41 protein-coding genes (2 of these 41 running past the window's edge) are annotated in these 57,671 nt (G+C 42.8%); 25 read left to right on the top strand and 16 right to left on the bottom strand.

All coding sequences use genetic code 11. From position 1 onward, the window contains the following. The 13 genes from DDZ16_RS00980 to DDZ16_RS01040 all read left to right on the top strand — a co-directional run. On the top strand, positions 1 to 1,422 hold the final stretch of the coding sequence (locus DDZ16_RS00980) for a SusC/RagA family TonB-linked outer membrane protein (protein ID WP_109262547.1). The gene continues 1,776 nt to the left of window position 1, outside the view; 1,422 of the gene's 3,198 nt are visible here — the last part of the coding sequence; its start codon lies beyond the left edge, outside the window; its stop codon occupies positions 1,420 to 1,422. Between the two features lie 24 nt (positions 1,423 to 1,446). Then, positions 1,447 to 2,913, top strand: a complete 1,467-nt coding sequence (locus DDZ16_RS00985; RefSeq protein ID WP_109262548.1) for a SusD/RagB family nutrient-binding outer membrane lipoprotein — start codon at positions 1,447 to 1,449, stop codon at positions 2,911 to 2,913. Positions 2,914 to 2,964: 51 nt separating this feature from the next. Beyond that, positions 2,965 to 4,638, top strand: a complete 1,674-nt coding sequence (locus DDZ16_RS00990; protein WP_109262549.1) for a DUF4623 domain-containing protein — start codon at positions 2,965 to 2,967, stop codon at positions 4,636 to 4,638. 114 nt (positions 4,639 to 4,752) lie between these two features. After that, a complete protein-coding gene (locus DDZ16_RS00995) occupies positions 4,753 to 6,474 on the top strand; it encodes a glycoside hydrolase family 10 protein (protein WP_109262550.1) in 1,722 nt (573 codons plus the stop codon). A 76-nt stretch (positions 6,475 to 6,550) separates the two neighbouring features. After that, positions 6,551 to 7,696, top strand: a complete 1,146-nt coding sequence (locus DDZ16_RS01000) for a glycoside hydrolase family 10 protein (RefSeq protein ID WP_158275584.1) — start codon at positions 6,551 to 6,553, stop codon at positions 7,694 to 7,696. Between the two features lie 51 nt (positions 7,697 to 7,747). Then, positions 7,748 to 9,586, top strand: a complete 1,839-nt coding sequence (locus tag DDZ16_RS01005) for a sodium:solute symporter family protein (protein ID WP_109262552.1) — start codon at positions 7,748 to 7,750, stop codon at positions 9,584 to 9,586. Further along, on the top strand, positions 9,586 to 10,296 hold the full coding sequence (locus tag DDZ16_RS01010; protein WP_109262553.1) for a GDSL-type esterase/lipase family protein: 711 nt from the start codon (positions 9,586 to 9,588) through the stop codon (positions 10,294 to 10,296). Before DDZ16_RS01005 ends, DDZ16_RS01010 begins: the two co-directional genes overlap by 1 nt. A gap of 32 nt (positions 10,297 to 10,328) precedes the next feature. Continuing rightward, positions 10,329 to 11,303: a DUF4434 domain-containing protein gene (locus tag DDZ16_RS01015; RefSeq protein ID WP_109262554.1), complete on the top strand. Its 975-nt coding sequence runs from the start codon at positions 10,329 to 10,331 to the stop codon at positions 11,301 to 11,303. Then, complete coding sequence (locus DDZ16_RS01020; protein ID WP_109262555.1) at positions 11,272 to 12,438, top strand: AGE family epimerase/isomerase; 1,167 nt, start codon at positions 11,272 to 11,274, stop codon at positions 12,436 to 12,438. Before DDZ16_RS01015 ends, DDZ16_RS01020 begins: the two co-directional genes overlap by 32 nt. Positions 12,439 to 12,657: 219 nt before the next feature. After that, the gene (locus DDZ16_RS01025) at positions 12,658 to 14,601 is read left to right on the top strand and encodes an FAD-dependent oxidoreductase (RefSeq protein ID WP_109262556.1); all 1,944 of its coding nucleotides are present in this window, start codon (positions 12,658 to 12,660) and stop codon (positions 14,599 to 14,601) included. Next, positions 14,601 to 16,019: a DUF5009 domain-containing protein gene (locus DDZ16_RS01030; RefSeq protein WP_109262557.1), complete on the top strand. Its 1,419-nt coding sequence runs from the start codon at positions 14,601 to 14,603 to the stop codon at positions 16,017 to 16,019. Before DDZ16_RS01025 ends, DDZ16_RS01030 begins: the two co-directional genes overlap by 1 nt. A 45-nt stretch (positions 16,020 to 16,064) precedes the next feature. After that, complete coding sequence (locus tag DDZ16_RS01035) at positions 16,065 to 18,317, top strand: GH92 family glycosyl hydrolase (protein ID WP_158275585.1); 2,253 nt, start codon at positions 16,065 to 16,067, stop codon at positions 18,315 to 18,317. A gap of 565 nt (positions 18,318 to 18,882) precedes the next feature. Then, positions 18,883 to 19,974 (top strand): SGNH/GDSL hydrolase family protein, encoded by a 1,092-nt coding sequence (locus tag DDZ16_RS01040; RefSeq protein ID WP_109262559.1) that lies wholly within the window; start codon positions 18,883 to 18,885, stop codon positions 19,972 to 19,974. Positions 19,975 to 20,374: 400 nt separating this feature from the next. Here the strand turns inward: DDZ16_RS01040 and DDZ16_RS01050 are convergent, their stop codons facing one another. Both DDZ16_RS01050 and DDZ16_RS01060 read right to left on the bottom strand, forming a co-directional pair. Next, positions 20,375 to 21,592, bottom strand: coding sequence for an ROK family protein (locus DDZ16_RS01050; RefSeq protein WP_109262561.1), 1,218 nt, complete (start codon positions 21,590 to 21,592; stop codon positions 20,375 to 20,377). 369 nt (positions 21,593 to 21,961) lie between these two features. Beyond that, positions 21,962 to 22,687: an RDD family protein gene (locus DDZ16_RS01060; RefSeq protein ID WP_109262563.1), complete on the bottom strand. Its 726-nt coding sequence runs from the start codon at positions 22,685 to 22,687 to the stop codon at positions 21,962 to 21,964. A gap of 380 nt (positions 22,688 to 23,067) precedes the next feature. On the opposite strand from DDZ16_RS01060, the gene DDZ16_RS01065 reads away from it, so the two are divergent. From DDZ16_RS01065 to DDZ16_RS01105, 9 genes are all read left to right on the top strand, one after another. Then, positions 23,068 to 24,063, top strand: a complete 996-nt coding sequence (locus DDZ16_RS01065) for a stage II sporulation protein M (RefSeq protein ID WP_109262564.1) — start codon at positions 23,068 to 23,070, stop codon at positions 24,061 to 24,063. Beyond that, positions 24,041 to 24,907, top strand: coding sequence for a hypothetical protein (locus DDZ16_RS01070; RefSeq protein WP_109262565.1), 867 nt, complete (start codon positions 24,041 to 24,043; stop codon positions 24,905 to 24,907). The genes DDZ16_RS01065 and DDZ16_RS01070 overlap by 23 nt, the downstream gene beginning before the upstream one ends. After that, positions 24,907 to 25,638: a hypothetical protein gene (locus tag DDZ16_RS01075; RefSeq protein WP_109262566.1), complete on the top strand. Its 732-nt coding sequence runs from the start codon at positions 24,907 to 24,909 to the stop codon at positions 25,636 to 25,638. Before DDZ16_RS01070 ends, DDZ16_RS01075 begins: the two co-directional genes overlap by 1 nt. After that, on the top strand, positions 25,635 to 26,837 hold the full coding sequence (locus DDZ16_RS01080; protein ID WP_109262567.1) for a DUF4350 domain-containing protein: 1,203 nt from the start codon (positions 25,635 to 25,637) through the stop codon (positions 26,835 to 26,837). Before DDZ16_RS01075 ends, DDZ16_RS01080 begins: the two co-directional genes overlap by 4 nt. A gap of 2 nt (positions 26,838 to 26,839) precedes the next feature. After that, a complete protein-coding gene (locus DDZ16_RS01085; RefSeq protein ID WP_109262568.1) occupies positions 26,840 to 27,844 on the top strand; it encodes an AAA family ATPase in 1,005 nt (334 codons plus the stop codon). Positions 27,845 to 27,856: 12 nt separating this feature from the next. Beyond that, on the top strand, positions 27,857 to 29,188 hold the full coding sequence (locus DDZ16_RS01090) for a DUF58 domain-containing protein (RefSeq protein ID WP_109262569.1): 1,332 nt from the start codon (positions 27,857 to 27,859) through the stop codon (positions 29,186 to 29,188). Positions 29,189 to 29,753: 565 nt separating this feature from the next. Then, entirely contained in the window at positions 29,754 to 30,281 is a 528-nt protein-coding gene (locus DDZ16_RS01095; protein WP_109262570.1) for a hypothetical protein, read from the top strand. An 88-nt stretch (positions 30,282 to 30,369) separates the two neighbouring features. Then, positions 30,370 to 32,163 carry a tetratricopeptide repeat-containing sensor histidine kinase gene (locus DDZ16_RS01100; protein ID WP_109262571.1) on the top strand — a complete coding sequence of 598 codons (1,794 nt, stop codon included), beginning with the start codon at positions 30,370 to 30,372 and terminating at the stop codon, positions 32,161 to 32,163. Positions 32,164 to 32,310: 147 nt separating this feature from the next. After that, positions 32,311 to 33,072 carry a LytR/AlgR family response regulator transcription factor gene (locus DDZ16_RS01105; protein WP_109262572.1) on the top strand — a complete coding sequence of 254 codons (762 nt, stop codon included), beginning with the start codon at positions 32,311 to 32,313 and terminating at the stop codon, positions 33,070 to 33,072. A 1,099-nt stretch (positions 33,073 to 34,171) separates the two neighbouring features. Here DDZ16_RS01105 and DDZ16_RS01115 read toward each other — a convergent pair. The 14 genes from DDZ16_RS01115 to lysS all read right to left on the bottom strand — a co-directional run bounded on the left by DDZ16_RS01115 (position 34,172) and on the right by lysS (position 54,453). Beyond that, the gene (locus DDZ16_RS01115) at positions 34,172 to 34,771 is read right to left on the bottom strand and encodes an AidA/PixA family protein (RefSeq protein ID WP_109262574.1); all 600 of its coding nucleotides are present in this window, start codon (positions 34,769 to 34,771) and stop codon (positions 34,172 to 34,174) included. Between the two features lie 162 nt (positions 34,772 to 34,933). Further along, positions 34,934 to 37,189 carry a patatin-like phospholipase family protein gene (locus tag DDZ16_RS01120; protein WP_109262575.1) on the bottom strand — a complete coding sequence of 752 codons (2,256 nt, stop codon included), beginning with the start codon at positions 37,187 to 37,189 and terminating at the stop codon, positions 34,934 to 34,936. A 137-nt stretch (positions 37,190 to 37,326) separates the two neighbouring features. Then, positions 37,327 to 37,842, bottom strand: a complete 516-nt coding sequence (locus tag DDZ16_RS01125) for a shikimate kinase (protein ID WP_109262576.1) — start codon at positions 37,840 to 37,842, stop codon at positions 37,327 to 37,329. A gap of 33 nt (positions 37,843 to 37,875) precedes the next feature. Continuing rightward, positions 37,876 to 40,533 carry a DNA gyrase/topoisomerase IV subunit A gene (locus DDZ16_RS01130; protein WP_109262577.1) on the bottom strand — a complete coding sequence of 886 codons (2,658 nt, stop codon included), beginning with the start codon at positions 40,531 to 40,533 and terminating at the stop codon, positions 37,876 to 37,878. Positions 40,534 to 40,536: 3 nt separating this feature from the next. After that, entirely contained in the window at positions 40,537 to 42,369 is a 1,833-nt protein-coding gene (locus DDZ16_RS01135; protein ID WP_109262578.1) for a DNA topoisomerase IV subunit B, read from the bottom strand. A gap of 385 nt (positions 42,370 to 42,754) precedes the next feature. Beyond that, a complete protein-coding gene (gene rodA / locus DDZ16_RS01140) occupies positions 42,755 to 44,176 on the bottom strand; it encodes a rod shape-determining protein RodA (RefSeq protein ID WP_109262579.1) in 1,422 nt (473 codons plus the stop codon). Then, positions 44,160 to 46,007: a penicillin-binding protein 2 gene (gene mrdA, locus DDZ16_RS01145; protein WP_109262580.1), complete on the bottom strand. Its 1,848-nt coding sequence runs from the start codon at positions 46,005 to 46,007 to the stop codon at positions 44,160 to 44,162. The genes rodA and mrdA overlap by 17 nt, the downstream gene beginning before the upstream one ends. A gap of 14 nt (positions 46,008 to 46,021) precedes the next feature. Then, on the bottom strand, positions 46,022 to 46,540 hold the full coding sequence (gene mreD, locus DDZ16_RS01150) for a rod shape-determining protein MreD (protein WP_109262581.1): 519 nt from the start codon (positions 46,538 to 46,540) through the stop codon (positions 46,022 to 46,024). Beyond that, positions 46,533 to 47,363 (bottom strand): rod shape-determining protein MreC, encoded by an 831-nt coding sequence (mreC, locus tag DDZ16_RS01155; protein ID WP_109262582.1) that lies wholly within the window; start codon positions 47,361 to 47,363, stop codon positions 46,533 to 46,535. Before mreC ends, mreD begins: the two co-directional genes overlap by 8 nt. Before the next feature lie 20 nt (positions 47,364 to 47,383). Beyond that, entirely contained in the window at positions 47,384 to 48,406 is a 1,023-nt protein-coding gene (locus DDZ16_RS01160) for a rod shape-determining protein (RefSeq protein WP_109262583.1), read from the bottom strand. Between the two features lie 12 nt (positions 48,407 to 48,418). Continuing rightward, positions 48,419 to 49,945 (bottom strand): bifunctional phosphoribosylaminoimidazolecarboxamide formyltransferase/IMP cyclohydrolase, encoded by a 1,527-nt coding sequence (purH, locus tag DDZ16_RS01165; protein ID WP_109262584.1) that lies wholly within the window; start codon positions 49,943 to 49,945, stop codon positions 48,419 to 48,421. Positions 49,946 to 50,211: 266 nt separating this feature from the next. After that, a complete protein-coding gene (locus tag DDZ16_RS01170) occupies positions 50,212 to 51,555 on the bottom strand; it encodes a glucose-6-phosphate isomerase (RefSeq protein WP_109262585.1) in 1,344 nt (447 codons plus the stop codon). A 91-nt stretch (positions 51,556 to 51,646) separates the two neighbouring features. Further along, positions 51,647 to 52,642 (bottom strand): NAD(P)H-dependent glycerol-3-phosphate dehydrogenase, encoded by a 996-nt coding sequence (locus DDZ16_RS01175; protein WP_109262586.1) that lies wholly within the window; start codon positions 52,640 to 52,642, stop codon positions 51,647 to 51,649. Positions 52,643 to 52,728: 86 nt separating this feature from the next. After that, positions 52,729 to 54,453 carry a lysine--tRNA ligase gene (lysS, locus tag DDZ16_RS01180; protein ID WP_109262587.1) on the bottom strand — a complete coding sequence of 575 codons (1,725 nt, stop codon included), beginning with the start codon at positions 54,451 to 54,453 and terminating at the stop codon, positions 52,729 to 52,731. 997 nt (positions 54,454 to 55,450) lie between these two features. On the opposite strand from lysS, the gene lipA reads away from it, so the two are divergent. The 3 genes from lipA to recJ all read left to right on the top strand — a co-directional run. Then, on the top strand, positions 55,451 to 56,317 hold the full coding sequence (gene lipA, locus DDZ16_RS01185) for a lipoyl synthase (protein WP_109262588.1): 867 nt from the start codon (positions 55,451 to 55,453) through the stop codon (positions 56,315 to 56,317). Further along, a complete protein-coding gene (lipB, locus tag DDZ16_RS01190) occupies positions 56,314 to 57,033 on the top strand; it encodes a lipoyl(octanoyl) transferase LipB (RefSeq protein WP_109262589.1) in 720 nt (239 codons plus the stop codon). The genes lipA and lipB overlap by 4 nt, the downstream gene beginning before the upstream one ends. A 237-nt stretch (positions 57,034 to 57,270) precedes the next feature. Further along, positions 57,271 to 57,671, top strand: partial view of a single-stranded-DNA-specific exonuclease RecJ gene (gene recJ / locus DDZ16_RS01195; RefSeq protein ID WP_109262590.1) — the start only. 1,315 nt of this gene lie beyond the right edge of the window; only the first 401 of its 1,716 coding nucleotides appear in the window; it begins with the start codon at positions 57,271 to 57,273; the stop codon falls past the right edge of the window.

The following is a 57,671-nucleotide window of genomic DNA, read 5'->3' on the forward strand; positions in this document are numbered from 1 at the left end:
CAGAACTTTATGAACCCTGTTACTTCTGAAGGCATTTCAGAAAGAGAAATCCAGTCTTTATATGGCTTGTTTTCTTTTGATTATGCAAGTAAGGTGTTTTTGGATGTGACTCTGCGTAACGACTGGACTTCTGTTCTCTCTCCCGAAAACTGGTCTTACCTGTATCCTTCGGTTAGTGCCAGCTGGATTGCCAGTGAATCCCTGACGATGCCGGATTGGGTCAATTTCCTGAAAATCCGTGGATCGTGGGCCAGTGTTGGTAATGGCGGGCAATATGCTTCGTACAGATACATGAACTATGGAACCAATGCCAATCAGTTTCATGGGTTGCCCTATGGCTTTGTTCCCGGTGTTCGTCCTGAGGAAGACCTGAAGAGTGAGTTAACCATTTCTAAGGAGGTGGGTATCAATGCTTCTTTATTTGATAATCGCCTAAGCATTGATGCGGCTGTTTATCAGTCTGGCACCGAGGATCAGATATTTAAAGCCCCTATGGCGCCTTCATCAGGCTATAACTCGGGAATTGTGAATGCTGGCTATATCAATAACTCAGGTGTGGAATTGAGTATTTCTGGCGATGTTATTAAAAATGCCGACCTGACCTGGAATCTTGGTGCCAACATTACCCGCCAGTGGAGTGAGGTTGAAGAACTGGACGATGAAGTAGATGTACTGAATCTTGGTGGTGCAGGGGGTGTGATCATCGCTGCCCGTAAAGGAGATCCTGTTGGTATTATGCTGGGAAGTGCGTATGCCCGCGACGAATCGGGCCGGATTATGCTTGACGATGAGAATCTGCCTATGCTGAAAACCACTGAGGAGGGAGCTATTGATACCGAACAAACCATCGGCAATGCTTATCCCGACTGGTTACTCGGACTGAAATCGGGGCTTCGTTACAAGGGGGCTTTCCTGAACGTGCAGATTGATTCCAAACTGGGGCATGATATTTTCTCAATGACCAATATGCGTGGTGGTCTTTACGGAACCCTCGCGTTTACAGAAGAAGGTCGCGATGAGTGGGAAAAAGCCAAAGAAATTTCACAGGTTACCGGCGTGGCACCTAATGATGGCTATATGGTAGAAGGTGTAAAGAATGGTGTTGAAGGGAAATACCCTGTAGACCCTCAGAAATATTGGGATCGTTTGGCCCGCATTAATGAGGCTTTCGTCGATGATGCTTCTTTTATTCGTCTGAAGCAGGTCTCCGTTGGTTACCAGTTCAGCAATGATTTCTTAAAAACTTCTCCATTTAAAAAGCTATCGGTCAGTTTGGTTGCCAACAACCTGGCCTACCTGATGCGAAATACCAGGAATATTTCTCCTGAATCATCTTTCGGAACTGGCAATGCCGTGGGTTATGAGATGTTCTCTTTCCCTGAAACGAGGACGGTTGCTCTCAACTTAAAACTTGATTTTTAAAAGTAAACGGAAAAAAGTATCGCAATGAGAACGAATATAATTTATACACTATTGCTGGGACTGGTTCTGGGATTCACCGGATGTACCGATGATTTCGAGGAGATGGATCGTCCCAAAACCACTTCCGATAAAATTCAGCCCGATTATTTGTTTACCAGGGCTTTGGTTACTGGTTCGGGCTTGTCTGTCGGTGTATGGCAGTTGGTTCATCAAACCGCCGGATCGGTTTATGCCCAGCACTGGGCCAATATTAATCCCAGTTTTACTTCTGATAATTATGAACCTGGTCCGGGCAATGTGGTATGGGATTGGTATTATGCCCGGCCACATTTTGCACCGCTAAATGTAAATAACCAGACAATCGGGTTGGCTGTTGAGCTTAAGAATCCAATTAAAGAGGCTTGTGCCCGCATTTGGCAGGTATACATGTATCAGTTGCTGACCGATATGTACGGCGACATTCCATATACCGAAGCTTTGGAGTCGGTTAAGCCGGCTTACGATTCACAGGAATCTGTTTATAATAGTCTTTTTGAAGAATTAGAAGCTTCAGTGGCTCTTATCAAAGAAAACCGCGATAAAGGGTATCCCGGTTATGGAAATGCCGACGTGCTTTACAACGGCAATCTTGATCAATGGATAAAATTTGCCAACACTCTTGGCATGCGCATGGCGCTGAGAGTTTCAGATGCAGATGAGAATCTGACCCGGTCATTTTTCGAAGGCCTGGATCTTTCCGAAACCATGACTTCTCCTGAAGATATGGCCCTGGTTATTCCAGATGAAGATGGCCCCACCTATCATGTGAAAAATCCGCTTTCTTATGTCTATAACTGGCATGAGGTCCGGATCAGTGAGAATCTGATGGGGCATATGCAGTCTGCTAATGACCCGCGCATTTCAGTCTTTGCCGAGCCTAATACCAACGGAGAGTTTGTAGGGCTTCGCAATGGTCAGCCTCAGGATTCACTGAGTCTGAAGTACAACAACTATTACAAACCTGAATTCTGTAACATCGGGTCTTTCTTTACACAACCCGAAACGCCTCATTACCTCATTACTTATGCCGAAGCCTGCTTCTTGAAAGCTGAAGCTGCAGAGCGTGGTTTCATTGCCGGCGACCCCGCAGGGTTTTACCGTCAGGCTATCGAAGCATCTCTACATCAATTTGAAATAAATGACCAGCAGGTAATAGATGATTTCTATTCAGAGGTGGCTTATCTGTCTGCCACAGGACTGGAACAAATCTATACACAACGCTGGATTGCATTGTACCCCAATGGACAGGAAGCATGGAGTTTGGTTCGACGAACCGGATTTCCTCAGATGCAGGAGCCTGTTTACACCTGGCCCGGCAATGACGAAATGCCCCGCAGAGTGCCATACCCTGTGAATGAGAGAAGGTACAATGCTGAAAATTACGATGCTGCTGTCAGTCAAATGGGAGGCGACAGCCAGTACACCCGTATGTGGTGGGACGTTGAGAACTAACATGTAAAACGACCATTTAATAATTCCCTTTAAATTTTAAAAACTGTTCTTATGAAAAAAAGAAGTTTATTTGAAAAGGCAATGAAAGCTGTCTTTATGGTTGCTTTATTGTCAGGGGTAACATTTTTTACCTCATGTGAAGACGATGAAGATGATCCTCTGAAAGCCGAGATTACCGGATTTTCAATTGTGGATGCGGGGCCCGACCAGGCTACTGCAGTTGAAGGAGCTATTGAAGGAACCAATATAACAGTGGCTGTTCCTTTTGAATCAGACCTTATGGCTTTGACTCCAGAAATTACCTTGTCTAAAGGGGCTATGGTAACTCCTCAGTCTGGTACTACTCTGGACTTTTCCGAGCCAAGAAATTTTGTTGTAGAAAACGGAGAACTTCAAAATACTTATTCTGTAACGGTAACTAAGGCAGAACCTACCGGCCCTGTTCTGAAGGGATTGGAGCTTGCCAGTGCCAATACCGATGAGGTATACGAAACAGAAGTTGACCTGTTGCAAGATCAGATTAATGTAACTTACAATGAGTTGCAGTCTCACCTGGTTTATATCTCTGCTATTGAAGTAGGTCCCGAAGGTGCTACTTATGAAACATCAACCGGTAAAGACACTTTGGATCTTTCTGTAGATGCTTCTCTTACGGTTAATTATGCTGGTGAGTCTAAACAGTATACGCTTGTTCCTGAAGTAACTACTGCCGGATTTGATGTGGAAACAGCAACTGTTTTGATCGACAAATCGGCTTCTTCTCAGGCTGTTCCTACCGAAATTTCGGACGATAAATCACGTGGTGCCGATTTTAACGGTCAGTACGTATTTGTTGCTTCTCGTCTCAATGGTAATTTCATTCATTATTGGGACATCAATCCCACTGTTGATGAAGTGAAAAATCTTAGCATGGAAGGTGTTGAAGGAGGTTCATGGGTGATCTCTGATGTTAAGTGTGCAGGTGATGCCATCTATGCCTGTAATATGGTGATGGCTACTCAGGGGGCTGAATTTAAAGTTTACAAATGGGCCAATGTTGATGCTACACCTGAGGTAGTCTTGACTTATACTACAACTGCTGACAATCAGCGTTTGGGTGATGCTCTTTCAATTGTTGGTGATCCTTCAACCAACGGTAAAATCATCGCATCCAATTTCCCCGGATGGGGTGGTAATCCTGATGCCAATGAGTTCTATGTATTCCAGGCTGATGGTGGCGAATTTGGCGCTCCTGTAGTATGGGATCTTGCTCTTGAGGAAGCAGTAAAAGTTGGTCAGTATGGCCGTGTAAATGAAATTCCCGGTGCAGAGGGTCTTTACCTGGCTTCAGGTGCTGAGATGGGAATTACTCTTCTCGATGATCAGGGCAATGTGGTTTATGAAGTACCAGAAAGTGTAGTCCAGTTCCGCTCTTTTGATCCTCATGTATTTGAGTACAATGGTGGACGTTACCTTTCATTCACCATTAACCGCGAATGGGAGGCTTCAGGTGCTTTTTCTCAAATCGTTAACATCACTGAAGGAGCTGATATCGAAGCTGCCTTACGTGCACTTACTGATGAGAACATCGGGCAAAAGCTGATTTACACCAATGTTTTCAGTGGCGGAAGCAATGACCCATGGGTAAATGCAAACAATGCTGTTGTAAAAGATGAAGAAGGAAATCCAATGATTTTCAGTTTCTCTGTACTGAACGGCTTCATGGTTGAAGAATTTACTCGATAAACATCTTTTCCCCGGGCCGGAAACGGTCCGGGGATTTTCTCTTTAATTTTTCACTTTGCTGAATACCCTGGAGCTGTTATTCAACTCTGTTACTCCGGGAATAAATGATCTGTCATGAAGAAATTACATTATTACCTGCTTGTTTTTATAGCATTGATGACATTTGGTTGTGAGGAAGACATAAACACTGAGATTCCTGAAGAAGAAGAGTTGCAGATTACTTCATTTGTCTTTCAGAACCTTGATCCCGCTGCAGAAGGGGTAATAGACCAGGAAAACCTGACCATTGATGTAAAAGTACCCCGGGGAACGGATATTAAGGCTTTGGTTCCTGCCGTGACCTACAACCAGGATGCAGAATTAATACCTGCTCCCGGATATGCTTATGACTTTACCAGCCCATTAAGTTTTAAACTTAGCAAAGATGTCCGTGAGGTGGTTTACACGGTGTCTGTTACTTTTTCCAAAAGTGATGATAACTCTTTAGAGGGAGTTTCATTTCCCGCCCTTTTTCGGGATGGAACTATCGCCGAAGATAAAATTGAACTGGACGTTCCTTACGGAACCGATTTAAGCGAGGTTGAAGTTAGCTTTGATCTCCCGGCTTATGCTGAGGTTGAACCAGCCAGCGGAAGCCTTATTAACTTAGAAAATTCTGTAAGCGTTGCCGTTACAGCCGAAAACGGTGACGTTAAAACATATACACTAACAGCCAATGAACTACCACAGGATGTCGGGGTGCGGGCATTTTGGATTCCTGCGCCCTGGCATTCACCTTTTTTGAGGAGTTATGAAGAAATTCAGAAAGGGGTAGACCTGGCTGTTGAGCTCAACTTTAATACTTTATTTGTAGGAACCTGGGCACAAACCCGCATATTGTACCCAAGCCAGACGCTGGCGGATAATTCTTCTTACAACACTCCTGAAGATGGACTCTTCTACGATTATCAGGGTGGATCGGGAGATCCCCTTGCCGACCTGGTGGAGGTGGCGCATGCCAATGGTTTGAAAGTAATTCTTTGGTATGAGTATGGATTTATGTCCCGGACTGCTACGCCTCCCACTCCTGATAATGACAAAATACTGGCTGTCCACCCCGATTGGGTGGGCATTAACAGTTACGGGCAGCCTTGCAACTACAATGAATCGGACTACTATTACAATGCCTACAATCCAGAGGTGCAGCGTTTCATGCTGGATATGATGCTTGAAGCAGTTAATAAATATGATGTGGATGGGATTCAGGGAGACGACCGCTTGCCAGCTATGCCTCGTAACTCCGGGTACGACGATTACACTGTTGCCCGCTATAAGGAGGAACACAACGGAGAAGAGCCTCCGTCCAATTTTAATAACAGTGCCTGGGTAAGATGGCGGGCTGATATTCTGAATGACTTTGCGGTTCAGATGTATGATGAGATTAAAGCAGCCGATCCCGAATGTATTATCGCTTTTTCTCCCAATCCATATCCCTGGGCTTTTAATAACCTGATGCAGGAATGGCCGGTGTGGCTCGATGATGGTGTCATTGAAATGCTTTCAGTGCAGTGTTATCGCTCTTCAGTCACCAGCTACGAATATACCATAGATGAGGTTTTATCTTATTACACCACTCACGGACATGGTAATCTTGAATTGCTGAGTCCCGGTCTTATCCTTTACGGAAGCAGTGGTTTGAGTGATCCCGAAGTTTTGGCAGGTCAGATCCTGGCTAATAGGGAGCGTGGTATTTATGGTGAATCTTTCTTCTATGATGTGCCTCTTAACAATGAAAAAATCCAGGCAGTCATCAAAGCTTTTTATCCGGCTCCGGCTAAATACCCTGAATTGCCCTGATGTTTTCAAGTGTTTCAACCCATTACAGATAATGAAAAAAGATAAAAATATAAGGTTAGGTCTTAAGATGTCTCTCATGAAGCAATCGTTTTTTATTCTCATAGCACTATTGATGATGGCTGGGTGCAGTTCCCAATCATCCCAATCTGATGAAGGAACTGCACCCAACTTCGTTCCCGGTTACGATGAGCCGGTTCGGGGCGTTTGGCTGACCAATGTGGCCAGTGATGCACTTTATACCAAAAAAAAGGTGGTTCAGGCAGTGGAAAAGTGTGACAGCCTTGGGATTAATACCATATTTGTGGTAACCTGGAACAAAGCCATGACCATGTATCGCAGTCAGATCATGAAAGATTTTACCGGTGTGGAAATCGATCCGGTGCTGGATCCGGATAATTCAGGACGCGATCCGTTAAAGGAGTTAATTGAAGAGTCTCATAAGAGAGATATTAAAGTCTTTGCCTGGTTTGAATTCGGCTTTTCTTCTTCCTATAACAAAGATGGTGGTGTGCTGGTTAAGCTAAAGCCTGAATGGGCTTCTCTTACAAGTGACGGAGAACTCTGCACCAAGAATAATTTTGATTGGCTAAATGCTTTGGATCCCGAGGTTCAGGATTTTGTCATGTCGCTCATTCTTGAGGTGGTTAATAACTACGATGTGGATGGCATCCAGGGAGATGATCGTTTGCCTGCCATGCCTTCCAAAGGGGGGTATAATCCCGGTGTGATTGAAGAATATAAAGCTGAACATTTCGGCCAGGAACCGCCCGAATACTACAAAGATTTTGAATGGGTAAACTGGCGGGCTGAAAAACTTAATGAGTTTATGAAGCGACTTTACCACGCGGTGAAAAGTGCAGATCCTGAATGCATTGTTTCGATGGCTCCCAGTGTATTTCCCTGGAGCAAGGAAGAGTATCTTCAGGACTGGCCCACCTGGATCAATTTCGGATATGTTGATATGATCTGCCCTCAGGTTTACCGTAAGGATTCCACTTCTTATCTAAACACACTAAAAGCAACGGTTGATTATGTCCTGCCTGAAAAACGGCATTTGCTTTATCCCGGAATTCTAATTCGTGTCAATGGCGAGCAACCTTCCAATGAGCTTTTCAAATTTATGATTGAGAGCAACCGAAAGCTGGGAATGGATGGAGAAGTACACTTCTTTTATGAAGGCCTTAGCCAATACTCGGAAGAACTAAAAGAGATGTATAATTAACAGGCAATAGCCTGGTGTAATTGTGAATTTTAATAAAACGAAAAGAATACAATGAATTTGTCCCTTGTTGATGTTGGAATTGTTATGGCCTATCTGGTCCTGACATTGTTTATCGGATTTTGGTTGTCGAAGCGGGCATCAAAGGATCTGGAGGCTTATTTTCTGGGTGGAAACAAGATCAAATGGTACTTTCTGGGTTTATCTAATGCCTCCGGGATGTTTGATATTTCAGGTACTATGTGGACGGTGACCATCGTCTTTGTTTATGGACTCAAGAGTGCCTGGATCCCCTGGTTATGGCCGGTCTGGAATCAGATATTTGTAATGGTTTTCCTCGCCATCTGGATGCGACGATCCAATACTATGACGGGGGCCCAGTGGATTACTTTCCGCTTTGGGGATGGCCGTGGCGGAAGACTCTCACACATCATCGTGGTGGTTTTTGCGGTGGTCAGTGTGATTGGTTTTATCGCCTATTTTGTTGAGGGAATTGGAAAATTTGCTACCACATTCTTCACATGGGACCTTTCCACCACCATAATGGGACTGCATTTAACCTCCGAGCAGGTTTATGCTTTGATCATTATCGCCATTACTACTGTCTATACTATGAAAGGCGGCATGTACAGTGTGGTTAGTACCGAGGTGTTGCAGTTTCTCATTATGACGGTGGCATGTGTATCAATCGGCATCATTGCTTACAATCAGGTTACGCCTGAGCAGGTTGCTGCCGTTGTACCTGAAGGATGGACCGATTTGTGGCCCGGGTGGGAACTGGATCTCGACTGGTCCGGGCTATTCCCCGAGTTGAATGATAAAATAGGAACCGATGGCTACGAAATGTTTGGGATGTTGCTGATGATGATGCTGCTGAAAGGGATTTTTGCAAGTCTGGCAGGACCGGTACCAAGTTATGATATGCAACGAATTTTGAGTACCCGTACCCCTTCCGAAGCTGCTAAAATGAGTGGACTTACTTCTTTGGTGTTGTTTATTCCACGTTATCTGATGATTGGTGGTTTTGCAGTTCTGGGATTGGTGTATCTGAAGCCTGAACTCATGAAGATGGGCGCCGATATTGATTTTGAAATGGTATTGCCTTTGGCCATCCGTCAGTTTGTGCCAGTGGGTATTAAAGGATTGTTGCTGGCAGGTCTTTTGGCAGCTTTTATGGGTACCTTTGCAGCCTTCATTAATGCTGCTCCGGCCTACCTGGTCAACGATTTGTATAAAAAGTATGTAAACCCTCAGGCTTCTAATAAAAAACTGGTTCGTTACAGCTACATGTCAAGTCTTATTTTGGTTGTAGTAGGTATTGCCTTTGGTCTTTTTGCAAAATCCCTGAATAGCCTTACGCTATGGATTACCTCTTCACTTTACGGTGGATATGCAGCTGCCAATGTATTGAAGTGGATTTGGTGGCGATTCAACGGTATGGGCTATTTCTATGGGATGCTTGGAGGACTGATTGCTTCTGTGGTAGTTCCACCCTCGGTGCGAATCTTTGTTCCCGGAGCTATCGATATCTACATTTTTCCTTTGATATTACTGGTGTCAATGACTGCTTCAGTATTGGGTACTCTTTTTACTAAGCCTGAAGATATGAGGACGCTCAAAATATTTTATAAGCAAACCCGTCCCTGGGGTTTTTGGAAGCCTGTAAAAGAAGAGGTGATGAAAGAGGACCCTTCATTTGTGCCTAATAAGGATTTCAAAAGGGATGCATTTAATGTGGCGGTTGGTATTACCTGGCAAATGTCGATGGTGGTTTTACCCCTCTATTTCCTTTCGGGAGAGTATTCTTCGGCCTGGGTCTCTCTGGGAGTGTTTATTGGTACATCCGTGCTTCTGAAATTCTTCTGGTACGATCATATTAAGAATATGGACTAATGATGAAAAGAAGTGGTTTTGACATAAACGTAAAACGGACTCTGATTTTCCTTGCATGTTCCTTTGGTCTTCTGTCGGGGATTTATGCGCAGGAAGCACCAGTGGATACCTCCTATGCAAATAGTTACTACTTGTATAAAAAAGGAATGCATGAATCTGTTCCGGTTAATTCCTGGAATGTCGTTTTTGTAGGGAACAGCATAACTGAGCGTGGCCTTTGGGGAGAATGGTTTCCTGAAATACCGGTGTTGAACCGAGGAATTGGGGGCGATAACTGCTGGGGTGTGGATGCCCGCCTTGGCACCCTGTTGGAAGCCAAACCCACCGTCATTTTTTTACTCATCGGCATTAATGATTTGGGCAGGGGGCTACCTCCAGATTTGATTTCCACTAAATATGAGCAAATCATCCGCCGGATAAAAAATGAAAGCCGGAATACCCGGTTGGTGCTTCATACGGTTTTGCCCATTAATGAGACGAACATAACGTTTGAGTACATGAAAGGTAAGACTCCGAAAATCCTGGAATTGAATAAAAGAATAAGGCAGTTGGCTAAGAAATATAATGTAAAGTTAATCGATCTGCATCAGGTTTTTGCTGATGGTCAGAATCAAATGCCGGATAAACTGGTTATTGATGGGCTGCACCTTAACAATGCCGGTTATCAGCGATGGATAAAGGCTCTGAACGAGTCTAATGTTCTTCGGTAAATTGAATATAACAACGCTAAAGAGATATTTGGATGAGAATTAAAGGTACTTTTTTAGATGAGATAAGTCACGATATACCCCATCAGAACTGGGGGCGCGATGAGTGGGACAGAGATTTCGGGTATATGAAAAAAGCCGGAATTGATACTGTTATTCTCATTCGTTCGGGATATCGAAAGTGGCAGACTTTTCCCTCGGAAGTTTTGATGAAAAGCGAAGGGACGTACCGTCCTCCCGTTGATTTGGTTCAAATGTATCTTGAACTGGCGGAGAAGTATGGCATGTCTTTTTATTTTGGACTTTACGATTCCGGTAAATACTGGACTGAAGGGAAGTTTTCTCAGGAGGTGGATCTGAATAAGCGGGTGATTGATGAGGTGTGGACGAAATATGGGCACATGCCCGCCTTTAAGGGGTGGTATGTGTCGCAGGAGATCAGCCGTAAAACAGGTCAGATTATTGATCTTTACGCCAGTCTGGCACGCCATTGCAAAGATGTTTCAGAGGGGTTGCCGGTTCTTATATCTCCTTACATTGATGGCATCAAGAACGTGAGTCAGTATGTTAATGATACAACCAAAGCTAAAGGGATTTCATTGCAGCAACATGAAAACGACTGGCGTGAGATTTTTGATGGTATCAAAAATGCTGTTGACATTGTAGCCTTCCAGGATGGACATGTTGACTATGATGACCTGACCGGATTTCTTCAACTCAATAAATCTCTGGCCGATGAATATGGTTTGGAATGTTGGACCAATTCTGAAACTTTTGACAGAGATATGCCCATTAAATTTATGCCCATCAAATGGGAAAAACTATTACTTAAGCTTCAGATGGCTGAGAGAGCAGGTATTCATAATGCCATTACTTTTGAATTTTCCCACTTTATGAGTCCACAATCTGCTTACTTGCAGGCAGGACATCTGTATAACCGTTATCTCGAGTATTTGGAGTTAATAAAATCAAAGAACAATGGATTTTCAAAAACTGGCTTTACAGTATAAGCAGGAACTGCTCGAAAATGTTGTGCCTTTCTGGCTGAATAAATCACAGGATGAGCAGTTTGGAGGCTACTTTTCGTGCCTCGACCGTGAAGGCAATGTTTTCGATACCGATAAATTTATCTGGCTTCAGGCCCGTGAAGTGTGGATGTTCTCAATGCTCTATAACCGGGTTGAGCAAAAACCTGAATGGCTCGAATGTGCCCGTCAGGGAGGGGAGTTCCTGAAAAAATACGGGCACGATGGTTTTGGTAACTGGTACTTTAGCCTTACTCGAGAGGGGAAACCACTGATTCAACCCTATAACATATTTTCGTACACTTTTGCTGCTATGGCTTTTGCCCAACTGGGGCTCGCCACAGGCAATCAGGAATACACCAACCTGGCAAAAACAACTTACGATCGTATTCTGGAACGTCAGGAGAATCCCAAAGGCCGTTACAATAAAGCTTATCCAGGTACGCGGCATCTGAAGAATTTTGCATTGCCCATGATTATGTGTAACCTCAACCTGGAGATGGAGCACATACTGGGGGCTGACTATGTGAAAGAATCCGCGACAAAACTGATGGATGAGGTTTTGAATGTTTTCTATCGGCCTGAATGTGGTCTTGTGGTGGAGAATGTGAATGAAGATGGTTCCTTGTCGGATACCTTCGACGGAAGATTATTAAATCCGGGTCACGCCATTGAAGCCATGTGGTTTATCATGGATCTGGCCGAGAGAATGGACAAAAAGGATATCATTGAACAAGCACAGCAAATTACCCTCCAAACACTGAAGCATGGATGGGACGAAAAATATGGCGGAATCTTTTATTTCATGGATGCCAAAAACCGTCCACCCCAACAATTGGAGTGGGATCAGAAGCTTTGGTGGGTGCATATAGAATCGCTTATTTCCCTCCTCAAAGGATACCGCCTTACCGGTTCAAAAGAGAGTCTGGAATGGTTTGAAAAAGTCCATCAGTATACCTGGGCCTATTTTAAGGATGAGCAGTATCCCGAGTGGTATGGTTACCTCAACCGGCAGGGCGATGTATCACTTAATCTTAAAGGTGGTAAGTGGAAAGGATGCTTTCATGTACCCCGCGGCCTTTACCAATGCTGGCAAACGTTGGAAAGTATTGCAAAATAAGGGGCAGGCATGAGGTTGTCTCAAAAGTCCAAGTTTGATGTCATTCTGAGCTTGTCGAAGAATCTATTCCTTTGGTAACAGACGTTTCGACTAAGCTCAACATGACTCGCTTTTGGGGTTCATTCTTTTTTGACAAATCCATTGAAAATCAAACAAACCTCGTTCCGGATGGGGAACCAAATATATAAATCACACCAACATAGTTTTAATCGCATAAATATGAAAATTACCTGGTTTTTCTTTTTGTCGTTGTTGTTTGCCTTGGGGGCTTGCAGAGGACCTCAATCCTCCAATACCAAGGAAGTAGATGTTTTGATAATCGGAGGAGGTGCCAGTGGTAGTATGGCCGGTATTCAATCAGCGCGTATGGGGGCTGAAACGCTTATTGCTGAGAAAGGTCCCTGGCTTGGGGGTATGCTTACTTCGGCGGGGGTAAGTGCCATTGATGGTAACCATAAATTACCCTCCGGTTTGTGGGCTGAGTTTCGCCAGAAGCTTTATGATTATTATGGAGGTCCCGATTCTGTCAGTACCGGATGGGTCAGTCATGTTCTTTTTGAACCTTCGGTGGGAGCCAACATATTAAAGTCAATGGCGGATGCTGAACCCAAACTTGAATTAAGCTTTAACACTAGTCTGGTGTCTCTGGAAAAGAACGAGGAAGGCTGGACGGTTTTGGTAGATGGTCCTCGCGGCAGCCAAACGATCCAGACCAAAGTAATCATTGATGGAACCGAGTTGGGTGATGTGGCTGCAATGGCAGGTATTCCTTACGATGTTGGTATGGATTCGCGTTATGAAACCGGGGAGGAAATAGCACCGGAGGAGGGCAATGATATTGTGCAGGACTTAACTTATGTAGCAGTATTAAAAGACTACGGTGAGGGTAGGGATAAGACCATTAAAAAGCCCGAAAACTATGATCCTTCTCCATTCTTTTGTACTTGTGCCCATGAATGTGATGAAGATACTGCCGGTAACAAGCTTTGGGATTGTGATTATATGATGGAGTACGGTCGGCTTCCGAAGGACAAATTCATGATCAACTGGCCCATCCGTGGCAATGATTACTATGTAAATGTAGTTGAGATGGGACCGGAAGAACGAGCTGAAGCTTTAGCTAATGCAAAATGGTTTACAAGGTGTTACATTTATTATCTTCAAACCGAGTTGGGTTTTACCAATCTGGGCATTGCTGATGATGAATTCCCCACCTCTGACGGATTTCCGCTCATTGCTTATCATCGCGAATCGAGGCGGATAAAAGGGAAAGTCCGTTTTACAGTTAACGATCTGGCACGTCCTTTTAGTCAGGAAACGGCACTTTACAGAACCGGAATTGCTGTGGGAGATTATCCCATCGATCATCACCATTCGCGTTATCCGGATCAGTCACAGGTGCCCTATCTTCATTTTTATCCGGTTCCCTCTTACACCCTGCCTCTTGGAGCGCTTATTCCAAAGGATACTGAAAATTTCATTGTTGCAGAAAAATCTATTTCTGTTACCAATATAGTGAATGGGACGACCCGCCTTCAACCGGTTTGTATGCTTATAGGACAGGCGGCCGGAACTCTGGCATCTCTTGCCGTACAACAAGGGGTTACCCCTGCCGATGTCCCGGTGCGGCAGGTTCAGAGCCACTTGATTGCCGATGGAGCTTACATTATGCCCTATTCGGATGTTAACGTTGAAAAAAAATATTGGGAGGATGTTCAAAAAATTGGAGCTACAGGAATACTTAAAGGAGAGGGGAAAAACATTGGCTGGTCCAACGTTACTTTGTTTTACCCCGACTCGGTGATGACTGCAAATGCTTTAAGAGATGGTCTGAAGGATATTGCACCCGGTTTTAATTTTAATTCACATGAAGAAATTCTGACCATTGAGGAAGGTGTCAATACGGCCTTTTCTTTGTCACGGTATATGAATCCGAATATTCAACCTGAAATTTCAAACGAGGATATCTCAATGATTTGGCAAGAAATGGGATGGGGAGAAATGCAACCTCATGTTTCTATAACCCGGGCTCAGATGGCAGTGTTGCTAAATCGAATTGTGGAGCCATTTTCTTCTGTAGAAGTAGATCTACAGGGCCTGTATAAAAAAGAAAAAAAGAATCTGTCTTTTAATAAGTCGTTAGCTTTAAGAAGGTTTATCTGATGTCAACCGGCAAAGTTCGTTTTGAAGCACTGGATGCCTTGCGTGGTCTGGCTATTTTAATGATGGTTTTGTCAGGCACTATCCCTTTTGAAGGGGCTTTGCCCGGATGGATGTATCATGCACAACTGCCTCCGCCGCAGCATGTTTTTAATCCCGACTGGCCTGGTCTCACCTGGGTTGATCTGGTATTTCCCATGTTCTTGTTTTCGATGGGGGCAGCCATCCCGTTTTCTTTTGGAGGGAGAATGGATCGTGGAACAACACATGCAAAAATAGCTGGTCACCTTATTTGGAGGTTCCTGGGGCTGGCTGTTTTTGCAGTTGTTTCGCAACATCTTCGCCCGTGGGGGATGGATGCACCTGATTTTGTGAAATGGTTACTGGCATTACTGGGCATGGCGCTGATGCTATTGGTGTTTGCTTCACCTGCAAAGGGGTGGGCCGTTAAATATTCTTTCCTTATTCCTCTCACAGGGCTGGTGCTTACAATTGTTTTTCTTGGGTTAATGGGTATTGAAGGGGTTCGTGATTTTTCCTTAAAATCTTTCGACATCATAATTATGGTTCTTGCCAATACCGCTTTAGGTGGCGGGATTCTATATCTAATGTTTCGCAAATGGCATCAAGCACTTTGGGTATCGTTTGCTTTGTTGACTGCCTTTTTTCTAAGTGCCCGCGATGGCAATAACTGGATGAGCAACATCTATGACTGGTCGCCTGTTCCCTGGTTGGTTTCCTGGAATTATCTCAAATATTTGCTTGTATTAATTCCCGGAATTTATACCGGTATTGTTTGTCGGAATGCACTTCAAAACCCCGATATTGGGTCAAGACAGGAGAAAACCGGCAACGCTCGTATTGCTTTCGGAATACTTTTAGCAGGAATAGCTCTTGTGGTTGTTTCTCTATTGGGTCTTTATGCCCGAAAAATGGAGCTTTCCTTTGCTATTACCATTGTTCTGACAGTGGGATTGTTTTTATTGTTAAAAGAGTGGAGGAGTTTTTGGAGACCTGTATTTGTTAAATTATTTCCGGTTATTGTAGTATTGATTATAGGGGGTTACCTTCTGGAGCCTCTGCATGGGGGGATAAAAAAAGACCCGGCCACACTGAGTTACCTGATCCTTACAGCAGGTCTTTCAATGGTTTTGTTACTTGCTTTTGTTGTACTTAATGAAGAATTTGGCCTCAAAGGATTAATGTTTATTCTTATCGGCTCGGGGAAAAACCCCATGATGGCTTATGTTGCCGGAAGCAATCTGGTTATTCCGGTTTTAGCGCTTACGGGAATGGAAAGTTTGCTTTACTTCGATGAAATGCCGGTTGTTTCAGGAATGGTTAAAGCCATAATAATTACCTTAATGGTAGGAATAATAAGTGCTCTGGCGGCACAAAAAAAGTTCTTTATGAGGGTGTAAGCCGGGATGCAAACACAAATTATGCTGATATTTAAAAGAAAAAATATGAAGATTTTCCGTTTTTCACTGATTGGATTGATTACTGTCGGAATACTGATGGGATGCTCAACCGGGCAGACTGCTTCCGAGAAAGAAAAAGATTTAACCGGGTATGTTGATCCGTTTATCGGTACGGGTTTTCATGGGCATACCTATCCCGGGGCTGTGTTACCTTTTGGAAGAGTGCAGTTAAGTCCTGATACTCGTCTCAATGGTTGGGATGCTTGCAGCGGGTACCATTACTCGGATAGTACCATTTATGGATTCAGTCACACACACCTAAGTGGTACCGGTATTGGCGATATGGGCGATGTCCTTTTTCTGCCCTATACCGGAGAAGTGGATGAGGCTCCCCTGGCTACTTTTTCTCATAGCGAAGAGCAGGCATCCCCTGGTTATTATCAGGTGACCCTTAAACCATGGGATGTGAAATGTGAATTGAGTGCCACTTTGCGAACCGGCTGGCATAGATATACCTATCCGCAAGGTAGTAAACCCGGTTTGATGATTGACCTGGCCCATATTCTTCAGGAAACCTGGGGCAATAGTGTGCTTGAGGCTTCCCTGAAGGTGATTGACGATCGTACCATTGAGGGATACCGGATGACCAAAGGCTGGGCTGCTAAAGATCCTGTTTGGTTTCGTGCAGAATTTAATGAGCCGTTTTTAGTAGAAAAGATCGTAAAGGACGGAGAAAGTCTGGAGGGGGTAAACAGTGCTGAGGGAACCAACTTAAAAATATTTTTATCCTTTGAAAAGCTGGATGCGCCTTTGACAGCCAAAGTTGGAATATCTGCTGTGGATGAAGCAGGTCCTGGCATCAACCTGAAGGAAGTCCAGGCTCTTCAGTCCTTTGATGAAGTGGTTGCAGAAGCCCGGAAAAACTGGAATGAAACTTTAGAAGCCATCGAGATAAAGAGTGACGATGAAGATGTGCTGACCAATTTCTATACTTCTCTTTATCATTCGCATCTGGCACCGATGGTTTTTAGTGATGCCGACGGTCGTTACAGAGGAATGGATCACGAAATTTACAACACCAACGGAAAGGGGGAAGCTTACACTGTCTTTTCCCTGTGGGATACCTTCAGGGCCTGGTATCCGTTGATGACCATTATCGAACCTTCACTGTCTTCTCAATGGGTTTACTCTTTATATGAGGGAAGTCAGCAGGGAGGATTGTTGCCCAAGTGGCCGCTTGTTGCCAATTACACCGGTACGATGGTGGGTTATCCGGCCCTTTCGTTGATGGCTGATGCTTCAACAAAAGAGCTTATTGATTCGATACCCGATAAGCTGATTGCTGCAGCAGAGAAGTCTGCAACCTGGCAGCCCGAATGGCATGAGCAGGCTAAAGGTACCCGGGCTGAAATGGTCATGCCTTTGCACATCAAATACAAAGAATCCAACGGGTTTGTACCGGTTGACAAGGTTCAGGGGGCTGTTTCATGGGGCCTCGAAATGGCTTATTACGACTGGTGTCTGGCCACCCTGATGGAAAATGAGGGGCACGCCGGTGCTGCAGAGAAATGGTATGCCAAAGGACAATATTATAAACATTATTTCGATCCTTCAACCGGCTTTATGCGCGGGAAAAATCTGGGCGGAGATTGGTATGCCGATTTTAACCCCAATTACTCCAGCCATATGAAAAGTGAGTATGTTGAAGGCAACGCATGGCAATGGTCACCTTTTGTTCCTCACGACCTTGAAGGTTTTCGGAAACTCCTTGGAGGTAAAGAGGCCATGGGAGAATGGCTCGATAATTTATTTACTACAACCAGCAAAGTGGAAGGGGAAAATGCCAGTGCCGATATAACGGGCCTCATTGGTCAGTATGCACACGGAAATGAACCCAGCCATCATGTCGCTTATATGTATCAGTACACGGATAGGCCCTGGCGTACTCAGGAAATTGTGGATACCGTTCTCTATAATTTCTACAAACCGGAGCCGGCAGGCATCATTGGTAATGAAGATTGTGGACAAATGTCTGCCTGGTACATTATGAGCGCTCTTGGGTTTTACCAGATTAATCCGGGAGAACCGGTATATACTCTGGGACGACCCATCGTTGATGAAGCTCGTATCCGGGTGAATGAGGGATGGTTTGAAATTATAGTACATAACAATTCTCCTCAGAATAAATATGTAAAGGCGGTGAAGCTAAATGGAGAAAAACTTCAATCCAACCAGTTTAAACATAAGGATATTCAAAACGGTGGAAAGCTGGAATTCTTTATGTCTGATAAACCTTGATTTTGTTTGGCTGGAGTACCGTTGAAAATTTTGGGTTTTGATATAGTTAATAGAAAAACTATAATGCACAGAGTCGGCAATAAATTTGCCGGCTCTACTGGTTTTAATAGGGCCCGCTGAAAAAGTCAAAAGGGCATAATTTACAAGCCGACAAATCGAAGATGTATTGGAATACTTCAAGATTTTGTCGGTGAAGTAAATTTTGTTCTTTTGGCTAGTGTGACATTTATTAAATTGGTTTACTTGAATTTTAAGTGATTTTTTTCTTTGTGCAAGGCGGGGCTTGCCAAGCATAGCCTTAGCTACGGTTAAAAGCCCCAACGAAGCAGAATGGAAAAAAGGGCTTGAAATTAGTGAAGGAATTTAGTAATTGTCACACTAGCTAATTGTCTGTCTCAAGTGCAAGGTTATTTGTCTGTTGCGTCAAAAAACCTTGCACCTGAATTATTATTTATTGCTGTAATGAGTTGTTATTCAATGTTTTTTGAGTTTTTAGCTGGTCCTAAAATAGGTTGTATCTTTACCCCCTCACGAATCAAAGTAGTTTCCAGTAATACGTTGAACGATGAAGAATAGAGTATTTTTTTTTATTGCATTAATGTTTTCCATGTCGGTAAATCTTTTCTCACAGAAAAGTGATCATTTTTTTCCTGCCACCCATGAACACTTCAATTACATGGGGCGGGTGGATTTTTCAGATAACCAGGTAGCACGTTACGATTGGCCGGGAGTAATGGTGCGATTTCGGTTTACCGGTAACGAATTAAAGTTGCATTTTAGGGGAGGAGAACGAAATTATTTTGATCTCATGGTTGATGGTGAACGTCTGAAGGTTTTACATGCCAAAGGGGACACCGTTGCCGCGATTGAGGTTATAGAGGGGAATGGACCACATGTTGCCAGTTTTTTTAAGCGTACAGAAGGCGAAATGGGAGAGACCCGTTTCTTTGGCCTTGAATTAGGCAAAAAAGGGAATTTGCTGCCATGGGAAAAAGAGGCTGATCGCCGCATTGAGTTTGTTGGAAATTCCATCACCTGCGGGTATGGTGCCGAATCGGAAAGCAGGCATGATGACTTTGATCCACGTACCGAGAATGTTGGTAAATCCTATGCTACACTTGTTGCCAGGGCTTTGAAAGCCGACTATCATGTGGTGGCTCATTCCGGACTGGGCGTGGTTCGAAACTACGGCGATTCTCAGAAAGTTTCCACTCAACTTGCCACAATGCCTCAGCGTTTTGGCCGCGCTTTGGATATGGATGATTCAGTGGAATGGGATTTCTCGCAATGGCAGGCCAATGCTGTTGTTATCAATCTTGGCACCAATGATTTTTCAACTGAGCCTCATCCCGATAAGGTTGTTTTTCAAAGGACTTACGAGGAACTAATTCAACAAATACGCTTAGCCTATGGAATGGTTCCGGTGTTTTGTGTGGTAGGCCCTTTGACAGATGAACCGTGTCATACCTATGTGAAAGAAGTTGTTCAAAACTATGGTCTGCTATACGCTGATGAAAATGTGTATTTCATTGGAATTCCACCAGCTTTACTTGATGCAGATACCGATTTTGGAGCCGATGCACATCCCTCGTATAGTGGTCAGCAAAAGATGGCCGATCATCTAATTCCGGTTATTTCAACTGTTATGGGTTGGTAACAAGTTACAGCTAACAACCAGTAAGAAAGGTTCACTGTAGCGAAGATGCAGACAGAAGTATGCTAGGTCAAGCTGTCCAAAAAGTAATGGGTCTTGAGTTTTTGGTCATTCTGAGTGCCTACCCCAAATAATCTTGGCGAATAATGCGGATATGGCAAGACTTGCTGTCTTCGGCTCCTGGTCCCTGAAAAGGGGCCAATCTGGATAACCCCGGGTGAAAACCCGGGGGAGAGGCCACTAAAATATCTGGTCCCTGAAAGGGGTCAATCACCAACATGTTGATATTCTGATTCCTACAGAAATTTGTCATTGGTAACGGAGTGAAGAATCTCTCTTTTTTGACGATTTCAAAATGCTCATTAAAACAATATATTGACTTTTTGGACCGCCTCTTTGAGATTTAAATTAAATCATGCTGCTTAAAAACCATAGCTGAAGCACCAATGTAACCCGTTTCGCTTCCCAGTTGGGACGTTTTTATGGTCAAATATCTGAGCGGAATGGTTAATGCGGTTTTATTCATCCCTGTTTTGATGGAATCGGTAAACATATAGCCGGCCTGGGCAAACTTTCCGCCTATTATGATTAGTTCAGGATTCAGAAGATTTACGATATTGCCCAGAGCCATTCCCAGTTTTTCACCCATTTGTTGAAGGAGGTTAATGCTTAAGCCATCTCCTTCATTGGCAGCCTCAATAATGTCATCGTAACGAATGTCTTCCAGTTCTTTATTGCTGCTGGCCAGGGATATGCCGCCCCCGGATATGTCACTTTTGAAGTTTTCTTCCAGTGCATACCCGGATACTTCCATTCCCAGGCAACCTCTTTTGCCGCAAATGCATAATTTCTCTGAGTTGCCCATTTGCATGTGCCCAAATTCTCCGGCAAATCCCATACCTCCGGTGACTATTCGCTTGTGGGCAATGATGGTCATCCCCAAACCACGGCTGACATTCAGAATCAGCGCATTTCTGGCTTCTTTGGCTTGGCCCAGCACTTGTTCGGCAAGCCCCATTACATGGGTGTCGTTGTCGATGTAAATTCGCTTTTTTAGTCTTTTGGTCAGATATTGGGCAAGTGGTTCGTCATGGAAATTGAAGAAATTGTACGACTCACCCGTCAGGGTATTGACTCTGCCAGTGAGACCAATTCCAATGCCTAAAATATGTTCCTTTTCAATATTGGTTTCCTGGAGTGTTTCCTGAATGAATGAGATGACTGTTTCCAAACATTCGGGTGTATTTTCAAGTCTGAAATTCTTGTCTTGTTTTTCCAGAACAACTTTTTGATCCAGTCTTACTACTGCAATGCTGATTCGTTTAAAAAGAATTTCAACTCCAATAGCGTAAAACTTATTGATGTTGAGCGTGTAAAGGGTTGGTCGTCTTCCGTTTTCGGTCTCTTTTTTTCCTTCCTCCAATACCAGATCGTCATCCATTAATTCGTTGGTGAGTTTTATGGTAGTAGGCGTGCTGATCCTGACCATTTTCTGGAGCTCGGGGATGGTGAGAGGATCACTGGCTTTTGAAAGAGCCCGGATTATTTTGTTTTTCTGTTTTGCCTGCCTGCTTTGGTTACTGACTTCTTCAGACTCTGAAAAAACGGAATTTACCGACATATTGCTGGATATTAGTGTTTAGTAAAGGGACATTATTACATCTGCTCCTCCATTTCGTTTTATACGGTTCAGAATTTATTTGAACGGATCTTGAACGTTGGATGAGTTTAATGTAAAAATAATAAAACCTGACTTGTTTTTTATTAATGTGCCGGCAAATTTTAAATTTTTTTTTAAACTAATCAAAGTTTTGGGAAGTGTTGTTATGGTGATTTTTACAAAAGGCCTGTTTTTGTTTATGGACGGATGCATTGAGCAGCCCCTTGCCAGACTTTTGGGAAAAAACCTGAGATTGCCTGGTAATACTTTGTTAATTGGGGAGAGGTTGTCTCAAAGATCCAAATTTGATGTCATGGCCCATTGTGGCGTTTAGGCTTCCCGGTGACAGGCATTATAATCCTTAATCATTATCGAAAGATACTCCTTATCAGGCAATGATGAGTTCGTGTTGGTTTTGCGTTCAATGGCTTTGCGGGTAGAGGAAAGAAGTTCAACATAGGTATCCGGTCTATGCTCAGTATTTGAAGTGGCCTGAATGACTTCTTTGATCACCTGAACGTCCTGATCAGAGAGAACCTCTGCTTCAGGAAAACGAGGTTGGTAATTTTCTTCCACATCCATCCAGAGCGTTTGATTGAAGCCATGTTTTTTTGATGTTTTAAGAATGGTTGTACCCGCTGCAATATCGCCCAGCCTTTGTCCTTTCCCGTTCACTATTATCGTTATGGTTGCAAGAGCTCCGGAGGTGAGAGAAATGTCTGCCAGTCTGAAAATCCATCTTATAAAACAATTGGCAGAGGTAACCTGAGAGCCATCAGCTTTGAATACTTTTATTTTCATGGCACGTTTCCCCGGACTCTGACCATTCAGGAAAATCTCGAAAACCAAATGATAAAAAAATGCAGGGAGTGCGAATATAATGAGCCAAAACCCGGGTTCCATACCAAGCCAGGCAAAAAGAACTACACTTAACACAAGCCCATACGCTAAAATAATGAGCACGTCGAGAAAATAAGCCAGAATTCTGTCAGCAACGCTGGCTATCGGGAATTCCAGAGATACATTTTGTGTGGTATTCAGTTCTATTGTTTCCATCCTGTAAAGGGGTTGAGTTGGATTTATGACCAACAAATGTAATAAAAAATATTACCGGTTGAGTTCCAATATTTCGTTGTTGATTAGGAAATAGTGTCAAGTCAAGTGTAGAATGTCGGGTAAGCTGCCGTTATTTTTCAACTTGTGCAAATCAACTAAAAAGCAAGCATAGCCGTAGCTGCGTGAGTCTTTTTTTTGAGAATCACAAGGTAGAAAGAGCAAGGCTTGGGGCGTCAGACTATGCTTGACTTGACAAAAGAGGTGTTGTTTCTGTCAAATCACTCAATGGTCTCCCGGGGGCGTTCGTAAAAAACTCTGAAAAATACTCCCAAAACCTCTGTTTTTTTAATTAAATTGGCGGGAATTTAAGATAATAATGAATGCGTGAAGTAACTTTCATAAACAGGAATCGGAAACGTTGGCAGGATTTTGAACAGAAAATCGTTAATCCACAGCGCTTACAACCGGATGAGCTGGCAGACCACTACATTCAGCTGACCGATGACTTATCTTATGCACGCACATTTTACCCCGGCTCCTCAATTGTTCAGTATCTTAATAATCTAGGCAGTAAGGCTTACCATCTTATTTACCAAAATAAAAAGGAGAAATCTACACGTCTCCAGACTTTTTGGACACAGGAGCTGCCCCGGGATATTTACAAGGCACGACACGATTTTTTACTTTCGCTTGCCATTTTTGTCATCTCCATGGTTATTGGTGTGGTTTCGGCTTTAAATAACGATGATTTTGTAAGATTGATTCTTGGGGATCAATATGTAAATATGACCCTTGACAATATTGAAAAGGGAGATCCATTGGCCGTGTATGGAAACATGTCTGAATTGCCCATGTTTTTATTGATTACGGGCAATAATATCATGGTTTCTTTTGTGGTTTTCCTTTTTGGGCTTCTCACCCCTCTGGGGACTGCCTTCAATTTATTTCGCAACGGTGTTATGGTAGGTGCTTTCCAGGCTTTTTTCTACCAACACTCACTGCTAACGGTTTCTTCACTGGGCATATATCTTCACGGAACTCTTGAGCTGTCTGCCATAGTATTGGCGGGAGGAGCGGGTATAATGCTTGGTAAAAGCATGCTTTTTCCCGGAACATTGCCCCGTAATACGGCTTTTGTTAATGGCGTCAAAAAAGGCACTAAAATTATGCTGGGCCTCGTACCGTTTTTTATTTTGGCCGGGGTTATTGAAGGGTTTATAACCCGCTATTACAATCAGATGGGGATCTTTGTCAATTTATTGATTATTGGTATCTCTCTGACTTTGATCATCGGTTATTTTATTTATTATCCAATTTATATTCATAAACGTTTAACCCAAAATCTTACGGACCATGAACAACAGACCGGAAATTGAACTAAAACGCGAACGCGATTTTTCAGATGTATTCAATGCTTCATTTGCATTCCTGAGTCAGGAAATTAAACGACTGACCCGGGTTGTAGCAATGTATGCAGGGGTGCCTGTTATTATCGCAATTATCATGAGTGCCTATTACACTCAGGATACCTTTTCAACCATGTTTCAGGTAATGAGTGGAACCAATGTATCAACCATTCCTGATCCTATGCTTATCTTTTTAACCATTGTCATTAGCTTTTTGGCTACCATTTTTTTGGCGGGACTTATTCCGGCTTACATGGGAGAATATGAAGAAAAAGGGAAGAATGGTTTTGGTGCTGAGGATGTATGGAAACGCTTTGCAAGGCATTTCGGAGCCATTATAGGATTCAGCATCCTTGGCTCGATTATAGTAACAGTCGGTTTTTTTCTTCTGATTATTCCCGGAATCTACCTCTCGGTTCCAATGGCTTTTCTACTGTTTGTGAAAGTTATTGAAGACAAAAACCTGGGTGATACTTTCTCCCGCTGTTTTCAGCTGGTCAGGAATAACTGGTGGATAACATTTGGTATTATTATTCTGGCTTATATTATTATCAGTATTGTTTCCTGGTTGTTTTCTGTTCCTGCCTTAATTGTTGGGGGGATTCAGGGATTTCTGGTAGGATCCGGCGAGCAGGAAGCTTTTCAAACCGACTCGTTGGCATTCATCCTTACTACTGTTATTTCCGGTCTCGGACAGTATATCCTTTACCCGGTTTTATATATCATTATTGCTTTTCAGTATTATTCCCTTAGAGAACAAAAAGACCGCGATACCCTAATGGGAAAAGTTTCTGCTATAAACGAAGAGGAATAATGCTGCAACGACTTCTGTTTTTTATTGTTTTACTTAGCTTATGGGCTGCTCCTGAAACGAAGGCTGCAGTTCATAAGGATTCGCTTGCGCAGGATAAAGTGAGTGCGTGGGACGAAGGGGCGGTATATTACCGTCAGCCGCCATATGAACAGATTGAAGAATGGAAGTCTGACAAGAAATACCGTTACGACCGGGGTGAAGGTCCCGGTTTGCTGGATTATCTTTTGTCCCGGTTTTTATACTGGCTGGTCTCACAAACAAGTGACAAGCCCTGGTACTTTTACGTCTTTGTCGCCATTGGTGCCTTATTGATATTGTTTTTGATATTGAGACTTCTGGATGTTCCGGTTACCGGCTTGTTTATGATGTCCCGCCATCCGCAGAATACCGGTTTGCAATATCAGGATGAAGCCTTTGATTTTTCTTCGGAAAAACTGCGCCAAATGCTGGATATGTTTCGCAATAACGGGGCCTATCGTGAAGCCGTCAGGGTGTTGTTCCTGCTTTATTTGAGAAATTTACATGATAAAGGAGTTGTTACGCTTAAGCACTTTAAAACCAATCACGATTACCTGCACGAAATAGATTCGGAAAAGGAACGAAAAGTGTTTCGTCAAAGGATGCATTTCTTTGACGTGGTTTGGTACGGACATACAGATGTTAACGAGGCACAATTTAATAAAGTGGAGGCAGCTTTTGCGAATTCAAAGGAAGGAGGGGCCCGGTTATGATGAAAAGTAAGCGAAAAGGAAGGGTGCTAACCTGGATTCTGGGTATTGCTTTGGCATTATTGATCATAGCCACCATCTTTGCCCCACGGCCACTTAACTGGAATTACAGCTTTTCAAAGAATGATGAAATCCCTTTTGGCACATACCTTGTTTATGAATCTCTGGATTCCCTTTTCCCCAGGGAGGATATTGTTACATCGTGGACCAAGCCAAAAAATTTCCTGGATGAGAAGATTCCGTTAAAAACCAATTTTATTTATTTGAACGGACGGATTAAATATGAAGATGAGGATGCCCGTGAACTCATTAAGGTCGCTTCAGCAGGGAATCATATTTTTATTGGAGCAGAGCAGGTATACGGACTTTTGGCAGACACTTTTAAGTTGGAATATGAACCCGATATCGTACCGGGAGCAGGTTTTTACAATACTGATTCGGTAGGTTTTCATTTTGCCAACCGGAAATTAAAGTCGGGATTCGGATATTGGTACCCGAGGTGGATGACCAAATTTTATTTTACCAGATATGACTCTGCCCGAACCACCGTTTTGGGGCATGACCACGAAGGCAATACCAATTTTATAAGGGTAAAAGAGGGTGATGGCTATTTTTACTTTAATGCCAATCCTCTCGCTTTTACCAACTATCATTTGCTGTCGCGTAATAATAGTGAATACATTTTTAAAGCATTATCTTATTTGCCTGATCGCTCCACGGTATGGGACGAATTCTACAAACCGGGGACAAGGCACCAGGAAGGGTTGTTCGATTACGTTTTAGACCACAGAGCATTGAGAATTGCCTGGTATATTATTCTCTTCGGGGTGTTGGTATTGTTTATCTTCGGGGCCCGGCGAAGACAACGCCCCATTCCCGTTATTTCAAGTCCTGAAAATACTTCACTCAGTTTTATTGATACCATGGCCAGGCTTTATTACAGCCGTCATGATCATCTGGATATTGCCACCAAGCGATATACCTATTTTCTGGAGTTTTTAAGGACACGCTATTACATTAATACCGGAGCCGATGAAAGCCGGGTGATTTCCGAAGTGTCTCGTAAATCCGGGGTCTCGGAGCGATCGGTAGCTGCCCTTTTTAAGATGGGCAACAAACTTGGGCGTTTGAGACAGATTTCGCAGGAAGACCTGGAACAGTTTAACCGACAAATTGAATTTTTTTACAATAACTGCCGATAACTATGGAAGCTTATAACCAAAATCATGACGACGGAAAATCTCTTTTTGAGAACCGTCTTAATGTTGAAGAACTCAATCATGCGGCCTTTCGGATTCGCAATGAAATCGGGAAAGTCATTGTTGGGCAGGAGAAGGTCCTGGATCACTTGCTGACGGCTCTTTTGGCCAATGGGCACGTGCTGCTCGAGGGTGTGCCGGGAATTGCCAAAACGATGATTGCCAAGCTGCTTTCGAAATGCGTGAGTACCGGCTTTTCACGCATTCAGTTTACCCCCGACTTGATGCCTTCGGATGTCCTGGGAACCATGGTCTTTCATTCTTCCCGTTCGGAGTTTGAATTCAATAAAGGCCCCATCTTCTCAAACTTTGTGCTGATTGACGAGGTGAACCGAGCCCCGGCAAAAACCCAGGCAGCTCTTTTTGAGGTCATGGAGGAACGTCAGGTTACCATTGATGGTGTGACTCACCCAATGGATGCTCCCTTTATTGTTCTGGCCACCCAAAACCCTGTTGAGCATGAAGGAACTTACCGTCTTCCCGAGGCTCAGCTGGACAGATTTCTTTTTAAGGTAAAGCTGGATTATCCATCGGTAGATCAGGAAGTGACCATTCTTCAGAATACACAAGACAGGGGCAGCAACCTGGAGGTTGAGCAGGTTTCTCCGGTTATTACGGCTGAAGAAATTGTCGATTTTCAAAATCTGGTTACCCAGGTTCGGGTCGATCACGACATTTTGAGCTACATTGCTTCAATCATAGATAAAACCCGTCACCACAGCAGTCTTTTTTTGGGGGCAAGCCCCAGGGCTTCTATAGCCGTGTTGCGCTCTGCCAAAGCTTTTGCTGCTCTTGAAGGCCGCGACTTTGTAACCCCCGAAGACGTGAAAGAAATGATTGTGCCTGTACTCAACCACCGGGTTATTCTCACGCCGGAGAAAGAAATGGAAGGTCTTCAGCCCGAAAGTGTAATTAAAAGAATTGTTGATTCGGTTGACGTACCCCGATAAATCGCCACATTGATGACCATAAAATCCATATATCCACGACCGCGATTCTATTACGGATTGGCTGCTTTAGTAATATTGATGTTATTGGGCCATTTCTGGTATACTTTTTTTGTGATCGGGTTGGCAGGCATTGCGGCATTTTTCTCTTTGGTCTTAATTGATGTTCTGTTGCTTCTGCGGAAAAAAGGACGTTCCATTGATGGAAAGCGGATGCTTCCTGAGCGCTTCAGTAACGGAGATCCAAATAAAGTGAGTGTGGAACTTCAAAACTTCCTCCCTCTAAGCGTCGGATTGGAAGTTATTGATGAACTCCCCCCCCAGTTTCAAATCAGGAATTTTAATCGGCAGGCCTGGCTGAAACCGGGAGAAGCGTGGAGTTTTTCATACAATCTTACTCCGGTGGAAAGGGGTGAATACCATTTCGGCCATCTTAATGTTTTTGTGCATACCCGTCAGGGGATGGTTTCGCGGCGGCTTCATCTGGCTTGTCCGGAGACGGTGAAGGTTTATCCTTCGTTCATGCAGATGCGGAAGTTCGAAATTATGGCCATCTCGGACAGGTTGAGTGAGATGGGCATTAAGAAAGTCCGGAAGTTTGGCCACCAAATGGAGTTCGATCAGATAAGGGAGTACACTAAAGGGGATGATATCCGCACCATAAACTGGAAAGCCACAGCCCGGCGAAATCAATTGATGGTCAATCAATACCAGGACGAAAAGTCCCAGCAAATCTATTCTTTGGTGGATATGGGGCGCACCATGAAAATGCCTTTTGATGGTACCACTTTGCTGGATTATGCCATCAATACATCCCTGGTTTTGTCCAATATTGCCATGTTGAAGCATGACAAGGCCGGATTGATTACTTTTAACGAAAAGGTGCGCTGCATGGTGCCTGCTCGTAAAGAGCCTCATCACCTGCAAACCATTATGGAGATGCTCTACAACCAGGAGACCGGTTTCATGGAGCATAACCTGGAGGCTTTGTATGCCACCGTCAGACATAAAATTCCGCATCGCAGTTTACTGGTGCTTTACACCAATTTCGAAAGCTTGAAATCAGCAAGGAGAGAGTTGCCTTTCCTTCGAAGACTGGCATCCAATCACCTGTTGATGGTGGTCTTTTTCGAGAATTCGGAAATTGAGCAACTCATACACAACGAAGCCAATGACCTGGAAGATATATACCGCCAGACCATCGCCGAGAAGTTTATGTTCGATAAAAAGTTGATTGTAAAAGAACTGGAGCGGAACGGTATTCATGCCATTTTAAGCGAACCCGGCAAGCTGACCGTCGCCACCATGAATAAATACCTGGAGTTTAAAGCCAGGGGATTGATCTAAAAGGTTATTAGTTTTCAGGCAGAAGGCGGAAGTTTGAACCACAACGGAAAACATTAGGTGTTGAACCATATCAGGCTTATAAGACATTTTAGGATATCGTTAAAGGCAGTCTAATTCTGTTTTTATTTTGCCGGCCCTGAAAGGGTCGAATCCTGATAACCCCGGGTGAAACCCGGGGATTGGCCTCAGTCCGAATAAGGTCCCCGAATGGGTGGCCAACTATTGTTTCAAATAATTAGAGTACCCAATTAACAGAGGAAGAACAATTTTCCTGCACCCGACTCAAAGCAAAAGCCCTGCAAGTGCGACGGACTTTTTGGAGAAGAGGTACAACAAACCCGAAGTCGAATCCCCCTGCAGGTGTGGCGGATTGTATCCGCCACCATTGAACCCAAAATAATTTTTGCAGTAACAAAATACATCATTTACAGTATAAGATACATTGAAAAGGGCCATGAGAATATAATACGGGGCGATAATACAATAAAGATGCAATAAACCCGGGTCGGGTAAGCACTTTGCGTCATTACGTCCTCTGCGTTTAGCTTTTTTAAAACAAATTATTATGCAAAAAAAGTACATTAAAATTCTTGTGGACACCGATCAGTTGATCGATTTCTTTAAAGGCGATGCTTCCTGGGGAACCGCCGACAAACCATTGATTGCAGACGATTTCTGCAAAATTGATGCGCCCGATATTCATTGGGAAGGCAACAAAATTTTACCACTCGAGCCGGCAACCGATTATATCGTAACGTTGGAGTCTTCATCCTCCACTAACAAGGTGGTGCTCTACGATGCTTTAACAGAAGAAGTTAATGGCCAAGTTTTTATGGACATGATTACCCCTACCATCACCAAACTGAAAGAATGGGGGAAAGTGTTCGATCTCAGCCGCACCAATTACGAAGTAACTCTGGACGGGCACATGATCTTGAAGCCAACCAAAGACAAAGTTTTTAATGTGCCCACCCCCGAGAAAATAAATCTCCATAACAACATCTTCTATAAAATTCTTTTCAGAATTGATGGAGCCGATAAAATGGCAGTGATTGATCCGCTGATAAGAGTAAGGACCGATGATCCTGAATAATCTCCATTTAGTTATTTGTTTAATTGATAATAAAACAGAGCCTTATGATTCTGGAAGTTAAGGTGTTTTTTGCAAAAATTTCGAAAAAATGACTTCTCTATTAAAAGTATTGTTTTTTTTAATAACAAGTTCATGCTTTATCTTTTCAGTCCAGGCAGAAGGGGTAGAGGATGAAATCCAGTCCATTATTTTATCAGAGAATGCAGATAGTTCGAAAATAGAGGAGTTATTAAAATTGGCTAAAAGTTTAGACGGACAACCAGCGGAAGCAATGCTGGTTGTTCGCTTTGCGGGTAAATTGGCTGATGATATTAAATGCCTTAAACTAAGAGGAAGATGTTATGAATATGAATCCTGGATAAAAAGAGATTTAGGAGACTATTCTTCTGCAATAGCAGCATCCTTTAAAGCCTTAAGAATTTATAACGATCTCAACTTAGAAGATAAGACTGAAAAATTGCAACTTCAACTCGGAAGCCATTTTTCAGCAGAGAAGAATTATTCTAAAGCCATTTTATATATCTCCCGGGCTCTTGAATCATACAGAGACCGGGAGGATACTTCCAACCTTGTATTGGCATTGATAAATATGGGTGAAACATATCGGCTACAGGGGAAGTTGGACAGCGCAGCAATCCTTTTCAGAGAGTGTCTTTCCCTAAACCGGCAGCTTAAAAATACCAATGTAGAAATTGTTAAAGGTTATGCCGAAGGAAACCTTGGTATGGTTTATTCTTCCCAGGGAAAATTTAATGAGGCCATTCAATTGCTTAAGTCTTCCATCAGCATATTAGGCGAAATGCAGGACTATTACTCCACCTCCGTTTATCAGTCCGAGCTGGCCCAGGTTTATATTCAGCAGGGGAAAAAGAATCAGGGCGAAACACTTCTTCGGGAGGCACTTGAAATGGCCGAACGTGAAAAACTTAAGGAGCAAATTCGGGACATCAGCAAAGACCTGTCCGTTTTTTACGAACAGAACAACCGGTTTCAAAGGGCACTCAACCTCCGTAAGCAGTACGAAGTCTATCACGACAGTCTGGTTAACATAGAGAATGTGCGCAAGACAGAGCAACTGGAGAGCCAGTACTGGCTCGACCGTAAAGATGCCAATATTCGAATTTTGGAACTTGAAAACGAAAGTAAACAACGTACCGTTATTATTCTTTCAGTTGGCTCTTTTATTCTTCTGATGTTGCTGTTCTTTGTTTACCGTTTGCAGGTGCTGCGTAAAAAAGCCTATCAAAAGGTAGCCGAGCAAAGAGACATTATTGAAAAGCGTGAAAAAGAAAAAGCCCTGCTCTTGAAGGAACTGAACCATCGGGTGAAGAACAACCTGCAAATGGTCTCCAGCATGTTTTCGTTGCAGGCCAGCCAGTTTCGCGGAGAACCTGCTGCCGATGCTTTGGTGGCCGCCCGTCGACGCATCGATGCATTGATGCTCATTCATCAAAAGCTGTATCGTGAAGATGTGGATACCCATATTAAGCTGGCCGATTACATCAAAGAACTGACCGATAATCTGGTTTACGGATTTGGAAAAGAGGTGGATTTGAAACTCAATCTATCGGATGACAAACTCTATATCGACTCGGCCATCCCGCTGGGAATCATCATTAATGAGTTACTGACCAACTCTCTCAAATATGCCTCCGACGGAAAGGCATTGACCATTTCTGTGGATCTTAAGCAGGAAAATGATAAATTGCATTTAATATTGGCCGACAACGGCCCGGGATTCCCGGAAGGGCATGACCTCAAAAAGAGTCGTTCCCTGGGACTAAAGTTGGTGCATTCCCTTATCCGGCAGTTGCATGGTGAGCTATCCCAAACCAATGACAACGGCTGCCGCTGGGATATTACTATTGAAAAGGGTAGCTAAGAAAATACAGGTAGAAGACTGAGAGGCAGAAGGCAGAAGAGAGAGAGTTGACTGATATACTTAAATTTAACCTGCCTGCCGTAAACTGGATATCTAAAAATCTAATGGTCTATCCCGATGGGTCGGGACTAACGATCTAAAAAGTATATGAGTGACAAAATTAAAATTCTCATTGTAGAGGATGAAATAATGATTGCCGAGGACATAGCCATGCGACTGGAGGATATGGGCTATGAGGTAGCAGATAAGATTGATAACGTGGATGAGGCTGTGGAGTGGCTGGAGCAGAACCAGACCGATATTCTGCTGGTAGATATTTCGCTGCAGGGGGATAAAACAGGTCTCGATTTGGCCGCCATCATTAATGAGCGGTTTCATCTGCCCTTTGTCTTTCTTTCATCTTTGGCTAACAATACAACTGTTGAAAAAGCACGACAGGTTCAACCTGCTGCCTATTTATTGAAACCCTTCAACGACCGTCAGGTCAAGGTTTCGGTGGATATGGCATTGCACAATTTTTATGGTAAGAAAAAACCTCAGGAGCCGGAGACTGTTTCGGAGCCTGAATCATTGCCACAGAATGTTGTGCTAAGAATGCCCCAATGCCTGTTCCTAAAAAAGCACACCAGTTACCATAAAGTCCCTTTTACTGAAATTTTATGGCTCGAAGCTGAAAGCAATTATACCCTGATACATACTAAAGGCGAAACATACACGTACTCTTTGGTACTTAAGAGTTTCGAAGAAAAACTGCCCTCCGAAACCTTCGTGAGGGTACACCGGTCATTTATTGTCAATATCTCCAATATCACCGGGATTGATGGAAACACTCTGTTGTTTGGTAAAAACCACGTTCCCGTGGCCAAATCGGTTCGCGATGATTTATTCAAGAAGCTCAATATTATTTGAAAACTAGTGTCAAGTCAAGTGTCGGGTAAGCCGCCGCTATTATCAATAGATCGTTAGTCCCGATGCTTCGGGATAGATACCTGCCTGACGGCAGTCAGGTTAGATGTAAGATAATTCGTATCACACTGAAAAACTGCACATTAACAAAAAAAGAAGGTGTTTGTATAATCAATTAATTACGAATCTATTGTAAAGGTTTAACGAAGTTTTGAGTAATGAGAACCTATTTGTTTATTAGAAAAGAATTTTTGTTGATTAGATCTTCAAATAGTAAAAACAAATACAGTTTAAGACCCGCTTTGGGGTTCGATCTCTAAATTCCTAATAGGGGCTATTAACATTTGACCCACTTTCGGGGTCATGAATTTAAAGTATAGCGGTCCAGAGCCTGAAGGGTTCATATGTTTATAGAATCTACGCACACATGTTTCGTCTCTCAGGAATATTTTTTGAGCCATTGCACGCACGTAATGACATTTCAGAGATTTTTTTAGGCCAATGCACACGTGTAATCTCTTCCCGGAAATTTTTTTATGCCAAAGCAGCTGTGCAATGCGTTTTCGGAGATTTTTTTTAGGCAAAGCAAACGTGCAATGTGTTTTCGGAGATTTTTTGGAGCCATTACACGCACGTAATGACATTTCGGAGAATTTTTTAGGCCAATGCACACGTGGAATGCGATTTCGGAGATTTTTTTTAACCGAAACACATGTACAATGACTTCCTGGATATTTTTTTATAGATGGAGACCCTATCCTTAAACTTACTTCTTATATATAAGTGCAAAGGTATATGAGTATTTTGCGAAATAAACTTGCACTTACAAACTCGTTGTCATTATTTAATATTTAATAAAATATGCGTTTTTCAGCGTGCCCTAACTATGCCTATATGTGATGAATCCGAAGTATAAGAGCTCAAGACCAGAAACCATCCCAGAGATTAAAACTTATACAGTTTCTTAATCATTTTGCCGGAAATTGACCTGCCAGCGCTTGACCAGAGTCGCTGACAGGTCGTTCCAGACAAACTGAGATAGACAGAGTAGAGTTAAGGGATTAGGAATAGGGGAATAAAAAACAGGGTTAGCAGCAAGGGGTTAGGATGCTTCCTGGAGCTGTATCTTAGGATACCATCTGAAAATACAAACCGGTACTTCTTCAGTCTGAGATTTGCTGATTATCTGCAGGTCTATGTGATAATCCAAATCTACCAGTGAATTATTCAGAAAAGTATCTTCTTTAATTTGTGTTTGATATCTGAAATCAGAGTAGGCAGCAGCCCAGAACATATCCCGGTACGAAAGTCCGATGGTGGAAGTGTTTTCCTTTTCGAGGGGGGAGTGCAATCTGGGGCTGTGCTGATAGAAAGCCTGCCATTTAATACCGCTGTTTATTGGTGGAGAAACTTCTTTAATCATTATTTCAAAGGGGGAGTTGCTGTAAATGTTGGCTTCCCACCAGCGAATTTCATCGCCCGGAGAAGCTTTAACGGTCAAATCTTTCGTGCCTTGACCGCTTACTACAAACCGTTGGTCGGCCACCATGTAGATGTATTTTTCATATTCGCTTTCGTCATGCCATGTAATCAATGGTATTTCGTTAGTCTTTTTTCTGGAATCCAATAATTCCCGGAGACGGTAATCTTTCATCAGCGCCGCGGAGTCAACGAGCACCAACATGCCTATCACATTTTTCATCTCAGTCTGTTTTAGATGTAATCTGGTCTTTTGGTCGTGGAAAGGGGCTGCAGTTGTTTGTCTGAATGTGAAATTACGCGACCGGGAGGCCGATTCCTAAAAAGATGAGTGAATGGCGGGAATTTTTGAGTGGAAGGTGGGTTTTATTGAGTGAGTGGAATTTTAAAAATTAAATCCAAAATTAAAATACCACCTCATACGGTTGTCGGTGGCGTTGCTTCCCAACCCCAGTTGGAGCGGTCCGAGAAAACTGTCATAGGCAAGCATCAGTCCGTATCCGTATACCCGCTCTTCTTTATCGAGGCCAATAGGTTCAATAACCTCAGGCAAATTGATGGAAGATAATAACAAGCTTCCCATGGCATTGATGTGAACCTGTTTGAGAATTCTGTATCGCAGATTTATTTCTCCCAAGGCATAGTCTTCTACCAGCTTTTCCCTAAATGAGTAGCCAATAAAGTGAATCTCATTGCTCCGATTGTTAAAGGGGAGTCCGCCAATAAAAGTAAGGCCCAGGAAAGGGGTGGTGCGGCTTGTAAACTGGCCCGATAAGCGGAGTCCGGCTGTAAAGTAATCCGTAACAGGAACATGTTTCATGTAATCCCCCGAAATGGTAAAGTAATGCTGATAAGGAATGCGGGTTAATTCCGAAACCATCTCTTTACCTTCCTGAGATCCGCTGTATAACTGGCGGGTATTAATGTTGAACCGGTAACTCAGGTTAATTTCCGACCCTCTGTCCGGGAAATAGCGACTGTCTATTGAATTGTAATTAAAATCGAAATGAGAAGATATGAACGAATTGCCAAAATGGTTCACTCCTGCATAAAAAATATCTGAAAAACCGCTCTTATTTTTGATTGTATTCTTGACGTACTGTACGTAAACATCCATTTGCCAGTTGGTACCCAAAGCTGTCATAAAGCCACCTCTCAAAAGGGTGTAGTTTTGCTGAAAAGTACCGTATTTTGAGCCATCGTCCAAATATACCGGCAGGTTGTTGTTTTCGTAATCCATGCCAAGCTTGGCGGCTGTGACCTTTCGGTCTCCCAGAAAGTTTAATTGGCGAATGTTGAATTGCGGAGTGGCTGAAATATCTGATGAGAAGGAAGTACGCGAGGCGTTACCAAATATGTTTCTAAGGGTTAGGTTGGCCAATAGTCCTGCTTTATATTCATTGTCATAGTGAAGGGAAAATTTGGTTTTGGCCTGGGGGCTTTCTTCCACATCCAGATTCAACAAGTATCCCGAATTAAGAGCGGCAACATTGTAGGAGATATTTTGAAAATATCTCGTGCCCATCGCTCTTTTCATCCCTTTATTGATGGTTTTTGGCGTGATGGTATCTCCGGGCTGAATGCCTAAATTTCCTAAAAGGAATTGTTTATTAATGTTTTTGAGGCCGTCAATCTGAATTTGCGAGACGACTATCTCGGGATTTTTAGTTTTATCGACTTCAAGAGGTGCTCTTTTCCTAATATTTAAAGAATCCATTAACGCTCTGAGCGAGTTCGTCTCCTGGCGGGCTGCGGCTTCACCCAGGTCAATGATTTCAGGGGCATTAAAGAAACTTCCGGTATTGTATGAGGCAAGGTCAGGTGAAATAAGAAAATCTGTCTTTTTTATGGCTTCACGGTTGGTGTTATTTCCACCAATGGTTGCCGAAGCCATCAGAATATCTGCAAAGTTTTTAAGATCTTCCCGTTTAGGTTTGTCTTTAAAACCCACATTGACCCCAATGATGATATCGGCTCCCATGTCCCTGCATATTTGTACCGGGTAATTGTTGAGGACACCACCATCGACCAGCAGCATTGAATCAATACTGACCGGTGAAAAAACTGTTGGAATCGACATACTGGCTCTCAGTGCAGTCGTAAGATTGCCTTTGTCAAATACAAATTGGTTGCCACTTATGAGATCTGCTGCAACACAACGAAAAGGAATGGGTAAATCATCAAAGGTTTTGGCATCTGCAACGTGCCAGGAAAGACTTGCAATGAGTTCACTGATTTGTTGGCCTCTTACCAAACCTGAAGGGATATCCAGCCCATCTTTAGTAATGGTAAACTCAACCTGGTAGCGATTGTAATCTCTTTTTTCGTGGGGAGAAACCGAGTTAAGAGGGATTTTGTCAGTTAGAAGATTGTCCCATTTTACGTTTCTTACAATGGAGTCCAATTCGGAAGAAGAGTAGCCAATTGCATAAAGCCCCCCAATGATGCTGCCCATACTTGTACCGGTAATGTAATCGGGAACAATGCCTTCTTCTTCCAGGATTTTTAAAACCCCGATATGGGCGAGTCCTTTGGCACCGCCACCGCTCAAAACCAAACCAATTTTAGGTTGGTTGTTTTGTCCGTAGGCAGAAGCCAGGAAGGCTACAAAAACAGAAAGTAAAAGAAGTGTTCTTAACATGTCATCAGAGGGATTTATGCAAAAATAAAAGAATCTCTGCTATCCCCTCTAAGGTACAAGTTAATAATTGATTAAAACAACGAAAATAACAGATGAATTGCGAAAGTGGCGGGTTTGTTGTGGTTATTCTTTGAATTTTATCCCAGTGCTTTTAAAACAATGCGGACCGTATCTTCCGGTGTTAAGCCGCTGCTGTCCACTATCAGCTTTGCTTTTTCATAAAAAGGGGCTCTTTCTGCAAGCTTAGTTTCAATAAAGAAAAGGAGTTCTGACGGGCTTTTTCCGGCAATTAAAGGACGGTGGCTCATCCCCGGTAACAGACGGCCTGCCAGAGCTTCGGGTTCCAGTTTAAGATAAATGGTGGTTCCAAGGCCATTCATAATATCCATATTGTCGAAAAAACAGGGTGCACCTCCACCTGTAGCAATCACATGATTTCTTAAGTGGGAGGTGCTTTTTATAGCTTTTTTTTCAAGATCACGAAAACCTTCCTCTCCATATTTTTCAAACAATTCTGATATTGTTGCCTGTTGCTCCTTCTCTATAAAGTGATCGAGGTCGATGAACTCATAGTTCAGAGCTTTGGCAAGCAGTTTCCCGAAAGTGGTTTTTCCACTGCCCATAAACCCGATGAGGTATATTGGTTGTTTCATGTGTTTTGCCGGCTTTTGGCTCCGTTCCTTTTTTTAAAAAATAGACATTTGATTAGTATCGTCGTCTTCCTCACGGTCCGGATCTGCATTATCACCGTCCGGCTCCTCTGCCTTTGGTTCATCTTTGATTAAGGGCTCCAGTTCCATGATCTTGTGAACCTGGTAGGTGGTTAGCCTTTTCCCTTTGGCTTTGTATCCTTTCACATTAATGAATTCGGCAACTTCCACAATCATCTTCTCGCGGTCTTTGTCTTCCCCGCCAAACTTAAGTTCCAATCTGGGATAATCCACATGCATGAGTCTGACCAGATACGATTTGGGATTATCCCCAATAAAGCGTTGTGGCTTACTAACCGATTCAGCCTGGAATCGTTTCAGGTAATAATAGTCCTGATCGGCATCGTAATAAACGGCTGACCATACTGCGTCCTGATCGAATTTTTCGATGTAAAGGATGTTGTCTTCGTAATGGTTTGCCAGGTCATAGTTGGTCTGAAAGAAATAGCCGTCCCTGGTCATAACCAAAATTTGATCGTCACTGTGAAATTCCCCCAGGTACTTGCCTCTTCCATCTACATTTAACCTCAGTATTTCCGGCTCAAACCAAATTTTTCGACCTCCCAGGGTACTTTCTCCTTTTTTCTTAAGCACAATTTTGTGAATGGCGTATTTGGTGAGAATATTGCCCTGGGCTCCTCTGCCTTTAATAGCCTGCTCGGCCATGTCAAATTCAAAAATCTGATTGCGCAGGCGTGCTCTTGGCTTAAGGGTGATCTTCAGCACTTCAGCTTCCCCGTTAGGGTTGGCACTGAAGTACAGTACTTGCGAGTCTTTGGTGCCCTTGGTAAGGTCATACTCTTTGTCACGGGTCACCCCTGTAACTGCGAACCTTTTAACATAGGTGTTACCTTGTTTGCCGTCACGATAAATGGCATTGTAAATGGTGCGGTTATCATTGCGTTTAAATACCGCAATATGGATAATGTCTTTTCCAACAAAGGCTTTTTCCTGGACTTTTGTTATCAGGTATTTGCCATTTTTATAGAAAATAATGATGTCATCTATATCGGAGCAGTTACAAACAAACTCATCCTTTTTAAGGGCGGTTCCAATAAATCCGTCTTCGCGATTGATGTATAGTTTTTCATTTTTTACTACCACTTTTGAGGCCTCAATGTTCTCAAAGTTTCGGATTTCTGTCATCCGTGGATACTTTGGACTGTATTTTTTCTTAAGGGCTTTGTAGTAGTCAATAGAGTAAGGAATGATATTGTTAAGGTAATATTCAACCTGCTCAAGTTCTTCTTCCAGTGAGGCAATGTATTCGTCAGCCTTTTTGGCGTCGAATTTTGAGATTCGCTTAATCCGTATTTCTGTTAGCTTGATAATGTCATCCCGTGTAACTTTTCGGCGCAACAGGTTTTTGAAAGGTTCCAGGCCGTGATCAATGGTTTTGATAATGGCTTCATATGTCTCGCAATCTTCAATGCGCTGGTAGATTTTGTTTTCAATGAAAATCTTTTCCAGCGATGACATATGCCAGGATTCCTCAAGTTCTCCTTTGCGGATCTCCAGTTCCCTGGTTAACAGGTGAACCGTATGATCGGTGTTTGATTTGAGAATGGTGCTAACGGGTAAAAAAGCAGGCTTCTCATCTCTGATCACACAAGAGTTGGGGGAGATAGAAAGTTCACAGTCGGTAAAAGCATACAACGCATCAATGGTTTTATCGGGCGAAGTATTTGCCGGAAGATGAACCTGGATTTCAACCTTTTCAGCAGTATTGTCATCAATCTTTTTAATCTTGATTTTTCCCTTCTCATTGGCCCTGAGAATGGATTCAATGAGCGATGATGTGTTTCTCCCGAATGGGATGTCTGAGATGATGAGTGTTTTGTTGTCCAGCTTGGTGATTTTTGCCCTTACCCTCACAGCACCGCCTCTAAGACCATCGTTGTATCTTGAAACATCCATCATTCCGCCGGTTGGGAAGTCGGGAAATAGCTCGAAAGGCTGATTTTTAAGATACGAGATCGAAGCATCGATAAGTTCGGCAATGTTGTGTGGCAAAATTTTGGATGCCAGACCAACCGCAATCCCTTCAACGCCCTGGGCCAGCAAGAGCGGAAATTTTACAGGAAGGGTAACGGGTTCCTGGTTACGTCCGTCGTAAGAGGTTTTCCACTCTGTGGTTTTAGGATTAAAAACCACATCCTGGGCAAATTTGGTTAGTCGGGCTTCGATATAACGCGGAGCCGCAGAGCTGTCGCCGGTAAATACATTACCCCAGTTCCCCTGTGGATCAATCAGCAGGTTTTTTTGTCCCATCTGAACCAGCGCATCACCAATGGAGGCGTCTCCGTGAGGGTGGTACTGCATAGTGTAACCAATGATGTTAGCCACCTTGTTGTAACGGCCGTCTTCCATTTTTCGCATGGCGTGCAAAATGCGGCGTTGCACAGGTTTCAATCCGTCATTGATGTGGGGAACTGCCCTTTCAAGAATAACATAGGATGCATAATCCAAAAACCATGAGCGGTACATGCCCTGAAGAGGGGTTATTCTTACCTGCTCGTGCTGATGGTCGCCCCCCGCGGTTTTTGGCTCATTTCCCGGAGTGATCTCCTCACTGTTGTCCTTGCCTGGATCATCCGGGGTCTCCGGGTATTTGTTTTCGTTATCGTTACTCATTTTCTACAACATTTCTTCATCTACAACAAGGTTGTCAATGATAAAATTCTGACGGTTTGGTGAGTTCTTGCCCATGTAAAAATCAAGCAATTCTTTAAAGGCATCTTCTTTCTTCATGCTTACCGGTTCCAAACGGATGTCCTTATTGATAAAGTGCTTGAATTCGTCGGGGGAAATTTCACCAAGTCCCTTAAATCGCGTAATCTCTGCGTTTTTCCCTATTTTTTTGATGGCTTTGATGCGTTCCTGCTCATTGTAGCAATAGAAACTCTCTTTTTTGTTTCGCACCCTGAATAATGGTGTCTGCAAAATGTACAAATGGCCATTCTTAACCAGTTCAGGGAAAAACTGAAGGAAAAATGTCAATAGTAATAAGCGAATGTGCATACCATCTACATCGGCATCTGTGGCGATAATTACGTGGTTGTAACGCAAGGTTTCCAGACCATCCTCGATATTCAGAGCAGCCTGCAAGAGATTAAACTCTTCATTTTCATAAACCACTTTGCGAGTGAGGCCATAGGTGTTAAGAGGCTTACCTTTTAAACTGAAAACGGCCTGGGTTGATACATCCCTGGCTTTTGTGATGGAGCCTGATGCGGAGTCTCCCTCCGTAATGAATATAGAGGTCTCCATTTTCCGGTCATGATTGGAGTTGAAATGCACCCGGCAGTCTCTCAGTTTCTTATTGTGAAGACTTACCTTTTTAGCACGCTCTTTGGCCAGCTTTTGAATTCCGGAAATAGCTTTTCTTTCTTTTTCCGATTCAAGTATCTTTTTGTAGAGAATATCAGCTGTTTCCTGATTTTTATGCAGGAAGTTGTCAAGTTTCTCCTTGATAAATTCAAACATGTAATTTCTCACCGAAGTTCCTTCGGGAGACATGTCTTTGGAACCCAGTTTCGTTTTGGTTTGTGATTCAAAAACCGGTTCCTCTATCTTGATACTAACGGCAGCCACAATGCCGGTTCGAATATCTGAAACATCAAAATTTTTATTAAAAAACTCCCTGATGGTTTTCACATAAGCTTCCCTGAAAGCCTGTAGGTGGGTTCCTCCCTGAGTGGTATGCTGGCCGTTAACAAACGAGTAGTACTCTTCTCCATATTGGTTACAATGGGTGAGAGCAATTTCCAGATCATCATCTTTGAGGGAAATAATAGGGTAAAGCCCTGTCTCGGTCATTTGTTCATCCAGCAAATCCAGAAGACCGTTTTCGGAGCGATAAACTTCACCATTGAAATGAATGGCCAGTCCGGCATTCAAATATGTGTAATTTCGAAGCAGCGAGCTGATATACTCCTCTTTGAATGAGAAGGTAGTGAAGATGGATTCGTCGGGCAGAAATTCAACAAAGGTTCCGTTGGGCTGTTTGGTCGGCTCAACCGGGCTTTCTTCAACAATCTCTCCTTTGCTGAAAACTACTCTTTTGGTTTCGCCATCACGAAAGGCCTGTATGATGAATTGATCGGACAATGCATTGACCGCTTTGATCCCGACACCATTCAAACCTACTGACTTCTTAAATACTTTGCTGTCATATTTGGCACCGGTATTCATCTTGCTGGCAACGTCGATCACTTTACCTAACGGAACGCCCCGGCCAAAGTCCCGGACAGTCATGCGTTTTTCGGAAAGCTCGATTTTTATCTTTTTCCCAAAGCCCATCATGTACTCGTCAATCGAGTTGTCCATGACCTCCTTGAGCAATACATATATCCCGTCATCAGCAAAGGACCCGTCTCCAAGTTTCCCGATGTACATCCCGGGCCGGCGGCGGATATGCTCTTTCCAGTCGAGTGTGCGTATGGTATCTTCCGAATAGTTTTGCACCATTTTTTCTGCCTCTCGTTTATTTTGAAATGTTCAGAATGAATGTTCCGGATAGAGTAGTTTTCCGAAAAATTCTTCCAAATATAGTTAAAAGGAAAAATCTATCGTAATCTGTTTTTTGAGACGACCTAACTTTCCGATGCAAATCAGGGGGTTTGCATCAGAAATTTTTTTTGGTTCTAAGCTAATCTGATGAGTTCCCGCTGATCCGGATTTGCAATCCGAATCTCTTTAACAGTGGGTTTGTAACCCACAAAAGCTGCCCATGAAGCTCTTTAGCAGGATTGCAAATACTGGGTTGAGGTACCGCAGATTGCAAATTCGCGGTAGCGAAGAGTTTTGGCAGAATTGCAAACCCGCCTTAGCGGTAAGCAGAAATGAAAGCCCATTACCTGATCAATTCCGCCCGGTTGGTGTCAAGTTTTAGAAATATGAACAACAGAATGGTAAATCCCCAAAAAGACGAGCCTCCGTAACTGAAAAAGGGCAGAGGAATGCCGATTACAGGAGCCAATCCAATGGTCATGCCGATGTTAATGGCGATGTGCATAAAAAAGATCGCTGCCACTCCATATCCATATATACGTGAAAAAGCGGAGTGTTGTCTTTCGGCCAGAAACAGAATTCGGAATAAAAGAATTAAAAAGAGTAAAATTACCATGGAAGTTCCCAGGAAACCCCATTCTTCTCCTACTGTACAAAAGATGAAATCGGTACTTTGCTCGGGCACAAAATCAAATTTTGTTTGAGTGCCTTGCAGAAACCCTTTCCCATAAAATCCTCCTGAACCAATAGCGATTTTTGACTGATTAACGTTGTAACCAATGCCTTGGGGGTCATTTTCCAGTCCCAGCATAACCAGAATACGGTTTTTTTGGTAGTCGGATAAAACCGAATCGAAAACATAATGCGTAGAATAGGTGTATCCCAGCATTCCCCAAAGTAATAATAAACCAATTCCAATACCCGGCAGCCGCTTGACGATAACTTGACCTGTCAGATAGAGAGTAGAAGCTGCAACCCCTGCAAGAAACGGAATGGTGAATCCAAAATCTTTTTCGAGCAATCGGGAAACACCAAAAATAAGGATAAAAACCAGGGCTGTAATGCCAACAATAATCAAAGCTGCCTTCTTTTGTTTCTCAAAATAGACGTAACCGGCAAAGAGTAAAAAGAGGTCTGCCATTATATAGACAGTTGGGTATAAAAGGGATAAAACAAGTACAATGGCGGCCAATGCCCCAAGAAAAAGTACTACAGGTGACATCCCTTCCCTGAAGAAAACCAGAAAGAATGCAAAGTAAACCAGTGCTGAACCAGTGTCATTTTGCATTAAAATGATGATGGCCGGTAAAAACACTACCATCCCCATTTTCAATACATAGCGCCATGAATTCATCTGAAAATTGTAGCGACTCATTACTCTGGCTAAAGCCAGACCGGCAGCAACTTTGGTGAGCTCGGCCGGCTGAAATCTTACGGGACCCAGTTGAAACCATGCTTTGGCTCCATTGATTTCTACTCCAAAAAGTAAGGCCATTAATAGAAGAAGAATCGATATCCCAAAAAAGATATATGCAAATTCAACAAAAAACTTACTGTCGATTAAAAAGAGGGCTCCAATCATAATTAACGACAAACCGATCCATATTAACTGCTTGGCAGGCTCGGATGATGACCGCAAAAGCTCTGTGGCTTCCGGATCAAAGTTGGCAGCATAAATATTGAGCCAGCCAAATACTACCAGCAATGAATAAATGGCGACTGTAAACCAGTCAATGTTTTTATATGGTCTAATCGTTACTCTCATGTATCAGGTCTGCATCTAACATTCGTTGTTCAATCCACTTCCGGGTACGGTGGATTTCTCCATTCAGATATTTTTCAATAATAAGGCTGGAAATGGGGGCTCCGTATGTGGAGCCATAGGTTCCGTTTTCTACATAGGTGGCAACTGCTATTTGAGGATTTTCTTTGGGCGCAAAGGCGATGAAAATACTATGGTCGTCTCCATGAGGATTCTCTGCAGTTCCTGTTTTTCCGCAAATAGTGATGCCGGGTATTTGTGCAATGCGCGCTGTACTTCCGGCACCGCCCCATACTGCCTGTTCCATTCCTTCAATTACAGGTTTGAAAAAAACAGAATCTATTCCCACGTAATTGGCTTGCTTATACTTTGAGGGTATTGTGTCGTTCTCAATCTTCTTTGCAACATGTGGAATGTACCAGTGTCCCTTGTTGGCAATAGCTGCTGCCATATTGGCCATTTGGATGGGGGTGGTAAGTAATTCTCCCTGACCTATGGCGAGAGAAATGACAGTGAGCGAGCCCCAGCTGCCATTGTAAATTTTATCATAATAATTGCTGTTGGGGACAAATCCTCTTCCTTCATTGCTGAGATCTGTGCCCAGTTTATAGCCAAACCCGAAATTTACCAAATAATCTTTCCATACGTCAAGTCCTGTTTTGGGAGAACCGTAAACAGGATTGTCCAGGACTCTTCGGAATGTATGGCAGTAATAGGCATTACATGACATCTGGATCGAAGCAGGCAGTTTTAAGGGACTGGGATGAGAGTGGCATCCCACAGATAATGCCCGGGTGTGATATCCCATTTGACATCCAAAACTGGTTTCAGGATTCACCACTCCCTCCTGAAGGCCAATAAGGGCCATCAGTGTTTTAAATGTTGACCCGGGAGGATAACCGGATTGGAGTGGTCGGTTGAATAGCGGGTAAAGAGTATCATTGGCAAGTTTGGGGAAATTTTCATTTCTTTTGCGGCCTACCAAAAGGGACGGATCATAGGACGGAGAGGAAACCATTGTAAGGATCTCACCCGTTGATGGTTCAATAGCAACGATGCTGCCTACCTTGTTTTGCATCAGCTTCTCTCCATATTGCTGGAGTTGGTGATCCAGGGTTAATGTAAGGTCTTTTCCTGAAACTGCTGCTGAGTCGTAACGTCCATCCCTGAAAGCGCCTTTTTGGCGACCGTGAACATCTACCAACACAAAACGTGCTCCTTTCCGGCCGCGAAGAGACTTTTCATAGGTCTTTTCTATTCCGCTAATTCCCACATAGTCACCTTGCGAATAATAAGTCCTTTCCTTGAGTTGTTTTTCACTTATTTCGCCCACATATCCCAATATATTAGCAGCTGTGGGGTATTCATATTTTCGTACAATTCTTCGCTGACCAAAGAATCCTTTAAACTTGAAAAGTTTTTCCTGGAAGTAGCCATACTGCTCTGCAGTCATCTGCTTGTAGAACACTGAGGGCTGAAAGGAGGAGATTTTTCGTGTCCTGAGATTTTGCCGTATCCTGTCGAAAAGGTCCCGGGCTTCATTGAGTTCAATTCCCATACTTGTGGCAAGCTCAAAGGTATCTAAAGGCTCTGTTTCCCGGGGAACTACCATGATGTCATAAACTGCCTGGTTAGAAACCATAAGCTCCTGGTTGCGGTCATAAATGAGTCCGCGTGAAGGAAATTCTGTAATCTTCCGGCGTGCGTTACTCTCAGCTGAAAACTTGTAAGAGGGATCGTATACCTGCAGCATGAATAGCCTCAGAACATAAATAATGCCCAGGAGAACCATTATCAGGCCTATGACTATGGTGCGGTTATTAAAGTTACCCACTTACTATTTATGGTTTATATGGTTCCTGATTTTCTTTTTGAAAATAGCATCGCAATAAATATAAAGACTACCGATACGATACTGCTCAAAATACTTTTCCAAAGTGTACTTAAAAAGTTCTCAAAGCTGAAGGCCTCCACAAAAAATAAAAACAAGTGATGAATGGCTACCATTAATACAGAGTACTTGAAAAACCATCCGAATCCATAATCGGCCGGAATTGGTCGGGTACCCATCTCATATCCGTCGCGTGGAGAAAAGGAACTGAGAATGAATGGACGAACAAATGCCATAAAAACAGTCGCAGCGGCATGAAGCCCAAGGGTATTCATGAAAATATCTACTATGATACCTGTCGTAAACCCGAGAGCCACCAGCATCCATTTTGGGGTGGAGAATGGAAGGGTAATAATGAACAATACATACAAATACGGATTAAGATATCCGCTAAACTGAAGATTGTTTAGCAGAAGTACCTGTACCAATACAAGTATGATGAAATTGAATAGATATCTTGGGAGCAGATTAATCATTTTCACTTGTTTTTTCTAGTTCCCGCTGTTCCTCAGCTTCTTTCTTTTCAACAACCTGAACATACTGGAGCTTTTTAAAATCCACTGACAAAAGTACTTTTATATCATAGAAGCCTTCTCCCTGATCAATATTTATTTCATCTATAGTCCCAATAAGAATATCTTCCGGAAAAATGGAGGAATACCCGCTGGAAACAACTGCATCTCCAACAGAAGGCGCAGCGTGCGCAGGAATTCCGCTTAATGTGGCATGCCGGTATGATCCACCTTCCCAGTTCAATGATCCAAAAAAACCGGTCTTTCGCAGCCTGGCTGAAATTTTCAACCTTGTGTTAAGTAATGAAATGGCTGTTGAGTAATTTTCTGAAGTGTTAAGAACAACTCCAACCAGGCCCCGGGATGATATGACACCCATATCCCTTGAAATGCCATCCTTCATTCCCTTGTTTAATGTGATGTAATTAAAGTGTTTGTTGACAGAATTGTTGATTACCCTGGCCGACCTGTAACGATAGTGCCGGCCGGATATGGTGTCAATCACCAAATCTATGGTCCTTCCCGCATAATAGGTCTTATTATCCAGAAGGTTACGAAGCTCTGCATTCTTTTTTGACAGTTCTTCGTTGGTTTGCTTAAGCTCGAAATACTGGATTACAGAACTGAATCTCTCGAATAAAAAACCCGATACCTTATTGGATGAACTCAGATAAATATTCCTGTGATATTCGTTGTAATTGAATATGAAATAGAAGCTCACTATTTCGAAAAACAGAAACAGGAGAAAAAAATGGTTTCGAATGATGAAACGAATAAAGTTTCTCATCTTGTTATTTTAATGCTGTTCTATCTCATCAGGAACGAGAACTTATGGCGGTTTTTCAGTGCAATACCTGTTCCCCGTGCCACTGCATGCAAGGGATCTTCAGCAATGTGAAACGGGATGTTGATTTTGTCGGTCAGACGTTTATCCAAACCTCTCAACAAGGCTCCACCGCCCGCCAGATAAATGCCATTCATAACAATGTCGGCATAAAGCTCGGGAGGTGTTTGCTCCAATGCGTTAAGTATTGCTGTCTCCATTTTAGAGATGGACTTCTCAAGGCAATGCGAAATCTCCTGATACGAAACCGGAACTTCAATTGGAAGTGCTGTCATTTGGTTGGGCCCTTGCACAATATAGTCTGCCGGAGGATCATCCAGCTCAGGGAGAGCTGACCCTACGTGGATCTTAATTTCTTCAGCGGTTCTTTCTCCTATTTTTATGTTGTGCTGGCGGCGCATGTATTCCATAATGTCGGTAGTGAGGTCATCACCGGCAATGCGAATAGATTTGTTGGTAACAATACCACCCAGGGAGATAACAGCGATCTCTGTTGTTCCACCACCGATATCAACAACCATGTTGCCTTCGGGCGCTTCTACATCCAACCCGATTCCGAGGGCTGCGGCCATTGGCTCATAGATCATATAGACCTCACGGCCACCGGCATGTTCCCCGGAGTCCCTTACCGCCCTTATTTCTACTTCTGTACTACCCGATGGGATACAAATAACCATTGTAAGTGATGGGGTGAATACCTGGCTTTTTTTGTTGATCATTTTAATCATGCCACGAATCATTTGTTCAGCAGCATTAAAGTCGGCAATTACTCCGTCGCGGAGTGGGCGGATAGTATATATATTATCGTGGGTTTTGCCGTGCATCTGACGAGCCTTTTCTCCGATGGCTTCCAGTTTGTCGGTACGGCGGTTCAGAGCCACAATACTGGGCTCATCCACAACAATTTTATCGTTCTGAATTATGATGGTGTTGGCGGTCCCCAGGTCCATGGCCAACTCTTGTGATAAAAATGAAAACAATCCCATTGTTTCTTGCTTTTAGTGTTTAAAGTGACGGGTGCCGGTAAATACCATGGACATATCGTTGGCGTTACAGTACTCAACAGAGTCTTTATCGCGAACAGAGCCTCCCGGCTGAATTACCGTTTTAATTCCGGCTTCGTGGGCAATCTCAACTGAATCGGCAAAAGGGAAAAAGGCATCCGAAGCCATTGCTGCTCCTTCCATGTCAAATTCAAATGCCTGAGCTTTTGCAATGGCTTGCTTTAAAGCATCGACACGTGAAGTTTGTCCCATTCCGCTACCAATTAATTGCTTGTTCTTGGCCAAAACGATGGCGTTTGACTTTGAATGCTTAACTATTTTGTTGGCAAACAACAGATCTTCCAACTCAGCATTAGTGGCTTTTTTGTTGGTGACAGTTTCCAGATCTTCTTTCCCCTCAATCTTAATATCTTTATCCTGCACCAAAACGCCATTCAGCAATGTACGTGTATTATGTGCTGAGGTTTCAGCAGGTTTCTGTACAAGAATGATTCTGTTCTTCTTCTGCTTAAGGATATCCAATGCTTTGCTGTCATATCCGGGAGCTATGATGACTTCAAAAAATATTTTATTGATATCGCCGGCTACCTCTGCAGTCACTGGTTTATTGGTAATAATAATTCCTCCAAAAGCAGATACGGGATCTCCTGCAAGGGCATCTTTCCATGCATCCAACAGGGTGTCGCGTGAAGCTAACCCGCAGGCATTGTTGTGTTTGAGGACTGCTACCGTGGTTTCTTTAAATTCTGCAATTAATGAAACAGCTGCGTCAATATCAAGTAAGTTATTGTAAGAAATTTCTTTGCCATGAAGCTGGTCAAACAAATCATCAAAACGGCCGTAAAAAGTACCTTTCTGATGAGGATTTTCACCATACCTTAACGGCTTACTTTCATTAACTGATTGTCTGAACCCCGAAAACTGAAGATCTTTGTTGAAATAATTGAAAATGGCTGTGTCATAATTGGATGAAACAGCGAAAGCCGAGGCGGCAAAAAACTGTCGATCATCAAGAGAGGTTTCTCCGTTTTGGTGGTCCAGAACATTCTGAAGATTCGAATACTGATCTTTTGAAGGAACAATGACTACATCTTTGTAATTTTTGGCAGCTGCTCGAATCAGAGCAATTCCGCCAATGTCGATTTTTTCGATAATATCCGCATGGGAAGCTCCTGAAGCAACAGTGTCTTCAAACGGGTAAAGGTCTACAATGATCAGGTCAATTTCCGGAATTTCAAATTCTTCCATTTGCTTTTGGTCGGACTCGTTGTCCCTGCGACCTAAAATTCCACCAAAAACTTTTGGATGAAGTGTTTTTACACGGCCCCCCAGAATGGAAGGATAGCTTGTGAGGGATTCCACTGCGTTTACTTCAACTCCAAGTCCTTCTATAAACGACTGGGTTCCTCCTGTGGAATAGATCTTTACTCCTGACTTGTCAAGTTGTTTGACGATGTCATCCAAACCATCTTTATGAAAAACTGATATTAATGCAGATTTTATCTTTTTTGTGGCAGTCATTGTTTAAAAATATTTTAATCCGAGAATAGACGCAAAATTAAGAAAAAGAGAACATTTAGCAATAACAGAGTATTTTTTTATGGATGCTATCCTTATATAATATTAAAAACTGCTTTCAGTTCTGTTTAGTTTTTGAAAAAATGAGCGTTTTATTGTGGGATTGGGGCGTATTAAGGGAAAGAAATTGGTGTCAGGTGACAACCGGAACATGAAACGTTTTAATAAATAAAAAAGCTGCCCGGCATCCGGACAGCTTTGATTTGGGGTTATAGTCTCTTTTTTATTTCTTCGGTGGCTTCTTCAAAGCCGGGTTTGCCAAGCAAGGCAAACATGTTTTTCTTGTAGGCTTCTACACCTGGTTGGTCAAATGGATTGACCCCAAGAACGTAGCCACTTATTCCACACGCTTTTTCGAAGAAGTAAAGCAACTGTCCAAGATAAAACTCATTGAGCTCAGGGATTTCAATCTTGATATTGGGAACACCACCGTCGGTATGAGCTATGCGGGTTCCCAGTTCAGCCATTTTGTTGACTTCGTCAATGCGCTTTCCGGCAATATAGTTCAATTTGTCAAGATCGCCTTCATCACGGGGAATTAAAACTCTGTGACGGGCAGCACCAACCGAAACCACGGTTTCGAAAATGCTTCTTTCACCATCCTGAATCCATTGTCCCATACTGTGAAGATCTGTGGTGAAATCTACTGCTGCCGGGAAAATACCTTTGTTTTCTTTTCCTTCACTTTCGCCGTAAAGCTGTTTCCACCATTCTGATACATAGTGAAGCTTTGGCTGATAGTTGACCATTATCTCAATCTTCTTACCCTTTTGGTAAAGCAGGTTTCTCGCGGCAGCATAAATGGTTGCGGGATTCTTGTCGAAAGGGACATCTGTTCCGGTAAGTGATTTCATCTCTTTGGCGCCACGTACAAGTTCACTGATGCTGTAGCCGGAAACGGCAATAGGAAGAAGACCTACAGGAGTCAAAACTGAAAAGCGTCCGCCCACATCATCAGGAATTACGTAGGTCTCGTAACCTTCCTGGTCGGCCAGTGTGCGCAAAGCTCCTTTTTCGGCATCAGTAACTGCTACAATACGATCTTTTACTTCATCTTTATCGTATTTAGTTTCCAATAGTTCTTTCAGTACCCGAAAAGCAATGGCAGGTTCGGTTGTGGTACCTGACTTAGAAATAACGATGATCCCAAATGATTTATCTTTCAGAAGGTCCAGTAGCTCATAAGTGTAATCTTCACCGATGTTTTGGCCGGCATAAAGAATAGCCGGGTTTTTCCGGTCACCCTTAAGATGATCAAATGAGTCATTTAGGGCATCAATTACTGCACGGGCTCCAAGATAACTTCCCCCGATGCCGACAACCACAACATAATCGGCTTTTCCGCGTAAGCGGGCTGCAGTTTTTTCAATTGACATTAAGTGATCCTGATCAATATTATCTGGTAAGTCCAGCCATCCAAGGAAATCGTTTCCTTTGCCTGACTTTTCGGTAAGGGTCTGTAATTGTTTCAGAACATTGTCCTGCTCCTTGTTGATCATGTCTTGTGTAACTTCCGGAGCTACCTGAGACACATCGATACTGAGGTTCTTCATAGTCATATAGTTTTTTAATGGTCTTAAAAATTGAGTACTTACTGATTTGTTCTGCCGGCAAAAGGGGCCTGGCAGGAAATTTTGTAAGTCATTATCTTAACTGGTCTGTCAAAAGCTTTATCTCGATAGCCGGGGATATCTTTTCGTAGATGATATTGTAAACCGCTTCGGTTATAGGCATATTGACTTTGTATTTTTTGTTGATGTCCATGATGCTTTTCACAGCATAATATCCTTCGGCAATCATCAGCATTTCAAGTTGGGCACTCTTTACAGAGTAACCTTTTCCAAGCATATTTCCAAAAGTTCTGTTCCTGGAGAATTGGGAATAGGCTGTTACCAAAAGATCTCCCAGGTAGGCAGAGCTTTTAATATCACGGGTAATGGGATGAATCGTGTCTACAAAGCGCTTTATTTCCTGAATGCCATTGGATATTAAAACTGCCTGAAAATTATCTCCATACCCCAAGCCGTGGCAAATTCCTGCAGCAATGGCCATGACGTTTTTCATGACAGCAGAGTATTCGGTTCCGTAAATGTCATCAATAACCGTTGTTTTGATGTAAGAGCACCTCAGTTTGGCTGCAAAAATACGTGCCCTTTTGATGTCCTGACAAGCAATGGTAAGGTATGATAAACGTTCCAGGGCTACCTCTTCGGCATGACAAGGTCCTGATATTACAGCTATTGAATTAATCGGGACCTCGTAGTGCTTATTGAAAAAGTTTCCAATAATTAAGTTCTCATCCGGGATTAGCCCTTTAATGGCTGATACAACATACTTCTCCTTAAGAGAGGCTTTCAATGGTTTTAAAGCTTCCTTAAGGAAAGCGGATGGAATCACAAAAATGAGAATGTCAGATTGTTCAACAATTTCATTGATATCTGTTGAGAAGAAAATTTTGTCTGTGTCAAAATCCACTGAGGTCAGGTAGTTGGGGTTGTGCCCAACTTTTTTAAACCGCTCAATGTGTTCTTCTTCCCGGAAATACCAGTTCAGTCTGTCTGAATTATTCAGGACCATTTTGGCGATAGCAGTGGCCCAACTTCCACTTCCTATTATTCCAATGGTCGATTCTTCATCCATGCCGGTCTGTTTTGATTTTTGCCTGTAAATTTATTAACTGCTTTAATGATGATGCAACGATAATTGTCATCTATTTGCAACAATCTTTAATTTTCCACCCAGCTTTTTACTTCTTCTGGCTTAGGATTTTTGAGTCCAAGCTTATGTTTTTTGTTCAATCCGCAAAGTTCCTGGTGCAGTTTATTGGGATTGGACTCTTTTAGTTCATCAACTTTCAGGTAACCGGCTTTGTAAATGACCTGGACCCACTCAGCAGGTACGCCTGTTTCAGTGAATTTTTCTTCACTGTCGCGTTCTTTTTTCTTCTCAGGCCGCATTTGCGGGAAAAAAAGAACTTCCTGGATGGTACTCTGGTCGGTCATTAGCATCGTTAGGCGGTCAATACCAATTCCCATTCCTGATGTTGGTGGCATTCCATATTCCAGGGCTCTTACAAAGTCCATGTCGATAAACATCGCCTCATCATCACCTTTCTCTGATAATTGAAGCTGCTCTTTGAAGCGTCCCAGCTGATCGATGGGGTCGTTAAGTTCGGAGTATGCGTTGGCAATTTCTTTACCGTTCACCATTAGCTCAAATCGCTCTGTGAGTTCGGGGTTTTTACGGTGCTTTTTGCACAATGGGGACATTTCAACCGGGTAGTCGGTGATGAATGTAGGTTGAATGTATGAACCTTCACATTTTTCTCCGAATATTTCATCAATGAGTTTGCCTTTACCCATCGACTCGTCATATTCCACTTCCAGTTCATCACACACCTTCCTGAGCTGTTGCTCATCCATTCCCGAAATTTCATAACCGGTGTGTTCTTTAATGGCATCCAGCATGCTGATGCGCTTAAAAGGACGCTTGAAATTAATGGTTTGCTCACCCAGTTTTACCTCGGTGGTTCCATGTAGGTCAAGTGCCACTTTTTCAATCATTTGTTCTGTGAAATCCATCATCCACTTGTAGTCCTTATAAGCTACGTAGATCTCCATTACAGTGAATTCAGGATTATGGGTGCGGTCCATCCCCTCGTTACGGAAATCTTTTCCGAATTCGTAAACACCTTCGTAGCCTCCTACGATCAACCGCTTGAGATATAACTCATTGGCAATGCGGAGATAAAGTGGCATATCCAGAGTGTTGTGATGGGTGATAAACGGACGTGCCGCTGCACCTCCCGGAATGGATTGCAATATGGGAGTTTCAACTTCCAGATAGTCTTTTGAGTTAAAAAACTCCCGCATGGAATTAATGATCTGTGCGCGTTTTCTGAATGTGTCACGTACTTTGTCATTAACAATCAAATCCACATACCGTTGTCTGTATCGTTGCTCCGGATCGGAAAATGCGTCATATACTTTGCCGTCTTTTTCCTTTACGACAGGTAGCGGCTTCAGTGACTTGGCAAGTACCGTTAAGGAGGTAACATGTACTGATATTTCCCCCATCTTGGTTTTAAAAACGAACCCTTTGATGCCGATGATGTCACCAATGTCCAAAAGTTTTTTGAAAACGGTGTTGTACATGGTTTTGTCATCTTCCGGACAAATGTCATCACGACGCAGGTAGATCTGAATACGTCCTTCCTTGTCTTTAAGTTCTGCAAAGGAGGCACTACCCATAATTCGACGGCCCATGATACGGCCTGCCAGGCAGACTTCCTGAAAGGCATCGGGGTGTTGGTCAAATTCCTTTTTGATGTGTTCAGAATAATGGGTTACGGGGAATTCTTCTGCCGGAAATGGATTTATTCCAAGGTTTTCCAGCTCTTTCAGACTATTTCGTCTGATAATTTCCTGTTCGCTCAGCTCCAATTGGTTCATAAATCTTTTTTGTTTGTTTATGGGGTTGTTAAGAACCTGTCTATTTGTTTTTCCGGGGTTTCTGGTCTCTAATGGTTATATTAATAGCTTTCACCGATTGTTGGTGTCTTGCCGGTGTGAGTGAGGCTGATTCTTAAGCCGCCTGCCCCTGAATATATTGAGATTCAACCCACAAATAAAGGAGGTTTATCAATTGCTTTGACCAAAGACCATAATCCCCGCAATAAAAAAAACAGCACAAAGATAATGATTACCTGTGAAAACCAATTCGAACCTGTACTATTCGTAAATTTTTAATAGATGTAAAATAAAATCAGCTGACTGTCGATTTTTAAGCAGGGGTCGCTGAAAAAGTCAAAGGGGCAAAATTTACAAGCCGGCCCAATCGAAGGAGTATTGAAATACTTGGAGATTGGGACGGGGAAGTAAATTTTTTTCTTTTGATTAGCAGTTTTCTTATTTACAAGTGCAAAGGTCTAAAAGTATGCAATGGAATAACCTTGTACCCAGTTATTCGTTGATGTGCTTTAAGTGTCCAATAGCTAATTGAATCTGCGTTTTTCAACGCACCCTACTTACGTAAATGAGTGTTTTGGTGGCAAGCATAACGAAGCAAGTGGTATTTTATGGACAGACACTTCTAGTAGTGTCGGTCTATAAATTAAGTAGTTGAATAAAAAACGAGATATTACTTTCCTATTTCATTGGGCAATTATTTGTTGAGTGGCGGTGGCCTTTGTTTGATTAATTTTGAGGGAATCATTGATTTTATTTGACATCATGTTTTCGATCCGTATAAAAGAAAGATTATTTCGCAGGGTTTGCTAATTTTCCTTGAATAGCTTTGAAGGTCTTATCTGGAACAATTAGGCGGAATTTCTATATATTCCCCGCGAGATTGGGGATATCATTGTTATTTAAATTCATTTTAATTAAAATTGCACATTTTGTGCTTTGATTTGTTATTAATATAAAACTCGAATAGATATTTTTAAATATGGATATTGTTTCTCAAAGAAAAAGAAAACCAGCCTGGTTAAAGATCCAGTTGCCCAATACGGCTGATTACAGTTGGATGAATAAGACCATAAAGGATCATAAACTGCATACCATCTGTACAAGTGGTAAATGCCCTAATTCAGCAGAATGCTGGGGGAACGGAACGGCCACTTTTATGATTTTGGGCGATATTTGCACCCGCTCCTGTAAGTTTTGTAATGTTAAAACAGGGAAACCTGATGCTGTGGATTTCAAAGAGCCATTTCGCATAGCCCGGTCGATACAGATTATGAAATTGAAACATGCAGTTATTACTTCTGTTGACCGTGATGATTTGGAAGATGGTGGTGCCGGTGTTTGGGCAGAAACCATCCTGAAAGTGAAGGAGATGAACCCCGGCATAACGCAGGAAGTGCTTATTCCTGATTTTAACGGGTTGACGCATTTGATTCAGAAAGTTATTGATGCCCGGCCCGAGGTGGTTAGCCACAATCTTGAAACAGTTCGCCGTTTGACTCCTCAAATCAGGAGTAAGGCCAAATATGACTTGAGTCTGAAAGTGCTGAATTACATCGCTTCCTCCGGAGTTGTGCCTAAGTCGGGTATTATGGTTGGGTTGGGTGAAACGCCTGAGGAGGTATTTGATACCATGGACGATCTGGTGAATGCAGGTGTTAAGGTTTTGACCATCGGACAGTACTTGCAACCTTCTCCAAAACACCTTGAAGTTCAGGAATATGTTACCCCTGAACAGTTTGAAATATATAAAAAAGAAGGTCTCAAAAAGGGGTTTAAATATGTTGAGAGTGGGCCTTTGGTCCGTTCCTCCTATCATGCCGAAAAACATATAAATGCATTGAAATGACAAATGATTCGACAACAATATTTGAAGACCTTGGGGAAATAGATTACAAAAAGGCTTGGGATTATCAGGAAGAGCAATTTGACCGGATTGTTAAAAGTAAGCTTTTTAATCGGGATAATCCCGATCAGGTTAAATCCATTGAGCATCATTTGATTTTTTGCGAACATCCCCACGTCTACACTCTTGGGAAAAGCGGTCAGGCCAATAACCTGCTTATTCAGGATGAATTTTTGAAGAAAATAAATGCCAGTTTCTATAAAATTAACCGTGGGGGAGATATTACTTATCACGGGCCGGGGCAAATTGTCGGGTACCCGATTTTTGACCTGGAACAAATGGCGCTGGGGATTAAGGAATATATCTTTAAATTGGAAGAGGCGATCATCAAAACCATAGGGGAATTTGGAATTGAGGGGGACAGGCTTCCGGGGGCTACCGGTGTCTGGCTTGAAATTCAAACGCCCCGTGCGCGTAAAATTTGTGCTATAGGAGTGCGTGCCAGTAGATATGTGTCAATGCATGGATTTGCTCTTAATGTTAACACAAACCTGGATTATTTTAATTACATCAATCCTTGTGGCTTTGTGGATAAGGGTGTTACTTCTATGGAGAAAGAGCTTGGGCAAAAAGTTTCCATACAGGAGGTTAAAGACAAATTAAAAAATAATCTGCAAGAAGTATTTGATCTTAAATTTTGCAGGTCAATGGTAGGTTAAGTGGTCTGCATGGTTTTAAAAACTTGGATGTTTAAAGCCAATGTGAGGTGAATGTACAGAGTTTTGCCGGAATGCAAAAAATGAGATAAAGATTTGAAGTTATATTCAATCTCATATATAGTGTTTTAAGGGGTTTCATAGTTTTGTTGTTGATAACTTTTGTGTTGAAAATATTCCGGGCTGATTGAAAATGGGTATATTTTGAGAAATTTAATGTCTCAAAAGTGAGGTGGTGAAATGGAAAAAAGATGGAGTATAAAAGAGCACTCTGATACAGATATAGAAGCAGAGCTATCTGCTTATGAAAATATCGGACCTATTCTTGGCAAGCTCCTGGTCCAGAGAGATGTCAGGAGTATAGAAGAAGCACGTACGTTTTTTAATTCAAGCCTTGACGATCTCTTTGATCCTTTTCTGATGAAGGGGATGGAGGAGGCGGTAGATCGCATTGTGGAAGCTATAAAAAATCAGGAAAACATTTTGATTTATGGTGACTATGATGTTGATGGTACTACCAGTGTGGCTCTTGTTTATTCATTTCTTCGTGAAATACACTCTTCAATTGATTTCTATATTCCCGATCGTTACGATGAGGGCTATGGGATTTCTTACAAAGGAATCGATCTTGCGGCCGAAAA

This window comes from Marinilabilia rubra, assembly GCF_003121985.1.
GTDB classification, from domain to species: Bacteria; Bacteroidota; Bacteroidia; order Bacteroidales; family Marinilabiliaceae; genus Marinilabilia; species Marinilabilia rubra.

Bases quoted from the DNA above. Each gene is read 5' to 3' on its own strand.
- DDZ16_RS01015 (WP_109262554.1), top strand. From the start codon at position 10,329: ATGAGAATTAAAGGTACTTTTTTAGATGAGATAAGTCACGATATACCC.
- DDZ16_RS01005 (WP_109262552.1), top strand. From the start codon at position 7,748: ATGAATTTGTCCCTTGTTGATGTTGGAATTGTTATGGCCTATCTGGTC.
- DDZ16_RS01065 (WP_109262564.1), top strand. From the start codon at position 23,068: ATGCGTGAAGTAACTTTCATAAACAGGAATCGGAAACGTTGGCAGGAT.
- purH (WP_109262584.1), bottom strand. From the start codon at position 49,945: ATGACTGCCACAAAAAAGATAAAATCTGCATTAATATCAGTTTTTCAT.
- mreD (WP_109262581.1), bottom strand. From the start codon at position 46,540: ATGATTAATCTGCTCCCAAGATATCTATTCAATTTCATCATACTTGTA.
- rodA (WP_109262579.1), bottom strand. From the start codon at position 44,176: ATGAGAGTAACGATTAGACCATATAAAAACATTGACTGGTTTACAGTC.
- DDZ16_RS01000 (WP_158275584.1), top strand. From the start codon at position 6,551: ATGAAGCAATCGTTTTTTATTCTCATAGCACTATTGATGATGGCTGGG.
- DDZ16_RS01115 (WP_109262574.1), bottom strand. From the start codon at position 34,771: ATGAAAAATGTGATAGGCATGTTGGTGCTCGTTGACTCCGCGGCGCTG.
- DDZ16_RS01020 (WP_109262555.1), top strand. From the start codon at position 11,272: ATGGATTTTCAAAAACTGGCTTTACAGTATAAGCAGGAACTGCTCGAA.
- DDZ16_RS01105 (WP_109262572.1), top strand. From the start codon at position 32,311: ATGAGTGACAAAATTAAAATTCTCATTGTAGAGGATGAAATAATGATT.
- DDZ16_RS01080 (WP_109262567.1), top strand. From the start codon at position 25,635: ATGATGAAAAGTAAGCGAAAAGGAAGGGTGCTAACCTGGATTCTGGGT.
- DDZ16_RS01040 (WP_109262559.1), top strand. From the start codon at position 18,883: ATGAAGAATAGAGTATTTTTTTTTATTGCATTAATGTTTTCCATGTCG.
- DDZ16_RS01085 (WP_109262568.1), top strand. From the start codon at position 26,840: ATGGAAGCTTATAACCAAAATCATGACGACGGAAAATCTCTTTTTGAG.
- DDZ16_RS01160 (WP_109262583.1), bottom strand. From the start codon at position 48,406: ATGGGATTGTTTTCATTTTTATCACAAGAGTTGGCCATGGACCTGGGG.
- DDZ16_RS01170 (WP_109262585.1), bottom strand. From the start codon at position 51,555: ATGAAGAACCTCAGTATCGATGTGTCTCAGGTAGCTCCGGAAGTTACA.
- DDZ16_RS01060 (WP_109262563.1), bottom strand. From the start codon at position 22,687: ATGGAAACAATAGAACTGAATACCACACAAAATGTATCTCTGGAATTC.
- DDZ16_RS01025 (WP_109262556.1), top strand. From the start codon at position 12,658: ATGAAAATTACCTGGTTTTTCTTTTTGTCGTTGTTGTTTGCCTTGGGG.
- DDZ16_RS01035 (WP_158275585.1), top strand. From the start codon at position 16,065: ATGAAGATTTTCCGTTTTTCACTGATTGGATTGATTACTGTCGGAATA.
- lipA (WP_109262588.1), top strand. From the start codon at position 55,451: ATGGATATTGTTTCTCAAAGAAAAAGAAAACCAGCCTGGTTAAAGATC.
- mreC (WP_109262582.1), bottom strand. From the start codon at position 47,363: ATGAGAAACTTTATTCGTTTCATCATTCGAAACCATTTTTTTCTCCTG.
- DDZ16_RS01010 (WP_109262553.1), top strand. From the start codon at position 9,586: ATGATGAAAAGAAGTGGTTTTGACATAAACGTAAAACGGACTCTGATT.
- DDZ16_RS01175 (WP_109262586.1), bottom strand. From the start codon at position 52,642: ATGGATGAAGAATCGACCATTGGAATAATAGGAAGTGGAAGTTGGGCC.
- DDZ16_RS01120 (WP_109262575.1), bottom strand. From the start codon at position 37,189: ATGTTAAGAACACTTCTTTTACTTTCTGTTTTTGTAGCCTTCCTGGCT.
- DDZ16_RS01100 (WP_109262571.1), top strand. From the start codon at position 30,370: ATGACTTCTCTATTAAAAGTATTGTTTTTTTTAATAACAAGTTCATGC.
- DDZ16_RS01090 (WP_109262569.1), top strand. From the start codon at position 27,857: ATGACCATAAAATCCATATATCCACGACCGCGATTCTATTACGGATTG.
- DDZ16_RS01050 (WP_109262561.1), bottom strand. From the start codon at position 21,592: ATGTCGGTAAATTCCGTTTTTTCAGAGTCTGAAGAAGTCAGTAACCAA.
- DDZ16_RS01130 (WP_109262577.1), bottom strand. From the start codon at position 40,533: ATGAGTAACGATAACGAAAACAAATACCCGGAGACCCCGGATGATCCA.
- DDZ16_RS01135 (WP_109262578.1), bottom strand. From the start codon at position 42,369: ATGGTGCAAAACTATTCGGAAGATACCATACGCACACTCGACTGGAAA.
- DDZ16_RS01070 (WP_109262565.1), top strand. From the start codon at position 24,041: ATGAACAACAGACCGGAAATTGAACTAAAACGCGAACGCGATTTTTCA.
- DDZ16_RS01095 (WP_109262570.1), top strand. From the start codon at position 29,754: ATGCAAAAAAAGTACATTAAAATTCTTGTGGACACCGATCAGTTGATC.
- DDZ16_RS00985 (WP_109262548.1), top strand. From the start codon at position 1,447: ATGAGAACGAATATAATTTATACACTATTGCTGGGACTGGTTCTGGGA.
- DDZ16_RS01075 (WP_109262566.1), top strand. From the start codon at position 24,907: ATGCTGCAACGACTTCTGTTTTTTATTGTTTTACTTAGCTTATGGGCT.
- DDZ16_RS01125 (WP_109262576.1), bottom strand. From the start codon at position 37,842: ATGAAACAACCAATATACCTCATCGGGTTTATGGGCAGTGGAAAAACC.
- lipB (WP_109262589.1), top strand. From the start codon at position 56,314: ATGACAAATGATTCGACAACAATATTTGAAGACCTTGGGGAAATAGAT.
- DDZ16_RS00995 (WP_109262550.1), top strand. From the start codon at position 4,753: ATGAAGAAATTACATTATTACCTGCTTGTTTTTATAGCATTGATGACA.
- DDZ16_RS01030 (WP_109262557.1), top strand. From the start codon at position 14,601: ATGTCAACCGGCAAAGTTCGTTTTGAAGCACTGGATGCCTTGCGTGGT.
- lysS (WP_109262587.1), bottom strand. From the start codon at position 54,453: ATGAACCAATTGGAGCTGAGCGAACAGGAAATTATCAGACGAAATAGT.
- DDZ16_RS00990 (WP_109262549.1), top strand. From the start codon at position 2,965: ATGAAAAAAAGAAGTTTATTTGAAAAGGCAATGAAAGCTGTCTTTATG.